Source organism: Mesorhizobium sp. M0048 (genome assembly GCF_040323405.1).
Taxonomy (GTDB): Bacteria; Pseudomonadota; Alphaproteobacteria; order Rhizobiales; family Rhizobiaceae; genus Mesorhizobium.
Genome location: NZ_JAMYUV010000005.1, coordinates 1 through 57,245 on the forward strand (window position 1 = coordinate 1; position 57,245 = coordinate 57,245).

Genomic DNA, 57,245 nt, shown 5'->3' on the forward strand with positions numbered 1-57,245 from the left:
AAGGCGAAGTAATGCGTGGCGCCTTCGCCGGGGTACCGCTTGGCCAACTCGAAGCGGCCCGCGCTTTCGGCATGAGCCGTTGGAAAATCTTCAGGCGCATATGGCTCCCGCAGGCGATCAGCCGGGCACTGCCGACGCTGGCGGGTGAAACTGTTCTCCAGCTGAAAGCGACACCGCTGGTGGCAACGATAACTATGGTCGACATCTATGCCGTAGCTTCGCGGGTGCGCCAGGATCTATTCATCACCTACGAACCCTTGCTGCTTCTGGCGTTGGTCTATATGTCCATCACCGGTATCCTGGTGTTCGGTTTCCGCAGGCTCGAGGCGCGGATCCCGAGCAAGCTAGGCTAAAGCTGTTAAAGTCGCGAATTCAGGGCAGCTGCCATGCAACTCAGTCTCGAGCAGGCGACAGGGCTGTGCCGGATGGCCGCACTTGGCGCCGGCGCCAACGAAGAGGCGGCGCAGTCGCTGGCTGCCTCGATCGTCGCGGCCGAGGCTGAAGGACTGTCGACAGTCGGACTGTCGCACTTCATCGATTATCTCGAAGCACTGGAAGCCGGCCGTATTGACGGCAACGCCGATCCGGTGATCACCAGGCCGGCGCTCGCGGTCTATCTTTCCGATGCGCGCGGCGGCTTAGCGCATACCGGTTTCGACCGCACGATCGATGACCTCGCCAAGGCGGCGCGACTGTTCGGCGTCGCCATCTTTTCGCAGAAGAATGCTTATACCTGCGGCGCGCTCGGCTATTTCACCGGACGGCTGGCCGCGCAGGGATTGGTGTCGTTCGCCGCCACCAACGGCCCGGCCGTGCTTGCCGGCTCGGGCTCGGTCAAGCCGGTCTACTGCACCAACCCGATGTCCTTTGCCGCACCCACCACGGACGGGGCGCCGCTGGTCATCGACCAGTCGTCGAGCGCCACTGCCTTCGTCAACATCCGCAAGGCGGCCGAGGACGGCAAGAAGATCCCCGAAGGCTGGGCACTGGACGCCAGCGGCAATCCAACCACGGACCCGGCAGCCGCCATGAAAGGCGCCATGCTTGCCTTCGGCGGCCAGCGCGGCGCCAACATCGCGCTGATGGTCGAGGTGCTGGCTGCGGGCCTGTCGGGCGCCAACTGGTCGCTCGATGCGCCATGGTTCAGCGGCGGGCCGGACAGTCCGGGGACCGGCCTGTTCGTGCTCGCCGTCGAGCCCAAGCTGCTCGATCCGAACTTCGAGAAACGGATGAAGGACCAACTCGACAGGTTGCGGCGGCGCTATGGCGTGCATGTGCCGGGGCGTGCCCGGGCAGAAGCGGCAGAGAAGGCGGCGGCGCGCGGCATAAGCGCGCCGAAAGCCGTGGTGCAACGCATTTCCGAATTCGCCGCGCGCTATTCGTCCTAAAGAAATTCGTTTGTACGATGAGCGGCAGAGGCCGGCCGATCCGGGAGCGCGAGCCTACTTCCCGCAATGATGATCGTTGATGACGTTCACCGCATTCGCGTCCGGTCCTACCCTGTTGTAGGAGCAGGGTTCGGCGGCCGTCGTGAACAGGGGGTTGTCATAGTAGCGCGGGCCACCGAACAGAATGTCGATGATGTCGCCGTTGGCGGGAACGTAGCGTTCGGGTTGCGCTTGGTGATGCCGGTTTGCCGCGAATGCCGGGGCACCAATGCTGCAGCCTGTTACGAAAGCCAGAGCGAAGATCGCAACGCGTTTTGTCGTCATCGGCAATATCCTCCATTCGGAATCAAACCATACATCTAAAATCGCCTAGCGAACAAAGGTTCCTGTTCCTAATGGAGTTGCCGTAAAGCCGGGCCTCGACGGCGTTTTCTGCCATTTCGAACGGATCCGGAAAATCATGCTTCAACAGTGCCGGGCGACCTATGGTCGCCCTTTGCCTTTGGCGCGAAACCGACTATGAAACGGCTTCAATCAAGCCATCTGGATAGCCCGCCGGAGCCAGCCATGACCGAAATCCTTCAGACCCCAAAGCTCGTCGTCGTTTTCGGCGGCTCCGGCTTTGTCGGTCGTCATGTCGTGCGGGCGCTGGCCAAGCGCGGCTACCGCATCCGGGTCGCCTGCCGCCGGCCCGATCTCGCCGGTCATTTGCAACCGCTTGGCAATGTCGGGCAGATCCAGCCGGTGCAGGCCAATGTCCGGGTGCGCTGGTCGGTCGACCGCGCCGTGCAAGGCGCCGACCATGTCGTCAATCTGGTGGCGATCGCGCATGAGGCCGGCCGGCAGAAATTTACTGCCGTCCACGAGTTCGGCGCGCGCGCTATTGCCGAAGCGGCGCGCGCCGTCGGCGCCGGCCTCACCCACATCTCGGCTCTGGGAGCGGAGCTCCACGCGCAATCGGACTACGCGCGGACCAAGGCGCTCGGCGAAAAGGCCGTTCTTGAGACGGTCCAAGACGCCGTGATCTTGCGGCCATCGATCAATTTCGGGCCGGAGGACGGTTTCTTCAACCGCTTTGCCAACATGGCCCGCTTTTCCCCAGTGCTGCCGCTGATCGGCGGCGGGCAGACGAAATTCCAGCCGGTCTATGTCGGCGACGTCGCCGAGGCGGTGGCGCACTCGGTCGACGGCAAGGTCCAGGGCGGCCGGATCTATGAACTCGGCGGGCCGCAGGTGCTTACCTTCAAGGAATGCATGCAAGAGCTGCTCGTCATCATCGAACGCAGGCGGTTTTTGCTGCCCGTGCCATGGTGGCTGGCGAACCTCCAGGCATCAATTCTCGGGCTGCTGCCCAATCCATTGTTGACCAAGGACCAGGTCCTGCTGTTGCGCCAGCACAATGTCGTGTCGGATGACGCCGTCAAGGACAACAGGACGCTTGCCGGCCTCGGTATCCAGCCGCGTTCGATCGGAACCATCCTGCCAAGCTATCTCTGGCGCTACCGCGCCGCCGGCCAGTTCCAACGCAAGTCCGCCGCATAACACGAACGGACGTCCGGTTGCCTACGGCGCGCGCCTGGTAACCTGCATCGGCAGCCCGCCTTGCGGCTGCGTCGTCAGCTTCTGCACCGGCCAGGGTCGGGTTTGCGCGGTGGTATCGAAACGATAACGCGAAAGCATGATCGCCAACGCGATGATTGCCTCCTGCATGGCAAAGCTGGCGCCGATGCAGACGCGAGGCCCGGCGCCGAACGGCAAATACTGGAAACGGTCGATCTTTTCACGATTCCCCGGATGGAAGCGTTCCGGCATGAAAGCGTCCGGCCGGTCCCACAATTTCCGATGGCGGTGGACGACCCACGGCATCACCAGCACCGCGGCACGCCGCGGTATGTAGAGGCCGTTCCAGGTTTCGGGCTCGATCGGTTCGCGGTTGATCGATGGCGCCGGCGGATAGAGCCTGAGCGCCTCTTCGAAGGCGGCACGGGTGAGCGGCATGGCGTCGAGCCATTTCGTCGGGTCGGGCTCACGCGCCAGCACCGCATCGATCTCGTGCTCGATCTTTTCGCGCTCCCACGGCGCTTCGGCAAGGCAGTAGAGCGTCCAGCCGAGCGCCCTGGCCGTAGTCTCGTGGCCAGCGCCGATGAAGGTGATGATGTTGTCCTCGACTTCGGACCGGGTTAGCCCGCCCGGTCCCTCCGCCCTCAACAGCAGCGTAAGAAAATCCTGCGGCACCGTGTCCGGAGCACGCCTCAACCGCGCCTCGCGCATCTGCACCGTGTCGGTGACGATCTTGCGGAAGTAGGCCATGGTCTTGCGGCCGCGGATGCGGGTCAGGCGCGGCAGCCAGTCGGGTGCCCGCAACAGGTCGAGTGGATCGACCCGACCCATCGTCTCGAACAGGCGGTCGATCTCCTTGGCAAAGCTGCCCGGCTCGCCTGAAATCTCACCGGAAAACAGCGTCTCGGCCAGGATGTCAAAGGTAAGCAGCGTCATGTCGTGAGCGACGTCGAACGTACCGCCGCCCTCGTAGCGCATGACGAACTCCCGCGTGCGTTTCAGCATCGGCTCGGCGAAACCGAAGATATGGCGCGGCGTGAACACTGGCGCCATCGCCTTGCGTGAACGCCTCCACACCTCGCCCTCGGCGGTCAGCAGGCCGTCGCGCAGGATCGGCCGCAGGATCAGCTGGCGAACCGTCGCCATCTTGTAGTTCTTGGCGTTATCGACGAGCACATGGCGAATGAGACCGGGATCGTTGGCGATGACCAGCGGCCCACCGATACCGGTCACCGAAATCCAGGGCTCGTTATAGGTCGGCTCGCCCCACAGCTCGAGCGGATTGCGGTAGACGATGCGGATCATCTCCAGCGTCGAGGGCGGCGCTGTGCGCGGCTTCGGCGCCGGCGGGACGAAGGGGACGGGCTGACTGTCCATGGCTTGCTCCGCTGACACCTCAATGTAGTGGCGGGCAAGGCAGGCGTCCATGTGACTGGACGACAAGGCGAAGCATCCGCTCTCTGGAATGTGACCAGGGCACCGGAAATTGCCTGCTTGCTGTGTCCGGCTGCGTGTCTTAGGTGGCAGCACCACAGATGTCAGAAACCGGCAGGAGCCCCGCTTTGAAGCACCAGTTGAACGTCATCATCGGCAGCACGCGGCCGGGCCGCGCCGGACCGGTTTTCGCAAAGTGGCTGGAAAGCTTTGCGCGCGAACACGGCAAATTCGAGCCATTGCTCACCGATATCGCCGCCTTCAACCTGCCGGTGCTGGACGAGCCGCATCATCCGAGACTCGGCAAATACGAAAACAGCCACACGAAAGCCTGGTCGAAAGCAATCGACGCCGCCGACGCATTCGTCTTCGTAGCGCCGGAATACAATTATTTCGCCGCTCCGGCGATCGTCAACGCGGTCGACTACCTGCTCAGGGAATGGCGATACAAGCCGGCCGCCATCCTCAGCTATGGCGGTGTCTCCGGCGGCTTGCGAGCGGCGCAGGCAGTCAAACCGTTGCTGACCTCCGTCGGCGTCATGCCGATCCCGGAAGGCGTGGCGCTGCCGATGTACCAGAAGCTGCTCGACGAGACCGGCGCCTTCCTGCCCAGCGAGCAGGTGCTCGGCGGGGCCAGGACCATGCTGGACGAGTTGTTCCGCTGGAGCGAAGCGCTGAAGCCGATGCGGGTCGGCTGACAACGCGAACGGCCGCGCTTGCCGATGCCATAACTTGCTCATGCCATAAAGAGATGGAATGCTCCGGCAAACGACCGGGCCGGGGCGGTTCGATTTGCGTCTTCTGTTTGCCTTGCTGCTGATCCTCTCGACGGCCTCCGCTGCCGTGGCGGAGCGGCGCGTTGCGCTGGTCATCGCCGAGAACGACTACCGGCTGATCCGGCCGCTCGCCAATCCCGTCAACGACGGCGAGGTGATGGAAACGGTGCTGAGGAAGCTCGGCTTTGAGGTCTTCCTCGAAACCAACCGCGACCTGCGGCGCATGCGCCGGGCGCTCGACGATTTCCGCGAGGATGCCAAAGGCGCCGACGTGGTACTGGTGTTCTTTTCCGGCCACGGGGTCGAGATCGCCGGCGAGAATCGGCTCCTGCCGGTCGATGCAGACGCGTCGTCGCTCGATGCGCTGGAAAGGACCAGCCTGCCGCTGGAGCAGATCCGCACGACCGTCGCCGCCACCAGCAAGGTCGGGCTGATCGTGCTCGATGCCTGCCGCAGCGATCCGTTTGCGGCTACGGGCGGCGAAGGCCGCGGCGCAACGGCGCTTGCAAAAGAGGTCGGCGTCAAGGTCCGGCCGGGTCTTGGCCGCGTCGGGCGGGCAGAAAACATTCTGTTTGCCTTCTCGGCAGCGCCCGGCGAGACCGCCGCGGATGGGACCGGCCAGAATTCGCCGTTCACCGCGGCGTTGACGAAATATCTCGGCACCGATGGACTCGAGATCCGCTCCGTGCTGACGCTCGTGCAGCAGGAGGTCTACGACCTCTCGCGCGGCAAGCAATTGCCCTATGTCGAGAGCGGCCTGCCGCAGCTGTTCTTTGCCACGACAGCCAAGGAGAAACTGCCCGAGCGCGAACGCCTGTTGCTTGCCATGGCCGAGGTGACGCCTCAGATGCGCGGCGAGGTGGAGAAGATCGCCAGTGACGCCGACATGCCGCTGGCACCGCTCTATGGCGCGTTGATCAGTTCCGATACCGGCCACCTCTCCGCTGACAGTCTGAACGCCAGGCTGCGTGAGGCAGCCGACGCCTTCGTCAAGGTGCGGAGCGAAATGCAGACGCTTGGATCCGACGATCTGCGGGTGGCAGCGTTGCGCCGGCAGGCCGAAGAGCAGCTTTCGCTGGGAGCGTTCGATGCGGCGCGCAAAAAGCTCGCCGAGGCAGCCGAGATCGATAATGTCTCTCGCAACGCTCTGAAGGCCAATTTCGTCAGCCGCACGCTCTCCGAGGCCGCAACGCGCTATCTGTCCGGCGGGGCGGCGCGGGCCGACCTCGACTACGCCACAGCCATCAAGGACTATGAATCCGTGCTCGCGCTTTATGGCGAAGCCGGACGGGTGGTGCTGTCGCTCGACGATGCCGACCGCTTGATCCGCACGCTGGACGAGCTGGGCAAACTCTATACCACGGTTGGCAATATCGATGCGGCCGGCCGCGCCTTCGAGACGCTGCAAGCCGATCTCGAACGGCGGTCGCATCATGAAACCGATCCCAACGTGAAACGCGACTTCGCCGTCAGTCACGTCAAGCTCGGCAATGTGCGGATGGCACAAGGCAATCTGCCGACAGCGCTGCAAAACTATGAGGCGGCCAAGACCATTCTGCAGGGCCTGACCGAGGCAGAACCGGACAATCTGGAGTGGTTCGGCGACCTCGCCATGGCCGACGACAAGATCGGTAACGTACTGGCGACGCAAGGCGATCTGGCCGGCGCCGCAGAGGTCTACCAGGAAAGTCTGTCGATCAAGAAACAGCTCGCCGCCGGAGAGCCCGACCGTGCCGAACTGCAGCGCGACCTGACCATCACCTACGATGAGATCGGTCACCTTGCCCATGTCGCAGGCCAACTGGATAACGCACAGGCGGCCTATGAAGAGAGCCTGAAGGTGCGGCTGGCGCTGGCGGCGGACAAACCGGGAGACGCCGACCGGCAGCGTGACGTCTCGGTCAGCCACGATACGATAGGCGACCTGCTGCGCGAACGCGGCGACGCCGCCGGGGCGCTGGCGGCTTACAGGGAAGGCCTCGCGATCGTCAAGCAACTGGCGAAACGCGATCCGGACGACACCGAGCTGAAACGCGACCTGTCGGTCGGCAACGCCAAGATCGGCAATGCGCTGAGCGACCAGCAGAATTGGCCGGCGGCACTTTCGGCTTATCGTGAGGCACTTTCGCAGGCCAGCGCGCTCGCCGTCGGCGACCCGAACAACACCGAATGGCAGCGCGACCTGTCCGTCTGCCTCGAGAAAGTCGCCGGCGTCCTGGCGATACAGGGCGACCACAAAGGCGCGCTGAAAGCCTATCTGGACAGCTACGCGATTGCGCAGCGGCTGGCCAAGCTCGATCCGGCCAATTCCGACTGGCAGCGTGACTTGTCGATAACGCTGTCCGAAGTCGCCACCCTGCGCCTAAAGCAGCGCGACCTCAGCGGAGCCCGGCAAGCCTATCAGGACAGCCTGGCCATTCGCGAGAAACTTGCCCGGGCCGATCCGGACAACGCCACCTGGCAGCGCGACCTGGTGGTCGCCTATATCGACTACGCGCAAGTCGCTAAGGATCCGAAAGCCGTGCTTTCCAAGGCGCTCGACATGACGCTCGAGCTCGACCGAAGCGGGCGGTTGGCGCCGCGATACAAATTCATGATCAAGTTCCGGCGTCAGCGGCTGGCCAGGATCGAAGCCAAGCGCCAGTAGCCGGCCGACGCGACCGTCATTCCGTCCGGAAATGCCTGCAAACCTTGGAAAAACCGCCTTTTGCGCCTATATCTACGACATTAGAAATGCGCGATTCGAAGCCGATTTTTCGCGCTCTGCACACGGCATCAATCAGACAGGTTTTCATGAGCGAACAGACCGACATCGCCAACGGCGTTGAAGCCGAATACGGCGCCGATTCCATCAAGGTTTTGAAGGGCTTGGATGCCGTTCGCAAGCGGCCGGGCATGTATATCGGCGATACCGACGACGGCTCGGGCCTGCACCACATGGTCTATGAAGTCGTCGACAACGCCATCGACGAAGCCCTGGCCGGCCATGCCGACCTGGTCACGGTGACGCTCAATCCGGACGGATCGGTGACGGTCACCGACAATGGCCGCGGCATTCCGACCGATATCCACACCGGCGAAGGCATTTCGGCGGCCGAAGTGATCATGACGCAGCTGCATGCCGGCGGCAAGTTCGACCAGAACTCCTACAAGGTGTCGGGCGGCCTGCACGGCGTCGGCGTGTCGGTCGTCAACGCACTGTCGGCCTGGCTGAAACTGAAGATCCGCCGCAACGGCCAGATCTACGAGATGAGCTTCACGCATGGCAATGCCGACGCGCCGCTGCGCGTTACCGGCAGTTATGAACAAGACAAGCTCCCCGGCACCTATGAAGGCCGCAGCGGCAGCGAAATCACGTTTTTGCCGTCGTCCGAAACCTTCACCATGGTCGAATTCGACTACGGTACGCTGGAGCATCGGCTGCGCGAACTCGCCTTCCTGAACTCCGGCGTGCGCATCGTTTTGACCGATGCCCGCCATGCCGACATCGTGCGCCATGAATTGCACTACGATGGCGGCCTCGAAGAGTTCGTCCGATATCTCGACCGGACGAAAAAGCCGTTGCTCGACAAGCCGATATCGATCCGCGCCGAGCGCGACGGCATCACGGTCGAAGTCGCCATGTGGTGGAACGACAGCTACCACGAGAACGTGCTGGCCTTCACCAATAACATCCCGCAACGCGACGGCGGCACGCATCTGGCAGGCTTTCGCGGTGCGCTGACACGCCAGATAACCGGCTATGGCGACTCTTCGGGCCTGACCAAGAAGGAAAAGGTGGCGCTGATCGGCGACGATTGCCGTGAAGGGCTGACGGCGGTGCTGTCAGTCAAGGTTCCCGACCCGAAATTCTCCTCGCAGACCAAGGACAAGCTGGTGTCGTCCGAGGTCCGTCCGGTGGTCGAAGGGCTGGTCAACGAAGCGCTCGGCACCTGGCTGGAGGAGCACCCGACCGAGGGCAAGGCGGTCATCGAGAAGGTCATCCAGGCCGCGGCCGCGCGTGAAGCCGCGCGCAAGGCACGCGACATTACCCGCAAGAGTTCGCTCGGCGTCACCTCGCTGCCCGGCAAGCTGGCCGATTGCCAGGAGCGCGATCCGGCAAAATCGGAGATCTTCATCGTCGAGGGCGACAGCGCCGGCGGCTCGGCCAAGGGCGGCCGTTCGCGCCAGAACCAGGCCATTCTTCCGCTGCGCGGCAAGATCCTCAATGTCGAGCGCGCCCGCTTCGACCGTATGCTCGGCTCCGACATGATCGGCACGCTGATCACTGCGCTCGGCACCTCGATCGGCAAGGACGAGTTCAATGCCGACAAGCTGCGATACCACAAGATCATCCTGATGACCGACGCCGATGTCGACGGCGCCCACATCCGCACCTTGCTGCTGACCTTCTTCTTTCGCCAGATGCCGGAACTGATCGAACGCGGTCATCTCTACATCGCGCAGCCGCCGCTCTATAAGGTGACGCGCGGGAAGAGCTCGCAATACATCAAGGACGAAGCCGCCTTCGAGGAATTCCTGATCGGCTCCGGGCTGGAAGAAGCGTCGCTTGCGCTCAGCACGGGCGAGGTGCGGGCCGGGCAGGACCTGCGCAGTGCCATCGACGACGCCTTGGCTGTCCGCCAGCTCATCAACGGATTGCACACCCGCTATAACAGAGGCGTGGTCGAGCAGGCAGCGATTGCCGGCGCGCTCAACCCGGAGATCTTCACCGACCTCGGCCGCGCCAATGAGACGGCCGAGCGTGTTGCCCGCCGTCTCGACATTATCGCCGAGGACACCGAGCGCGGCTGGATCGGCCGCATGTCGACCTCGAACGAGGGCATTGGCGGCTATGTCTTCGAGCGAACGGTGCGCAGCGTCAAGGAGTTCGCACATCTCGACCTGGCGCTGATCAATTCCGCCGACGCACGCCAGCTCGACCGCTATGCGCCGCGTCTGGCGGAAATCTATGGCGAGCCGCCGGTGCTGCGCCGCAAGGATGTCTCGGAAACCATTTCGGGGCCGCTGGCACTGCTCAATGCCGTGTTTGCCACCGGCCGCAAGGGCCTCACCATGCAGCGCTACAAGGGCCTTGGCGAAATGAACGCCGAGCAGCTCTGGGAAACGACGCTTGACCCGAATGTGCGCTCGCTCTTGCAGGTCAAGGTCAATGACGCAACGGATGCGGACAGCTTGTTTTCGCGGCTGATGGGCGACGAGGTCGAGCCCAGGCGCGAATTCATCCAGGAAAACGCGCTGTCGGTCGCCAATCTGGACATCTGAGCCACGATCTCAGATACCCAGCCAGCAGGCATGAAGTGCATTGGTGCGCCTTGGCGCACCGATGCCGACTGTTGCAAGCAACAGAGATCAGCAGGACCGCCGGAACGGAAAGGCTTTCAAGGCATTGTAGTTGATCACAATCGCCGCAGGAGGCATCTATGGGACGTGGCATTTTGCTCTGGCTTCTCGGAGTCCCGATTCCGATCATTATTCTGATCATGCTGTTTGCAAGGTAGGGGGCTTCGATGCCGTCCACCCTAACGACTGCCGACGTTTCCGCACCGACGGAATCCGCTTCCCCCGCTGTCAGCTGGGGGCCAATCGTCGCCGGCGCCTTTGCTGCGTCGACGCTTACCTTCATCTTGATGCTGCTCGGCTCCGGGCTTGGGCTGAGCATGGTGTCGCCATGGTCCGGCTCGGGTGCGTCAGTCACCACTTTCGCAGTTTCCACTGCCGTCTGGCTGATCGTCGTGCAGTGGTTGTCGTCGGCGCTGGGCGGCTACCTCGCCGGACGCCTGCGCACCAAATGGGTCGGCATCCACACCGATGAAGTCTTCTTCCGCGATACCGCTCACGGTTTCCTGGCCTGGGCGCTGGCGACGTTGCTCGTCGCCGGCGTGCTCGGCACGGCGCTTTCGGCCGCAATAGGCAGCGGTGTCCAGGCTGCTTCGACTGTGGCATCGGGCGCGGCAATGGGCGCTTCGGCAGGTGCTGCCGCAAACGCTGGTGGCGCCTCGACTAACGACGCCACGTCGTATTTCGTCGATACGCTGTTTCGCCCGGCCGATCCGGCAAGGCTCGCTGCCGCCAATCCGGAGAGCGACGCCGCGGCATCGGCGCAGGCATCGCGCATTCTGATCGCGAGTGCCGCAGCAGGCGAAATATCGGCCGACGACAAGACCTATCTGTCGCGGCTGGTGGCCGCCCGCACAGGCCTGTCCGAAGCGGATGCCACCGCTCGCGTCGATGCAGTAATCGCCAGAGCGCAGGAGGCCAAGGTCAAGGCGCAGCAGGCGGCCGACACCGCCAGAAAGGCAGGCGCCACCTTCTCGCTGATTGGCGCGCTGTCGCTGGTCATCGGCGCCTTCATTGCCAGTGCGGCCGCAGCACTTGGCGGCAGGCAGCGCGACGACGAGGAAGCAATTTTCCTGACCAATCGTTGATCGGTGACTAGGCGAACTCGGTCCGCTTCGGGAAGATTACGCCCGAAGCGGACCCTTGCCTTGAAGTGCCGCCGCGGCATTGTCGTGCTCACCGCCTACAGCTCAGCTTCCAGTTTGCGGCCGAGATCGACCGCATCGCGCAGCACGGCAAGGTGCGAGCGCGGCCGTGCGCCGACCGGCGCATTGACTTCGACGCCGCTCGCCGTCAGCGACCAATAGAGCCTGTGCGTGAAGACGCGGCCAAGCGAGCCGCGCAGCTCGACCTGGATGTTTTCCACGCCGGGACCGAAGTTTTCCGTCATCCGCCCTGAGATCGGGTCGCCGGTCAGCCAGCCATTGCCCCTGTCGAAAATATTGGTCCAGCGCGTTGCGGCAAACACCGCGCCATGATGCACCGCCCGCTGCGGCTTGCCGGAATGGCTGCGCCCTTCCTGGTAGAGCATGGTCCCGCCCGCCGCCCTGTCGGCGATCGGCGGGCATGCCGAAAACAGGCGCTCGGCGATGCCGCGCCTGAATTCGGCGAGGTTGTAGGTCACCAGGAACTCGCTGTGGGTCAGCGGACTGCCGAGCGTGACGAAATCGCTGATCTTCCACGGCAGCGGATGATCGGCGTCGCCGACGCGAAGCTGCCGGTAGAGCTCCCATTGGTGGCGCCGGAATGCGGGGAGATCATTGAGGCTGTCGGGCCAGGCGGAGGCATCGGCGGCCAGCGTCGCCTTGTCGACGGCGTGGATCGCCTTCAGCCGCGCTTTGTCGCGAATGGCTTCCAGCTTTCTAGGCCTGAAATCAGCCCACAAGATCTGCAACAGATCATAGGCGATGATCGACCCGAGGCTGTGCGAGACCAGCACGATGCGATCATAGGCATCGTCCATCATGAGACGCTTCAGCAGCTTGAGGCCACGCTCGCGGACCAGCGCCCGTTTCTCGACCGTTGCCGCTTCGGCCCGCACATAGGCGGCGACGTCGCCGAAATAAGGCAAGCCAAACTGGTCCACCGACCAGATGACGAACGACGCCAGAACCGTGACAAGCACACCGGTCGTCCAGGAGATGTAGCCTTGCCAGGTCGACGTTGCGAGCGCCAGCGCCGCGCCGAGGACGACGATGGTGGCCAAAAGCGTGACGACGTAGAGTTTGCGCACATCGCGCGGAATATCGACGGGCTTGCGCCAGAGCAGGGTCGTCACCCAGGCAGCAAGGCGGCTTCGGGTCGTGCCCTGGGTGATGTCGGCCCAGTAAAGCTCGTAGAAATCGGTGCGGCGGCCATCGACATCATAGGGCGTGGTGATCCGGCGGAGTTCGTGCGAATTGGTCCGGCTGTCGGGCGTGATCCAGCTCTGGTTGATCTTCGCACCCATCGGGTCGGCCGGATCGGCGACATGGGCATAGAACGGTGCACGGGCCGGATCGTGGCTCCATACGGCCTGGACAAACTCCCTCAACGTGTCCATGGGCCGCTGCTCGCCCATGCCGTGCACGACCACTACCGCCTGGCTGCGCTTGCGTGGCGCCTTCTCTGCTGCGGTCAGATCGGCGGCCGGCGATGCAGCAGAACCAGGGTCGGGCACCAGCACCTCCACGATGACGCCGTTTGCAAGACGACGGGTCGGCATCGTAGCTTCAGAACCGGTAACAGCCAAGAAAAAGCCCGGCGCGGAGCCGAGCTGTATTCGACGATCGGCAGTGAATTGGCAACGAGGCCTTTTCAGTGATCCATGGCCTTGACGATCTCCTCGGTCATCTTCTTGGCGTCGCCGAGCAGCATCATGGTGCCGTCCTTGTAGAACAGCGTGTTGTCGATGCCGGCATAGCCGGAGCCAAGCGAGCGCTTGACGAACAGGCAAGTGCGCGCCTTGTCGACGTCGAGGATCGGCATGCCGTAGATCGGTGAGGACTTGTCGTCACGAGCCGAGGGATTGGTGACGTCGTTGGCGCCGATGACATAGGCGACGTCGGCCTGCGCGAACTCAGAGTTGATGTCCTCCAACTCGAACACTTCGTCATAAGGCACGTTGGCTTCGGCCAAGAGCACGTTCATGTGGCCGGGCATGCGGCCGGCGACGGGGTGGATGGCGTATTTGACGTCGACGCCGTTGGCCTTGAGCTTGTCGGCCATCTCGCGCAGCGCGTGCTGCGCCTGGGCGACGGCCATGCCGTAGCCCGGCACGATGATGACCTTTTGCGCATTCATCATCAGATAGGCGGCATCCTCGGCCGAGCCCTGCTTGACCGTGCGCTCGATGCCGTCGTTGGCAATGGCTGATGTCTCGCCGCCGAAGCCACCGAGGATGACCGAGATGAAGCTCCGGTTCATGCCTTTGCACATGATGTAGGACAGGATGGCGCCCGATGAACCGACCAGAGCGCCGGTGATGATCAGCGCCAGATTGCCGAGCGTGAAACCGAGTGCGGCGGCGGCCCAGCCGGAATAGGAATTCAGCATCGACACCACCACCGGCATATCGGCGCCGCCGATCGGGATGATGAGAAGGACGCCCAGCACCAGCGAGCCGGCAACGATCAGCCAGAACACCAGCTTGGACTCGGTGGTGACGAGCAGCACGATCAGCACGATCAGCGCAATGCCCAGGGCCGCGTTGATGAAGTGGCGGCCACCGATCATGATCGGCTTGCCCGACATGCGGCCGTCGAGCTTCAAGAAAGCGATGACCGAGCCGGTGAAAGTGATGGCGCCGATGGCAACGCCGAGGCTCATCTCGATCAGCGCCTGGGCATGAATATCGGCGACGGTGCCGATGCCGAAGCTTTCCGGTGCATAGATGGCGGCGGCCGCCACCATGACCGCAGCAAGACCGACCAGCGAGTGAAAGGCGGCGACCAGCTGCGGCATCGAGGTCATGGCGATGCGCCGTGCCGTGACCGCACCGACCGAGCCGCCGATCAGCAGCCCGAGCACGATCAGCGCGAAGCGGCCGGCGGAAGGGGTGGCCAGAGCCAGCGTCGTGGCGATGGCAATGCCCATACCGATCATGCCGTACATGTTGCCCTGGCGGCTGGTGGTCGGATGCGACAGGCCGCGCAATGCCAGGATGAACAGGATGCCGGAGACCAGATAGAGGAAGGAAGCGAAGTTGGCGTTCATAGCGGCCTACTTTTCCTTCTTCTTGTACATAGCCAGCATGCGCTGGGTGACGAGGAAGCCGCCGAAGATGTTGACCGATACCAGCATCAGCGCAACGAAGCCGAAGCCGGTGGCGATGCCCGAGGCCGAGATGCCGACGGCCAGCAACGCGCCGACTACGATGACGGAGGAAATGGCGTTGGTGACGGCCATCAATGGCGTGTGCAGCGCCGGCGTCACCGACCAGACGACGTAGTAGCCGACGAAGATCGCCAGCACGAAGATGGCGAAGCGGAAGACGAAGGGATCGATGGCACCGCCGGACAGCGCGTGAGCGGCGTCACCCGCCGCTTCGGTGCCGGGCGCGGCGGCTAGGTTCTGAACCGCGAGCCGCACGGCAGCTGTCGCCTGGTCGAGCTGGTCGAGGGCTTTCTGCAGAGTCTGATCCATCACGCGATCCCTCCGGTGGTCTTGGGCTTCCTCGAAGCGGCTGGTCTCTTCGCAGCCGGCTTCGCCGAAGCCTCGGCAACCATCGTCCTCGCCGGAATGGCCGGTGGTTCGACATGTTGGCCCTTTGGTGGCTCCTGTTCAGCCCTGACGAACGCGGGATGCACGACCTTGCCGGCATCGGTCAGCATGGTTGCCTTGACCAGCTCGTCGTCGCGGTTGATGGCAAGCGTCTTCGTCGCCTTATCGACCAGCGTCTCAAGGAAGGCATAGAGGTTCCTGGCATAGAGAAGCGAGGCCGAGGCGGCGACGCGACCGGGAACGTTGAGATGGCCGACGATCTTTACCCCGTTGGCGGTGGTCACCACCTTCCCGGGCACGGCGCCCTCGACATTGCCGCCGCGCTCGACCGCGAGGTCGACGATCACGGAGCCGGGTTTCATCGACGCGACCATCGCCGCCGAAACCAGCTTCGGCGCTGGCCGGCCGGGGATCAGCGCCGTGGTGATGACGATGTCCTGCTTGGCGATGTGCTCGGCGGTCAGCGCCGCCTGCTTGGCCTGGTACTCCTTCGACATTTCCTTGGCGTAGCCGCCAGCCGTCTCGGCCGCCTTGAACTCCTCGTCCTCGACGGCCAGGAATTTTGCGCCGAGCGAGGCGACCTGCTCCTTGGCGGCCGGGCGCACGTCGGTGGCGGTGACCACGGCGCCGAGGCGGCGCGCGGTGGCGATGGCCTGCAGACCGGCGACGCCGACGCCCATGACGAACGCCTTCGCAGCCGGGACCGTGCCAGCCGCCGTCATCATCATCGGCAACGCCCGGTCATATTCGGCAGCCGCATCGATCACCGCCTGGTAGCCGGCGAGGTTGGCCTGGCTGGATAGAACGTCCATCGATTGCGCCCGGGTGATGCGCGGCATGAACTCCATGGAGAAGGCAGTAACACCGGCCCTGGCAAGGGCTGCGACGGCAGCATCGTTGCCATAGGGATCCATGATGGCGATGACGGCGGCGCCGGACTTGTAGCCCTTCAGCTCGACGTCCATGGGGCGGCGCACCTTTAGCACCACGTCGGCCTTGGCAGCATCGCCGGCTTTGCCGATCGCGGCGCCCGCCTTGGCAAACTCCTCGTCGGGAATGCGCGACGCCGTGCCGGCGCCGGTTTCCACGGTTACGTCGAAACCCAGCGCTGCCAGCCGCTTCACCGTATCGGACGAGGCCGCGACGCGAGGCTCGTTTGCGTCGAGCTCACGAGGGATGAAAACCGTCTGTCCCACCGCACGATCCTTTCGGCCGGAACCCTGTTACCGCAAGACACCGACCGTCCGCGGCGGCGCCTTCGACAAAGGTTGGAGGAGTTATCGGAGAATAAAGGCGCCGATGGCCAGGATCAGCACGAACAGGATAGTCGCCGAGAAGAAGCCGCCCACAAAGAAGCCGAACGCCATGGCAAGAAGCACGGCGGCGCAAAATAGCGACCCATATTTGGCCAGCATCACAAAGCCGGCATAGGTGCGGTCGTGCTCGGCATAGTCCATCTTCGCGCCCAGTTCGACAGGACCGGTCGGCGTATGTTCAGCCATTGGAATACCCCTTCGAAGACATCTTTCAGGCACATAGCGAAAAGCCGCGTTAAGGGCAATGGCGCTATTGCCGCATCGCCGCAGCCAACAATCTCAAGCAAAACTTGAAATCGCTGCGCGGAGCGCGGCGATACCAATCCTAATGGATGGCAGGTCCGCTATTGCCGATGTCGTTAGCCGGCGAGATGCGGGAACAGACCGAGCAGGCCGACAACGATCAGATAAAGGGCGACGATATAATTGAGTAGCCGCGGGATCACCAGGATCAGCACGCCTGCAATCAGCGAGATAAGCGGGGTAAGGGCGAGCGTGGAAATGGTCATATCGGTTCCTTTGATCGGATCGCTATCGAAGCGGTGCGTGATGGATGTCGGCCATGCCGACCTACCAACACCCTTGCCCAGAACGCCGAAGCGATCGGAAGGCTCCATGGGCTCGTTCAGGCGGCTTCGCGAAAATACTTGGCGGTGGGCAGGATGGTCAGCGGCGCGAGTTCGCCGGCGCCGGGCTTATCGAACAACATGCGCTGCTCCATCGGCGTCGAACGGAAGAACGGAAAGCGAGCGTAGGTTTCATTCTTGATCGCCAGGACATCGGCCTGATAAAGCAGCGCAAAACAGTTGATCACGCCGGCATAGGGCCGCGCATCACCGATCGGTCGCGCCCGATAGATGCGCTTGTAGAAAGCCGCATGGTCCTCACGGATCATGGATATGCAATAAGGCGCGCCGAAATGGAAGCACGCCATGCCGGCAAGGCGCAGCGTCACATACGGGATCTGAGGGTAAAGCCGTGACCATTCGGCGTCCACGGCAAAACGGCTCGGGTCGATAAAGACTTCGCCGGCCGCCAGACGCGGCATCAACAAGTCCTTGTATACGCTGAGCGCTGGTGATGTGGCGTTATCAGCAGACACGTCATGCAGGCGCATCGTGCTGACCAGCCGCCCCTCGATGTAGATTCCAAACGTATGGCAATTGGGCAGTTCGTCAAACTCGTCATGGACCTGACGGGACGCATTCTCGGGCACCAGATCGTTCATCCGATAGGAATTGTAGCGCAGCCTGTAAATGCTTTCGAAGTCCTCGCCGCTTTCACAGCGTCGGTACTCCGTCCGGTCAAGCAGCGCATAGACATGTTGCGCGAAGCTGGACATGGTCTCGGACGCATCTTTCCCACCAGCGCCCGCCGCATGGCCGAGCGAACTCAACTGGGCACACATGAACTCTATTCCCCGCGATTGCCGCCACCAGCCGACACTACGGACGGGTCATGAGATGTAAAGATGAAAACAAGTAGGAGGTCGTTTACCGCCCGTTAAGGTTAATAATTAATAAAATTATACTAAAATACGCGGTTTTCAGCGCGAAGTCAGCGCCGCGGCGCCTTCCTTGCCGTCTGGATGTCCTTGGCGAAAGGCCAGACGGTGCTCGACATGGTCTCGATGCCGGACGCGCTGAGCGCAGATCCGAACAGAAAGCCCTGGACCAGGTCCGGCTTGACCTGCAATGCCAGGATCTTGAGCTGTTCGAAGGTCTCGACACCTTCGACAGTGACTGAAAGTCCCAGCGGTCGCGACAGGTTGACGATGCCCTTCAGCAATTCGAGCGACCGGCTGTTCTGGGTGACGTCGATCAGGAACGAGCGATCGATCTTGATCTTGTCGAGCGGCAGCTTGTGGAGATAGCTCAGGCTCGAATAGCCGGTACCGAAATCGTCGAGCGCAATGCGCACGCCGAGCCGCTTCAACTCCTCGATATATTGGCGTGTCAGCGACTTGTCGTCGAGCAGCGCCGTCTCGGTGACCTCGATCTCCAGACGTCCGGCGGAAAGACCGGATTCAGCTAGCGCGTCGCGAACCTTCTGGATGACATCACGGTTGCGGAAATCCTTGGCCGAGAGATTGACCGACACGCTGGTCTGGGCCGGCCATTTCGCGCATTCCGTGCAGGCCGCATGCAGGACGAAGGTGCTGATGTCGGAAATAATCCCCATTTCCTCCGCCAGCGGAATAAAGATACCGGGGGAAATCGGCCCGAGATCGGGATGATCCCAGCGGCACAGCGCTTCGCAACTGGCGATACGCATCGTGCTCATCGCCACGATCGGCTGATAGACCACCCGCAATTCGTTGTTTTCCACGGCGCTGCGCAGGTCCGCCTTCATCAGCTGACGGCTGCGGAAGGCAGCATCCATGGAGGCCTCGAACAGCCGCCAACCGTTCTTGCCAAGCTCCTTGGCCTTGTAGAGTGCAAGGTCGGCTTTGACGATCATGGCGTCGACGTCGGTATCCTTGACCCGCGACAGCACCGCGCCGCCGCTGGCCTGGATGCGTAATCCGTGGCCGGCGACATCGACCTCGCCCTGTAGATTGACAAAGATCTCATCAACCTGGCCGATCAGGTGGCTTTCATCCTCGATGCGCTCGAAGAAGATCATGAACTCGTCGCCGCCGAAGCGGCTGACGGTGATGCCTGGCCCAGCGACCGCGGCCAGCCGCTCAGCAACGGCGTAGATCAATCCGTCGCCGACCGGATGGCCGAGCGTGTCATTGACGCTCTTAAAATCGTCGAGGTCGAGCACCACCAGCCCGCAGAGACGCGCGGGATCCCCTGAGGCCATGGCTTCCACCACCAACTCGTGGAAGTAGCCGCGGTTGGGCAGGCCGGTGAGACTGTCGTAGCGCGCCATGAAGCGGATCTTGTCTTCCGCCTCGACCCGGGCGGTCACATCCTCGAAAGTGACGACGCCCAGTTCCTGGCTGCCTTCGCGCGCCGAAAATTCATAGTGCTGGCCGTTGGTGAGCGAGACCAGGACCTTGCGGTCGCGGCCCTCGCGCAACGCACGCGTCAGTTGGGCTTCGATGTAACGGCAATCTTTCGGCGCCAGCATGCCGCCTGCAGCGCCGCGCATCAGCAGACCGTGGATCGAGCGGCCGAGCAGCGCATCGGCCGATTTGAGCGACATCAGGTGCGCGGCTTCGGCATTGGCCACCGCAACCCGGCCGTCGGGACCAAGCATGACAAGGCCATGCGACATGGTATTGAGCGCGCGGTTGAAACGCTGCGCGATGCGGTTCGCCTTCTTTTCCTCCGACAGGGCGGTAAACAGGACTTCGCGGACGATGTCGGCGAATCGCTTGATTGCAAACAGAAAAGGGGCCGACATCAGACCGAGGATAATGTGGTAGATATCGCCGCGCAGGATAAAGCCAAGCGATATGGGCCATGTGGTGGTAATGATAAAAATCATGACCATGCGCGGCGACCCATAATTGCGGCCGGCAATCGACGTGACCGATGCAAGAGTGACGCAGACAGAGGCTATTTCGGCATAGTTGTCGTGGCTGTCATTTGCCAGATAGATACTAACGAAACAGAACGCGCCAAGCATAAAACCATGCATCGAACCGAAAATTATGTAATCATTTTCGCGATCATGGGCTTCTTCCCACGTCGTCGGGGAAGGAAGTCGCCCGTATTTCCGGATGTTGCGAAGGCGCAGAGTACCGACGATGATGAGCCCAGCAGCAACCAAAAGATACGCCAGGTCCATGGTCTTCCAATAGACCAGAATGACGAGAAGTGTCTGCGCAACAAGGCCGATCGACAGCGTGAACCCGTCGCGAAACAGTGTTTCCACGAACGGAATGTAAACGTCGACCGGAATCTCGTTTTTTCGTCTCAGATGCACGCCTGGATCCCAACCCTGGGGAACCCAGCAGTGTCACATTGGCCTTAAGAAAGGTTTAGAGCGGCGTTTCGAGCCCTGCCGTCATCCATTGGTGACGCTGCGGAAGCAGGGAAACTACAGTTCAGGTAAACAAGGGGTATCAGAGCGCGGAATCATTCGGCGGCTTGAAGTTGCGGCCGCAGCGGCGCCCTCGAGAGGCGGTCGAGTAGACGCTGGCGTTCGCCGGCGGCTTTTTCGGCACTGGCCTGCTTGACGCGGCCAAAGCCGCGGATGAGCGCCGGTACCGAAACAAGCGCGGCAGCGGCCTCGATCTTGCCCGGCGTCAGCGCGCCGGCGACAAGCTCCAGGTCGGCTTCATAGAGGGCAAGAAGCTGCCGCTCCATACGCCTCTCGGCGCTGTAGCCGAACAGGTCGAAAGCGGTGCCGCGCAGGCCCTTCATCGCCGCCAGCAGGCGGAACCCGTTCATCATCCACGGGCCAAAGCTCGATTTCTTCGGCTTCCCGTCACTGCCGCGCCTGCCCATGATCGGCGGTGCGAGATGGAATTCGAGCTTGCCGTAGCTCTGGAACTGCTTTGCGAGCTCCGCGGCAAAGGAGCCGTCCGTATAAAGCCGCGCCACCTCGTATTCGTCCTTGATCGCCATCAGCTTGAACAGGTTCTTTGCGGCAGCCTCGGTCACCACGGTCGACCCGGGCACAGCATCGGTTTCGGCCTTGCGCAGCGCCGCCAGTCTGTCGGCATAGCGTTTGCCATAGGCGGCGTTCTGATAGGCGGTCAGGAAGGTGACGCGGCGGGCAATGATGTCGTCCAGCGTCTCGGCAATGGCGGCAGGCTGCGTGGCCTTGCCCGGCTGGGCGAGAAGGCCACGCACGAAATCCGGCTGGTGGGCGGCGCGGCGGCCCCAGCGAAATGCCGCGACATTCATCGCCACCGCCTCGCCGTTGAGTTCGATCGCCTTCTCGACCGCCTCCGCCGACAGCGGCAGGCCGCCATGCTGGAAGGCGAAGCCGAGCATGAACATGTTGGCGCCAAGCGAGCTGCCGAACAGCGCGGTGGCGGTGCGGGTGGCGTCGAAGAAATGCGCCTTGTCGTCGCCTGCGGCCGTTCTTATCGCTTTCTTCAGCCGCTCGACGGGCAGCGAGAAATCGGCCGAACGGGCGAACTCGCCCGGCATGATCTCGGCGGTGTTGGCGAGGAAGATGGTATGGCCTTCGCGCACCGCGGCCAGCACCTTCTTGGCACCCGAAACGACGAGATCGCAGCCAAGCACGAGGTCGGCCTTGCCGGCCGATACCCGAATGGCGTGGATGTCGTCCGGCGTGCGGGCGATGCGGACATGGGTGAACACGGAGCCGCCCTTCTGGGCGAGGCCGGCCATGTCGATCATGCCGCAGCCCTTGCCTTCCAGGTGCGCGGCCATGCCTAGCACCGCGCCTATGGTGACGACGCCGGTGCCGCCGACACCGTCGATGATCGCCGCCCAGCCTTGTTCACCGAGCGTAAATTGCGCCGGCGCCGGCACCCCCGCGAGCGGGTCGGCCGCGCCGGCTATGCCTTCGGCTTTCCTGATTTTGGCGCCGTGGACGGTGACGAAGGACGGGCAGAAACCGTTGACGCAAGAGAAGTCCTTGTTGCAGCTCGACTGGTCGATCTTGCGCTTGCGGCCGAATTCGGTCTCGACCGGCTGGATCGAGACGCAATTCGACTGCACGCCGCAATCGCCGCAGCCTTCGCAGACCAGCTCGTTGATGAAGATACGCTTGTCGGGATCGGGGAAGGTGCCGCGCTTGCGCCGACGACGCTTCTCGGCAGCGCAAGTCTGGTCGTAGAGCAGCACCGAGACGCCTTTGACCGAGCGCAACTCGCGCTGGATGAGATCGAGGTCGTCGCGGTGATGGATAGTGGCGCCGGCGGGAAATTCCACCTTGCCGGTATATTTGTCCGGCTCGTCGGTGACGATGGCGATGCGCTGGACGCCCTCGGCGCGCACCTGCCTGGCGATCATGTCCACCGTCAGGCCGCCTTCGTGCGGCTGCCCGCCGGTCATCGCGACGGCGTCATTGTAGAGGATCTTGTAGGTGATGTTGGCGTCGGTCGACAGCGCGAAGCGGATCGCCAGCACGCCCGAATGGTTGTAGGTGCCATCGCCCAGGTTCTGGAAGATGTGCTCGCGCTTCGAGAACGGCGCCTGGCCGACCCACTGCGCGCCCTCGCCGCCCATGGCGGTGAAGCCTACGGTATTGCGGTCCATCCATAACGCCATGAAATGACAGCCGATTCCGGCGGCGGCGAGCGAGCCGTCCGGCACCTTGGTCGAGGAATTGTGTGGGCAGCCGGAGCAGAAGAACGGCGTGCGCGAGGCGATGTCTGACGTGTCGGCCAGCATCGCCTGGAACTGTCGCAACTTCGCCACCCGCGCGGCGATTTCCTCCGACGGGCCGATCGTTCGCAAAATCCTCTCGCCGAGCGCGATGGCAATATCGTTGGGGTCGAGCGCGCCCTTGGCCGGGAACAGCCAGTCGCCGCGCTCGTCCTTCTTGCCGATGATGACCGGCTGCGTCGCGGTGCCGTAAAGGTTCTCGCGCAGTTGCACCTCGATCAGCGAGCGTTTCTCCTCGACGACGACGATGGTATCGAGGCCGCGAGCAAAGTCGGCGACGTGCTGCAGGTCGAGCGGCCACGGGCAGCCGACCTTGAACAGCCTGATGCCGATACGATTGGCGGCCGCTTCGTCGATGCCGATATCCTCCAGCGCCTGGCGAACGTCGAGATAACTCTTGCCGATGGTGACGATGCCAAGCCTGGCGCTGCTGCCGCCCGAATAGACGATCCGGTTCAGCCCATTGGCGTGGATGAAGGCGGAAGCTGCGGCGCGCTTGTATTCATGCAACCGCTCCTCCTGGCCGAGCATGTCGATCTCGTTACGGATGTTGAGGCCGCCGGGCGGCATGTCGAAGTCCGGGACGACGATATCTAGCCGGTCGAGCGCGGCATCGACCGAGGCCGTCGATTCGATGTTGTCCTTGACGCATTTGATCGCCGCCCAGGTGCCGGCAAAACGCGACATGGCAAAGCCGTAGAGGCCGTAGTCGATGATCTCCTGGACGCCGGCAGGATTGAGGATCGGCACCATGGTGTCGACGAACAGGAACTCGGTGGCATGCGCGTTGGTCGAGGATTCGGCCATGTGGTCGTCACCCATCAGGGCTAACACGCCGCCATGTTTCGACGACCCGGCGAGATTGGCGTGGCGGAACACGTCGCCGGAGCGGTCGACGCCCGGACCCTTGCCGTACCAGACCGAAAAAACGCCGTCATGGGTACCCTCGCCCAGCAATTCCGCCTGCTGCGAGCCCCAGCACGCGGTGGCGGCGAGCTCCTCGTTGAGACCGGGCTGGAAGACGATGTCCGACTGCGCGAGCTGGTTTCTGGCCTTCCACAGCTGCATGTCGAGGCCGCCGAGCGGCGAGCCACGATAGCCGGAGACGAAACCGGCGGTGTTCAGGCCAGCCCGGCGGTCGCGCTCGCGCTGCATCAGAAGCATGCGGATGACTGCCTGGGCGCCCGACAGGAAGATGCGCTCCCTTGCCAGGTCGAACTTGTCGTCGAGCGCGACGTTGTGCAGCGTCATCAGGCGTTTCCTGTGCGGAGACCGTGCCAGGAGATGCACGGCCAACGTCGGAGTCGAGTGCCTACAGTCTTTCTTCCCTTGCCGGGGAGGTCAAACAAAATCGAAGGTGCCAGGCGGTCCGCAACAAACGATCGGTGCGCGGCCGTGTGGCGCCACGAAACGCCTGTCGGGGAGGATGGCCGAGCACGAAAACTCCGGCGGCGGTCGGTGCCGCTGGTGACGCATCATGCAGCCTTTGGGCAACTGGGCTTCGGTTCACCGGGCAGCTTGCCGTCGACGTGGCCGGCCAAGTCCTTGTTGAGCTCGTAGACTGGCCCGACCACCAGGGGCCGGTCGGGCAGGACCGACTGGTCGAGCGAGGACGTCAGAGTGGTCTCGAAACTCTGCAGCAATTTGCCGCTGGAATCCTCGATGCGGATCGACACCGCATAGGGCTTGTCCTTGACAACGCAGGTGAGCGGCGGGCTGGTGAGCGTCACATGCGGCAGCTTCGGCCATATTTTCTGGGTGACGATGATCGGATCACCACCGGCCGGGTTCTGGAAGGACACCACGGCGACCTGCCCCTCACCCACCGGCCGCAGCGGATTGAGGGTGATGACGTAGGTGGCGATACCCAGCCGGTAGTTGAACTCGAACAGCTTCCCGGAAATGGCGAACAGCTGGTCCTTGCCGGAATCCCGGCAGGCGCCGAGCGCGGCCGCCGCGAACAACGCCGCGACGACAATCATCGCGCGCGAATATTTCTTAGGCATTGGTGACCTCCCTGGCCGCGGTCCGGCGGCGATAGTATCGGTTTGCCTTCTGGCGGTTGCCGCACACCGCCATGTCGCACCAGAGGCGGCTGGAATTGCGGCTTTTGTCGACAAACAGCCAGCTGCAGTTCGGACATATCCTCAGCCTGGCGATGGTGTCGCTGCGCAGCAGCGACAGCGCCGAGACCGCAAGCGCCGCCTCGAAGGCGATCGGCGTTGCCGGATCGCCGAACGGTTTTCCGGGCGTGCCGATTTCGGTGCGGCCATCGGCGAGGCCATCGGCGCAGGCTTCCAGGAATTCAGGCATGTCGGCGGTGTCGATCGCACCGTTCGATACCGCGCCACGAAACAGCCGATCGGTCGTCTCGCGAATCGACAGCACCACCGGTGCGATCTTTTCAGGCGCCGGCGCTACGAGCCGCCTGCCGCCGAGCTCGGCGGCGCGAAAGCCACTCGCGGCTTCGGCAAAGCGGGCGATCTCGGCCGGATCGTCGAAACGGTCGAAAGTTTCCTCCGGATCGTTCCGCAAAACGACGGTATTCGCCGTGTCGAGCGCCAGCATGCCACCGGTGAAGCGGTGCGGAGTCCAGGATACTGTCATATCGCGAATCTAACCGATAAATCGCGTTTGACAAGTTAGATTCCGGGTGCAACGCTCGTCAGTGAGGCGATCGCCGTATCGAGAATGTCGTTCGTCCCAAGCCCCGCCCCGATGTGGGGCATGCATCGAGGGTCTTGCATGCTCTATTTCTTCCAGCAGGTTCTGAACGGGCTGCATTCGGGCGCGCTCTACGCATTGCTTGCCTTCGGCTACGTGCTGACCAACGGCATCCTGCACCGCACCAATCTTGCCTATGGCGCGCTGTTCGCCTTTTGCGGCCATACGATGATCCTCAGCGCGGCGTTCGGCTATCAGGCGCTGTGGCTGACGCTGTTTGCATCGGTCTCGCTCGGCGTAGCGGCGGCATTCCTATATGCGGCGCTGCTCAGCCATGTCCTGTCGCGAAGCATCTTCGAACCGCTGGCCGCCCGCTCGCCCAACGCCATCGTGGTGACGACGCTCGGCATATTGCTGGTCTTGTCGGAAGCCAGCCGCATCGCCGCCGACACCCATGACCTATGGTTGCCGCCAATGCTGGCCCAGACCATCGTCTTCGCGCAGAATGCCAGCTTCAAGGCGACGTTGACACTGATTCAGTTGCTCGATTGCGCCGCCGTGCTGGCGGCTATTTCGCTGGCTGCGTGGGGGTTCACACATTCCAGCTTCGGCCGAAGCTGGCGTGCCGTATCCGACGATCCAAAGGCCGCTGCGATGTGCGGCGTCGATGTCCGCGCGGTGTTTCGGCGTGCGGTGCTTTTCGGCGGCCTTTGCGCGGCAATGGCTGGCGTGCTCGCCGCCTTCTACTACGGCAACATCAGCTTCGGCACAGGGTTGGTCTACGGGTTGAAAATCCTGTTCGTGACCGCAGTGGGCGGCTATCTCTCGCCTTTGCGGGCGGCACTGGGCGCCGCCGCTTTCGGCATGGCCGAATCGCTATGGGCCGGCTATTTCCCGCTCGAATGGCGGGACGGCTGGATGTACCTGTTCCTCGTCGCCATGCTTGTGCTGATCGGCTCCGGCCGCGACCAACAGAAGATCGCCTGAGCCGCATCCGACTTTGGTTGGATGACATGTCCCCTGGACATGCAAAGGACGCGGCAGCATTTTGCCGGCGGCCACCTCACAACTGTGTTTATGCGGGCTGTCCGATGTTGACCCGCCGAACCACGCACTGCATACCGTTGGTCCACAGCGACGCGACGGACAGGGAACCGGCGCGCTCCGACACAAGGGAGGAATGCATGGCAGGGCTTCTCGCTCTTTCCAGAGCCATTGACCGTTTGAACGAATTCATCGGCAAATGGGTTTCGTGGCTGATCCTGCTGGCGATCCTGGTAAGCGCCGCCAACGCCGTGATCCGCAAGGTGTTCGACATGTCCTCGAACGCCTGGCTGGAATTGCAGTGGTATCTGTTCGGCGCCGCCTTCATGCTGGCCGCCGCCTACACTCTGAAGCAGAACGACCATATTCGCATCGATATCGTCTACGGCATGTTCTCGCGCCGCGTGCAGCACTGGATCGACCTTTTCGGTCACGTCTTCTTCCTGATGCCGTTCGTGACGTCGATGGTCGTCTATTTCGTTCCCTATGTGTCGCTGTCGTATCGCAGCGGCGAGATGTCGAACAATTCCGGCGGGCTGATCATCTGGCCGGCGAAGGCGATTCTGCTGGCCGGCTTTTTTCTGCTCGCGCTGCAGGGCATTTCCGAGATCATCAAGAAGATCGCCATCATGCGCGGTCAGATGGACGATCCCACTCCGTTCATATCGGTGCATGAGCAGGCCGAGCTAGAAGCCAAGGCGCTCGTGGAAGAGGTGCGCTCGTGATCGAGTTCATCGCCCAGAACATGGCGCCGATCATGTTCGCCTCGCTGGTCGTCTTCCTGCTGATCGGCTACCCCGTCGCCTTCTCGCTTGCCGCCAACGGCCTGATGTTCTTCTTCATCGGCGTGCTGCTGTCGCCCTATTCGGGCGGCTCCATCAATCTCGCCTGGCCGTTGCTGCACGCGTTGCCGGATAATTTCTATGGCAGCCGGGTGATGTCGAACGATACGCTGCTGGCGATCCCGTTCTTCACCTTCATGGGCATCGTGCTCGAACGATCCGGCATGGCCGAAGACCTGCTCGACACCATCGGCCAGCTGTTCGGACCGGTCCGTGGTGGCCTTGCCTATGCGGTGATTTTCGTCGGCGCGCTGCTTGCCGCGACGACCGGCGTGGTGGCGGCCTCTGTCATTGCCATGGGTCTGATTTCGCTGCCGATCATGCTGCGCTACGGCTACGACCGGCGGCTGGCATCCGGCGTCATTGCCGCGTCCGGGACGCTCGCCCAGATCATCCCGCCGTCGCTGGTGCTGATCGTCCTGGCCGACCAGCTCGGCCGCTCGGTCGGCGATATGTATAAGGGAGCGCTGATCCCCGGGCTCATTTTGACCGGCATCTACATGCTCTACATCCTGCTCATGTCGATCTTCCGGCCGAAGTCGATGCCGGCCCTGCCGCTGGAGGCCCGCACGCTCGGCCACGGCGTGCTGTCGCTGCTGGCGGCGGTGCTGGCGGCGGTGGTGGTTTCCTATGCGGCGTATCGCTACCTTGCGCCGAACCATGGCGGCGACGCCGATATCCTCGGCGCCACTATTGGCGTCATCTTCATCTATGTCGTGGCGATCGTCGACCAGCGCCTGAAGATCAACCTGATGTCGAGGCTGGCGCAGCAGGTGATCATCGTCCTGATCCCGCCGCTGGCGCTGATCTTCCTGGTGCTGGGCACCATCTTCCTCGGCATCGCCACGCCGACGGAAGGCGGCGCCATGGGCGCCGTCGGCGCGCTGGCAATGGCCGCGATGAAGGGGCGGCTGTCGCTCGACGTGGTCAAGCAGGCGCTGGCCTCGACGACCAGGCTGTCGTCCTTCGTTCTGTTCATCCTGATCGGCGCGCGGGTGTTCTCGCTGACCTTTTACGGGGTCAATGGCCACATCTGGGTCGAGCACCTGTTGACCTCGCTGCCGGGCGGTGAAGTCGGTTTCCTGATTGGCGTCAACATCCTCGTCTTCGTGCTCGCCTTCTTCCTCGACTTTTTCGAGCTTGCCTTCATCATCGTTCCGCTTTTGGCACCGGCGGCCGACAAGCTCGGCATCGACCTGATCTGGTTCGGCGTGCTTTTAGGCGTCAACATGCAGACCTCCTTCATGCATCCGCCCTTCGGCTTCGCGCTGTTTTATCTGCGCTCGGTCGCCGCGCGCGTGCCCTATCTCGACCGGCTCACCGGCAAGCAGATCGCGCCGGTCACCACAGGGCAGATCTATTGGGGCGCAGTGCCCTTCGTCTGTATCCAGGTGATCATGATCGGCCTGACCATCGCCTTCCCGCAGATGGTGATGCACTACAAAGGCACCGTCGTCGATCCGGGCACCATCAACTACCAGGTGCCGGAAACGCCTGGCATCGGCTTGTCGCCGCTTGGCACGCCGCCGGCCAACGGCGGCACTGCCCCGGCCTCACCTTCCACACCGGATTTGTCGCAGCCGCCGAGCTTCGACGAAAAGCCGCCCGCGAAGCCGGCGGCACCGGCAATCGATCTGTCGCAACCCCCGAGTTTCAACTGAGGCGAGTTTCAACTGAGGAAGGCCCGGCAGCCATGAAGGCGGTTCGGTTGGAGCGAGTGGGCGGCCTCGCCGTGTGCGAGGTCGAGAAACCGACTGCCGGGCCAGACGAGCTGCTGGTACGGATCGAGGCGTGCGGCGTCTGCGGCACCGACAGACATCTTTTCCATGGTGAATTCCCGTGCACGCCGCCGGTGACGCTCGGGCATGAATTCTCCGGCATCGTCGAGGCGATCGGACCTGCCGTATCCGGCTTTTCGGTCGGCGACCGCGTCAGCGGCGATCCCAATATTGCCTGCGGGCGCTGCGCGCATTGTCAGGCGGGCCGAGTCAATCTCTGCAGCAATCTGCGTGCCATCGGCATCCATCGCGACGGCGGCTTTGCTGAATATCTTGCCTTGCCGCAGAAACAGGCCTTCGTCTTGCCAGGCGATCTGAAGCCTACGCATGGTGCTTTCTGCGAGCCGCTCGGTTGCTGCCTGCATGGCGTGGACCTTGCCGCGATCAAACCAGGCTCGTCGGTCGCGGTGCTCGGCGGCGGCGTGATCGGCCTGCTCACCGTTCAGCTGGCAAAGCTCGCCGGTGCGACGACCATCATCCTGTCGACGCGTCAGGCCTCGCGGCGGGCTCTTGCCGAGCAACTTGGCGCAACGGCGACGCTCGATCCCGGCGCCTTCGATGTCACCGATGCGATCGTAGGCCGGTCGGGTTTGATGCCGGGCGGCGTCGACGTGGTGTTCGAATGCGCAGGCGCGAAAGACACTGTTGAGCAGGCGATGCGGCTGGCCAAAGCGGGCGGCACAATTGTCGTCGTCGGCGTTATGCCGCAAGGCATGAAAGCGGCGTTCGAACCGTTCGACCTGCTGTTCCGCGAGTTGAAGGTCCTGGGCTCCTTCCTCAATCCCTTTACCCATCGCCGGGCCGCCGATCTTATCGCTTCGGGGGCTATCGAGGTAGACCGGCTGATATCGCGGCAGGTCACGCTTGAAGAGTCAGCTGCAGTGATCGCCAATCCGCCTGCGCCAGGCGAGGTCAAGGTTCTGGTGGTGCCCGGCTGATCGCAAACGGATTGCGCTGCGGCGCCAGCGTCCCGAAGGAACGCCGGCGCCGCAGAGCAGCAAGGTTCAGAGCCTGCTGTTGCGCTGCTGGACCATCATGAAGGTGTCGTAGTTGTACTCGGCCACCTGCGCCCAGAGATAATGCTCCTTGCGGAACGCCTTGATCGAGTCCCAGATCTTCTTGAACGGCGCGTTCGAGGCTTCCATCTCGGCATAGACCTCGTTGGCCTTTTCGAAGCAGGCGGCCATGATCTCCTGGCTGAACGGACTCAACTTGGCGCCGCCGGCAACCAGCCGCTTCACCGCCGCCGGGTTGAGGTAGTCGTATTTCTGCAGCATGTTGGCATCGGCCGCTTGGGCGGCAGTGTGCACCAGCGACTTGTAAGCCGGCGAAAGTTCGTCGTATTTCGCCTTGTTGAACATCAGATGGACGGTCGGTCCACCTTCCCACCAGCCGGGATAGTAGTAATAGGGCGCAACCTTGTAGAAGCCGAGCTTCTCGTCATCATAAGGGCCAACCCATTCGGCGGCATCGATCGTGCCCTTTTCCAGCGCCGGATAAATGTCGCCACCGGCGATCTGCTGCGGAACCACGCCGAGCCTTTGCACCACTTTGCCGGCAAAACCGCCGATGCGCATCTTGAGGCCGGAAAGGTCGGCAACCGTTTTGATCTCCTTGCGAAACCAGCCGCCCATCTGCACGCCGGTATTGCCGCCCGGCAGCCCGAACAGACCCTGCGTCGCCAGGAACTCGTTGAACAGATCGATGCCCCCGCCATGATAGTGCCAGGCGTTGATGCCGCGCGCGTTGAGCGAAAACGGAACCGCCGCTCCCAGCGCCCAGGTCGGGTCCTTGCCCCAGTAATAGTATGCCACAGTATGGCAGGCCTCGACCGTGCCGGCTGTGGTGGCATCGGCGGCCTGCAGGCCGGGAACGAGTTCGCCGGAGGCGAAGACCTGGACCTGGAAGTTGCCGTCGGTCGCCTCCGAAAGCATCTTGGAAAACACTTCGGCACCGCCGTAGATCGTATCGAGCGACTTCGGGAAGGACGACGCCAGCCGCCAGGTTACTTTCGGATTGGACTGGGCGATGGCCGGCGCAGCAAGTGTCGCGGCAGCGGCCGCAGCGCCGAAACCGGTGGTGCCGGCCTTGCGGATGAACGAACGACGATCCATGAAGTTCCTCCCGTTTGGATCAACTGACCGACGTTCGGGACGCTTCGGCGCCCGCATCGGCTTCGAGCCGACAATACACAGGCAAGGAGTCGAGTCCAGCGCGGCAGCCCGGTTTGAGTGGCGCATTTCGGAGAAATTCACGGCGTTGGGCCAGATCTTGCAACTATAGTCTAACGTCGATTAACTGGCCTACGCGACACGCCGAAACTTGCCATGGAAATGCGCCTTCGGATCGCCTATTTTGCAGGCAGATAATTCGTTGCACCCGATGGGATCCGGACCAAATGCACCAGCCGCTCGTCGCCATATCGACCGACGTCCGCCAGTTCGACAATTACACCTGGCATGCCGCGCCGCAGCAATATCTTGAAGCGGCGCTTTCAGGGGCAGGCGTGTTCCCGCTGCTGGTACCGTCCTTCGGCGACCGGCTCGACTTCGATGAACTGCTTTCCGCCGTCGACGGCGTCATGGTCACCGGTTCGAAGTCCAACGTTCATCCCTCGCTCTACGGCGGTGACGCCAGTGAAGCCAATGGTCCCTACGACCCCGCCCGCGACGCCACCACGCTGCCGCTGATCCGCAGGGCGGTGGAGCGCGGAGTACCGCTGCTCGCGATCTGCCGCGGCATCCAGGAGATGAATGTGGCGCTGGGTGGCACGCTGGCCACTGAAATCCAGGAACGCGCCGGTTCGCTCGATCATCGTGCGCCTGCAAGCGACAATCAGGACGAACGCTTCGCCATCCGCCAGAGCGTGTCGATAAAACCCGGCAGCTGCCTGGCCGGGGTCTTCGGCGCCGGCGACATCATGGTCAATTCGGTGCATCGCCAGGCTGTCGACCGGCTTGGCCCAAAGCTGCAGGTCGAAGCGGTCGCCGCCGACGGCACTGTCGAGGCGGTCTCGGTGCGCGATGCACGCGCTTTCGCCGTCGGCGTCCAGTGGCATCCCGAATACTGGGTCAAATCGGACAGCATCTCGGTAAAGATATTTCGCGCTTTCGGTGACGCCGTGCGGCTGCATCAGGCGGCGAAATCGGGTGCGCGCGCCGCGGCGGAATAGGGCTCGTCAGTTGCCGGCCGACGCCAGGGTCAGCAGCGGCAGCACCGGCGCGTAGGATTCGTAACCGTCGCCATCGGCGACCGAGAACATGACGATCGGATCGTTGCCGTTGGCGCTGAATGTGACCGTGCCGTCATCCTGCTCTCGCCAGAACTTCGCCTGCTCGACACCGGGCAACACCCGGCGGCAATTCGCGGCGACCGTCAACAGCGACAGGCCTTGCGAAATCTCGGCGCCACGGGTGACCGCACAAGACGCCTCGTCACCATGGGCTACCAGCCTGTAGGTGCTGGACGAAGGTGCTGGCTCACTGGCTGCGCGGCTTTGACCGCTACCGGCGTAAAACAGCTGGACGCTGCCTAACAGCGCAGCAATCGCCATCAATGCGGGAAGCGTTTTCATCCTGTTTCTCCGCGCATTTCAAGCGCGCCGTGTTCGATGTCATCAGGAGGAGGCGCGCTTCATCTTGCTGCCATGTGCTGTCAAGGGGACATACACTAGCCAAGGAGGCAGAATGATTCCGAAGGGTTAAGCTGAAGTTAACAATAGGGCGGTCACGGCCTCGCCTTGACGTTTGCCGTCTCCGGCACCGGCGTCAGCGCCTTGCGCTGCGAAAACCACGAGACCAGATTGTCGACGCACAGGTCCGCCATGGCGCGGCGGGTGTGCTGCGAGGCCGAGCCGACATGAGGCAAAAGCGAGGTGTTGGGCGCGGCAAGCAACGCCGCAGGCACGTTCGGCTCGTCGGCAAAAACGTCTAGCCCGGCAGCGGCGATGCTGCCGCTGGCAAGTGCGGCGGCAAGAGTTGGTTCGTCGACCGTGCTGCCCCTGCCGATATTGACGAAGACGCCGTTCGGCCCCAGAGCCGAGAGGATTTCGGCATTGACGGCCTTGTCCGTCGAGGCCCCGCCGGGCGCCACCGAGATCAGCGTGTCGACCGCCTCGGCGAGACCTTTCAGCGTCGGGTGATAGTCATAGGGCAGGCCTTCGACGCGGCGCCGGTTGTGATAGGCGATGGGCAGTCCGAAAGCATCGAGCCGGCGGGCAATGGCGAGTCCGATGCGGCCCATGCCGAAGATGCCGACACGGCGACCGCGCAAAGTCAGCCGGCTCAGTGGATAGTTGCCGTTGCGCAGCCAACTTCCGTCGCGCAGCCACGCCTCGGCGCGCGGCAGTTCGCGGATGGTATTGATCAACAGGCCGAGCGCCGTATCGGCGACCTCTTCGGTCAGCACATCCGGTGTGTTGGTGACCATGATGCCGCGCCGTGCGGCGTGGTGGACATCGACCGAATCATAGCCGACGCCGAAATTGGCGATAATCTCGAGCTTTGGCAGCGCGTCCATCAACGCGGCGCTTATGCCGCCAAAGGCGGCTATGCCGCGCACCGTAAGGCGCATCTCGTCGGTGACCAGCGACGGATCGGCGCGTTCGATCCGGACGCGGCTGAACGCCCCGTCGATGCGGCCGACCGCATGGTCGTTGAACTGGCCCGGCACCAGAATGGTAACAGCTTGCTGGTCGGTTTTTGTCATGCACGTTCCACCGGTTTGCCGGTCGACTGGCGCACATGCAGTTCCGGCTTGATCAGTTCCTGCGACGGCCGCACCGTCTGTCCGTTGAGTTTGTCGAGCAGCGCGCTGGCAGCGCGGCGGCCAACCTCACGCTGGCCGTTCCAGACCGTGGTTAGCGCCGGCGTCGCGATCGCCGCCTCCTCGAGGTCGTCATAGCCAGTGACCGAAATGTCGATGCCCGGCACCAGACCAGCGCGGGCAATGCCGTTCATCAGGCCGATGGCGACGAGGTCGTTCCAGCAGCAGGCCGCGGTCGGCCTGTCCTTTAGCGCCAGGAACTGCCCGGCAGCCTCGAAGCCGGCCTGCTTGGTGCGCGGGCCGGCGATGCGCCAGGACGGCCTGACCTCAAGCCCCGCCGCCTCCATGGCGTTGACATATCCCTGATAGCGGTCGCGGCCGGTCGACGTCTGATCGGTACCGCCGATCATTGCGATGCGCTTGTGGCCAAGCGAGATCAGATGGTTGGTGGCAAGCCCGGTGCCATAGGCATCGTCGCCGCGAAACACCGGCACGTCGGCACCTTCGACGGTGCGTGCAATCAGCACTGCCGGGAGACCGTTCTCCTCGGCCATGATTATGTCTTCGGGCGGCGTGCCGATGGCCGGCGACATGATGACCCCGTCAGCGCCGAGCTGCAGAAGCGTGTCGATGAAAGTGCGTTGTTTCTCGAGCTGGTCGTAGTGGTTCGACAGGATGAAGGTTTGCCGGCTGCGGTCGAGCTCGCTCTCTATCGAACGCAATATCTCGGCAAAGAACGGGTTCATGATGTCGTGGACGACAACGCCGACTATGCCCGAGCGCGAGGTGCGCAGGCTGGCGGCGCGGCGGTTGTAGATATAGCCGATGGCGCGGGCATGTTCCTTGATGCGGTCGCGGGTGCCGCCGGCGACCAGCGGGCTGTCGCGCAAGGCCAGCGAGACCGTGGCCGTGGACACGCCGAGCGCATCCGCGATGGTCGAAAGCTTGATCTTCTGTGCCAGCGCCCTGCGCTCCCGAAGCAATTTAAACTGTTTAAAGGCCGGCTCTTATGCCATCGATTCCGAGCAAATCAAAGTTTTTTTGCCAGCGCTTCCGCCTCCGCGTCCAGCGTCGCGCGGTTACGCAAACGAAGCCGGTGCTCACGGTGAACGATGTAGAGGCCGCTGGCGACGATGACTGTGGCACCGACCAGCGTCCAGCCATCGGGAAACTGGTTGAAGACGATCAGGCCGGAGATGATCATCCAGATCATCTGCGAATAGGGATAGGGAGCCAGGGCCGTGGTGGTGGCAAGGCGATAGGCCTGCACAAGAAGCCAATGACCGATGGCGCCGAAGACGCCAAGCATCAGCAATATGAACCAGTGCCAGCCATCCTGCGGCAGCGAAGGCGAAAACGGCAGTGTCGGCAAAAGCAGCACGGCCGGCGCCAGCGCCGAAAACAGGATGAGGCTTTCGGAGGTTTCCGTAGCCGACATGCGGCGCGTCATGATGACGTAGAAACTGTTCGACAGCATCGAGCCGAGCGCAAAGAGATGGCCGACGCCAAAAAGGCCGACGCCCGGCCGGGTGATGACGAGGACGCCGATAAAGCCGCTCATGATCGCCAGCCAGCGCCGCCAGCCGGCCCATTCGCCGAGCAACGGACCGGCAAGCGCGGTGATCACCATCGGGCCGAAGAAGTAGATCGAGGTGGTTTCCGCCAGTTGCAGCGTCCGCAGCGCCAGAATGTTGAACATCGTCGATCCGAACAAGAGCAGACCGCGCGTGATGTGCGCCGGCAGGTTGGCGGGACGAAAGCGCAGCGGCTCACGCCATCCGCGCAGAAAAACGCCGACGATCAGCACATGGACCGCGAAGCGGGTCCACGCGACGATCAGCGCCGAGACGCCGGCCAGGACAAGGTACTTGCTGCTGGTGTCGAGGAAGGTGAAAAACACATAGACGGAAAGCATGCACAGGATCGCCGCCGGCGATGTCGCGCTTTCGTCATGTCTTGGGGAAGCATTCAATTTCAGGCCGGACGGGAAGCAAGGCAGTCCTTCACCCATGCGGGAATTGTCGCCTGCGGGCAAGCCAAAAGAGGCTGGCACAACGACAGGCTAAGGTTTTGTTGCTGGTGGCCGACGAGTCAAGCGTGCATGCGGGCACCCTTGGTGATCCTGTCGACGAGTTTCTTTTCGGCGCGAAGCGCGATGCCGACCACCTTGGCGTCCTCCGGCGCAAACTCGGCAAAGACGGCACGGTTGGCCAGATCATAACCAGTCGAAAACATTTCCTCGACATAGAGCGATACCGTCACACCACGCTCCAGCGCCCGCCGCTGGATCGCGCCGAGCGTCTGGCCGTCCGCCGAAAGCACGATGACCGGCTGGATCGACAGCGGGTTGTAGATGTTGCCGGCGCGATCACGGTAGGGGTCGCCGATAATGTCGGGAAATTGCGCGACGATGCCGCTGGTCAGAAAGGCGGTGACATTGAGCTTTTGCCAGACGGGAAGATCATCCTTGAGCACGATTGCAAATTTCGTATCGAACATGCGACAGTTTCCAATCCGAAAGGGGCCAATCCGAGGCTGCGAGAAAAGCGATGCCGCACGGTCTAGACGGGGAAGCCTTTCAGGGTCTTGGACGTTTGTGCGTGGATGCAGCCGAAAACTGCATCGTACCGGCACCCCGTGCTGCCGGCATGGAACGCATCGAGGCCCGGTTCCACGGCAACGCCTTCGATCTCCATCGCCACGACACCTATGCGATCGGGGTGACGCTTTATGGCGTGCAGCGCTTCCGCTATCGCGGCCAAATGCATCGGAGCTTGCCTGGCCAGATCATTATCCTTCATCCAGACGAACTGCACGATGGCGGTGCCGGCACCGAAGACGGCTTGCGATACAGAATGCTCTATTTGGAGCCGTCCCTGATGCTCGACTGTCTCGGCGGCGGATCACTGCCGTTCGTGAGGAATGCCGTGGTGACAGACCGCGATCTCCGCGCGACGCTGCTTTCGGCGCTCGGGCCGCTGGATCAGCAACTGGACGAGCTGTTTGTCGTCGATTTCATGACGCAGCTTATGCAAAGCCTGGCCCGGCACGCCGGTCAGCCGGCGAAACCGGTAGCGAAAACGGCGTGGCGCGCCGCCAACCTGGCGCGCGACTATCTGGAGGAAAATGTCGCGCGGATTGTACGTTCAGACGAATTGGAGGCGATAACCGGATTGGACCGTTATGCCCTGTCGCGGCATTTTCGCGCGACCTTCTCGACCAGCCCGCACCGGTTCCTGTTGATGCGCCGGCTTCAGCGAGCCCGTCGGATGATCGAAGCCGACGAGCCGCTGGCGCAAATCGCAATGGCCGCCGGCTTCAGTGATCAAAGCCATTTCAATCGGCATTTCAAGAAGGCGTTCGGCGTCACACCGGGACGCTGGTCGGCACTGACGCGGCGGCCGCCAGCGGCGAACGCGTGAGCTATTCAAGCATCTTGTCTTCGATATCCAGTTCGTCGTCCGGGAGCACCATTTCGCCGTTCGACAGGTTCGCCTCGACGCGGGCAAGCAGCTTGAACAGCGCTTTCTGATCCTTCTTGTCGAGACCCTTCAATGCCTGCTTTTCGGTCTTCTTCACCGATTTCTCGATGGCGTGGATGATTTCGCGGCCAGTGTCGGTGAGGAAAATATGCGCCTGGCGGGCATCGGCGGAGGAGGCGCGCTTTTCCAGAAAACCCTGCGCCTGCAGCCGGTTGATGGTCTTGGTGATGGTCGGCGGACGCACGCCGAGGCGGCCGGCAAGGTTGCCGGGCGTCTGCCCATCCTCGCGGTCGAGCGCCAGCATGATCTGGTCCTGGCCGGCATAGAAACCATGCGCCAGAAGCCGGGCGGCGAGCGCCGTGCGCGCCAGCCGCGCCGCCGAATGCAGCCGGCTCATTGTTGCAGTCTTGTCCGCCTTGGCCATGCTCATCCCTCCTCGGCCAAACCGGAGCGGACAGCATAGAAGCAGGCCGCCGGTTGGCAATGACCATCGAAAACATTCCGGCTCGGAAAATAGCTTTGCCGGCAAGCATCGCGGTGTTCGCCGTGGCTAATGCCAGATGTTTATTTCAGTTAGATGACAAACGACTTTCTGGAAGGGCTGGATGGGACATGACGAGGCGTTCTCAACCGGCCTTCACCGCGACCACCATCAAGGCCTGAAAGGCGTCCGCCATTTCCCGCAGCGCTGCCTGCGACAGCAGCCCGGCCTGCCGCGCAATGCCGTCCCGCGCGTTCGATGTATCGCGTTTGCCCGGGCGATCTTTATAGGGCGCGACGGTGGCGAATATCTGCTCGCTGAGGCTGTCGGGGAAGAACATCTGGCCGGTCATTACGGAGCGGTCGTCAGGGAAAATCTTGAAATGGATGTGGGTGGTGCGGCCGCGATACCAGCCGGGATAGATGGTGGCGAAAGAAGCGATGCCGCTTTCATCGGTTCTCTGCCAGCCCCGCAGAAAACTCTGGCCGGACGTGTCGATATCCTGCCCGTCGCCCTGTCCGGGATAACCGGAATAGGCGCCCTGGGCGTCGCAATGCCAGATGTCGACGCGTGCGCCGGGAAGCGGCCGGCAGGCGGCGTCGACGATTTGCAACCGCACATTGAGGGCGATGCCCTTCTTGCCCTCGGTGATATCGGCGCGTTCGAGCTTCGGGTCGAAATAGAACGGCCCTTCGGCGACCTCGGGCGTGATGGCGCAGACGCCGGCACCGGCTTCGAACAAAGTAAGCCCGGCATAGGGCGAAACCTTCCCGGCCCTTGCACCGGCGGGCAGGAATATGCCGCCAGCGGTAGCCGCAACCAGACGGAGCGCCTGCCGACGGCTTAGTGGCAAGGACTTGTCGGAGATCTGGCATCTCTTCAATGCGAACAGCCCTCGTGAATGACCTTTGGCTGTCTAAGCCCACCGCCAACCCGCGCCAATGAAAGTTCGGCAATGTGAGGAAAGTTCGGCAATACCAGCCTCTCTTTGGTCCACCGGTTTGGCTCGTGCAAAAGCCGAGCACACATCCTATATGGAGCCGACAATCCCTATTCGAGGCACAATATGAGCGACGCACAGACGCAGATCCCCGTAACCGTCCTCACCGGCTATCTTGGCGCCGGCAAGACGACACTGCTGAACCGCATCCTTTCGGAAAACCATGGCAAGCGCTACGCGGTCATCGTCAATGAATTCGGCGAGATCGGCATCGACAACGAGCTGATCGTGGAATCCGACGAGGAAATCTACGAGATGAACAATGGCTGCGTCTGCTGCACCGTGCGCGGCGACCTGATCCGCGTCGTCGAAGGCCTGATGCGCCGGCCCGGCCGCTTCGACGCCATCGTCGTCGAGACCACAGGCCTCGCCGATCCCGTGCCGGTAGCACAAACCTTCTTCATGGACGACGACGTGCGTTCCAAGACCAGGCTCGATGCGGTGGTGGCGCTGGTCGACGCCAAGCACCTGCCGCTGCGCCTCAAGGATTCCCGCGAGGCCGAGGACCAGATCGCCTTTGCCGATGTCGTCGTGCTCAACAAGACCGATCTCGTCACCCCCGAAGAGCTGAGCAAGGTGGAGGCAACGATCCGCGCCATCAACCCGGCGGCACGAATCCATCGCACCACGCGCGCCAGCGTGGCGCTGTCCGAGGTGCTGGATCGCGGTGCCTTCGACCTGTCCCGGGCGCTGGAGAACGATCCGCACTTCCTCGAGGCGCATGACGATCACGACCATCATGATCATGATCATGACCACCACCACCACGATCACGACGGCCATTATCACCACGATCATGACGGCCATCATCATGCGCACCCTTCCGACATCCATGACGTGACCGTGCAGTCGGTGTCGCTGCGCGGTGGCGAGATGGACCCGAAAAAGTTCTTCCCGTGGATCGAGAAGGTCACCCAGATGGAAGGCCCGAACATCCTGCGGCTGAAAGGGATCATCGCGCTGAAAGGCGATGACGAGCGCTATGTCATCCAGGGCGTGCACATGATCATCGAGGGCGACCACCAGCGCGCCTGGAAGGACGGCGAGAAACACGAGAGCCGGCTGGTGTTCATCGGACGCGAACTCGATGCCGAGCGGCTGAAGACAAGCTTCGAGGCCTGCCAGGCCGCTTGATTTTAGCTACCTTCTTCCTTTTCCCCCTTGTGGGAGGAGGGGCAGCCGCAACGCTGGCGCTCTCTACTCACGACGATCCGAAGCACGGGTTGAGACGGGCGGCTCAACCCCTTAAGGGTGAGGCAGCAGAAACCTCGGACGGAATTATCTCTCATGCCCACAGTCGCCCCGCTCGATCTCGAAGGCCACTGCCTCGCCGCCGTGTTCCTCGGCGACGTGCCGCACTTTGCGCTGGCTGACGGCACAATCCATCGGCTCGACCACGGCCACAAGACGGTGCAGGCCAATGACGGGATGCTCGCCGCCTTCCATGATGCGGCGAACGACCGGCTGATCACCGGTGGTGAGGACGGCAGGATCTTTGCCGTGACCGCTGGCGGCAATACCGCGGAATTGGCGACCGCAGGCAAAAAATGGATCACCAGCGTCGCCGCCGGGCCGCAAGGCGCTGCTGCCTATGCTTCGGGCAAGATTGCCTATGTGCGCTTTGCCGACGGCAAAACCAGGGAATTCTCGCATCCGCGCTCGGTCGAGGGGCTGGCCTTCTCGCCCAAGGGCATGCGCTTCGGCGTTGCCCGCTACAATGGCGCGACGCTGCATTTCCCGGCCGCCGACGGCAAGCCGGTCGAACTCGAATGGGCCGGTGCCCACACCGGCATCACCTTCTCGCCGGACGGCGGCTTCGTCGTCACCACCATGCAGGAAAACGCGCTGCATGGCTGGAAGCTCGCCGACGGCAAGCACATGCGGATGTCCGGCTACCCCGGCAAGGTCAAAAGCCTGTCGTGGAGCGCCAAGGGCAAATGGCTGGCGAGTTCCGGTGCGCCGGCGGCGATCGTCTGGCCGTTTTCGGGCAAGGACGGGCCGATGGGCAAGGCGCCGCTGGAACTCGGCACGCGCGGCAATGCGATGGTCACCTCCGTCGCCTGTCACCCGAGCCAGGACGTCGTTGCTATCGGCTATGATGACGGCATGGTGATGGCGGTGCGTTTCGCCGACGCCAGGGAAGTGCTGTTGCGCCGGCCGGGCAAGGGCGCCGTCACCTCGATGATGTGGGACAGGCAAGAGCGCCGCGTCGCCTTTGGCAGCGCCGCGGGTGACTGCGGCGTCATCGATATTTCGGCGTAGCCTGTTACTTACTCGGCTCCGCAAGATACTTTGCCGGTCAATTCATCCGGTTTGCCGTCCTTTTCGGCATCAGCCGTAACATCATAGATTGAGAGCAAATAGCGGCCGTCATAGACGCCTTCGTCGCTGGCCTTGGTCAGGATCGCCAGTTCGACATAGCCGTAGGCGTTCTCGACCTGCCGTTCGTGGTAGACGAGCAGCCGCAGTTCCTTGTTGTCGAGCCAATATTGCGTGAGGTTCTGATCCCCGAACACCGTCTTGCGCAGACTGTCGGCAGCCGGCCTGCCCAGAATTTCGAGCTCGCCGCTAAAATTGAAGGTCGGCCCGCCCATGCCTCTGGTGACCCCGGCACCGACCTGAAATTTGACGGCTGCATCCTCGGCGGAACACCAGATGCCGCCCGACCCCAGAGCCGCACCAACCGACGACAGCAGCGTTGCTGCGCAGACGATCGCCCGCACCATCTTGTCCCCTCCGGCCGAAGTACCATTGGCGCCCGAAGGCGGCTCGCGGTCAAGCGCCTGTTTCCATTTAAATGACCGCTGACCCAATACAGGGCAGCCGCCCGGCCAATTGCGGTGGCGGATGCCGATTGTCTAAACTGCGACTGAGAGGGGCCGCCATGAACGTCATCGACCATGCAAAGACTTCCATCGGCGGCATCGGCCCGGCCCGGATCGCCGAGTTGTACGAGACCGAGGCAGAAGTCTTCCGCCAGGCGCGGCCGAAATCGATGGCCATAATCGGCAATGGCTTGCCCGGCTTCTTCGGCGGCGTGCCGATGCACTGGATGAACGACTGGCCGACGCCTTTCCCGATTCTGGTCGACAGCGCCAGGGGCGCCACGATCACCGACATCGACGGCAACCGACTGGACGATTTCTGTCTTGGCGACACCGGCTCGATGTTCGGCCATTCGCCGCCGCCGGTCGCCCGCGCCATCCGCCGGCAGGCCGGACGCGGCCTGACCTATATGCTGCCCAGCGAAGACGCACTGGCCATCGGACCGCTGCTGCAACAGCGCTTCGGCCTGCCTTTCTGGCAGATCGCAACGACGGCGACCGACGCCAACCGCTTTGCGCTGCGGATTGCCCGCGCCGTCACCGGCCGCGAGAAGATCCTGGTCTTCAACGGCTGCTATCACGGCTCGGTCGACGAGACGATGGTGCGGCTGATCGACGGCAGACCGGTCAACCGGCCGGGATTGGCCGGCGAGTTCCGCGACCTGACGCGGGCAACTGATGTCGTCGAGTTCAACGATCTGCCGGCGCTCGACGCGGCTCTCCGGGGCAACGATGTCGCCTGCGTCATCACCGAGCCGGTGCTGACCAACTCCTGCATGGTGCTGCCCGAAGCCGGCTTTCATGATGGGTTGCGGCGTCTTACTCGTGCGACCGGCACGCTGCTGCTAATCGACGAGACGCATACCATCTCGACCGGACCCGGCGGCTATACGAGGAAATTCGGGCTGGAGCCTGATCTGTTCGTGCTCGGCAAGCCGATCGCCGGCGGTGTGCCGGCCAGTGTGTGGGGGATGAGCGAGGACGTCGCGACCCGCTATGCCGCCTATAACAGGGTGAAGGAGCCGGGCTATTCAGGCATGGGGACGACACTGTCGGGCAATCCGCTGCAATTCGCGGCGATGCGCGCCACATTGGAAGAGGTGATGACCGACGAGGCCTACGGCCATATGGATCGTCTGGCGCGGCGGCTCGACGCCGGACTGACCGCCGTCATCGACCGCTACCGGCTGCCCTGGCATGTCTCACGTGCCGGCGCCCGCGTCGAGTTCATCTGCGCGCCCGGCCCGCTGATGAATGGCGGCCAAGCGGAAGCAGCCCATGCGCCCGAACTCGAAGCGGCAATCCATGTCGCGCTGGTCAATCGCGGCGTGCTGATCGCACCCTTCCACAGCATGATGCTGATCTCTCCTGCGACCAGCGCCGCCCAGGTGAACCGGCTGATCACTGCCTTCGGCGCAGTTGCGGCAAAGCTTACGGCGTGAGACAAGCTTGCGGCATGAAACAAGCGCCCAAGCAAAGTTTGAACCTGGTCACGACATCCCCTTCGGGCTCGACGCCCGCCGAGGCGCAGGCCTTTCTCGACGCTCACCCCGAAATCGAAGCGTTCGACATCGTGCTGACCGACGCCAATGGCGTCGGGCGCGGCAAGATCGTGCGCCGGCACGAACTGATGAGCATCTTCGAGAACGGCCGGCACATGCCGATCTCGATCCTCGGCCTCGATATCACCGGCGAGGACGTGCACGAGACCGGGCTGATCTGGACGACTGGCGACGGCGATCTCCGGGCATGGCCGATCCCTGGCACGCTGGTGCCGCTGTTCGGCACCCAGCCGCCGCGCGGCCAGGTGCTGATGGCGATGTACCATCTCGACGGTCAGCCGATGTCGTCCGACCCGCGGCTGGCGCTCGCCCGCCAGGTGGAGATCCTCGCGGCCAAGGGCCTGCATCCGGCCGGCGCCTTCGAACTCGAATTCTTCCTGCTCGCCAACGAGCGCGATGCCGAAGGCAAGGTGCAGCCGGCGCACGCGGTGCTCGACGGACGCCGCTCGGCCAAGACGGAGGTCTATTCCGTCGATCATCTGCACGGCATGGAGCCGCTGTTTTCCGACATCTATGCTGCAGCCAAGGTGCAAGGCATCCCGGCCGAGACGGTCATTTCCGAATATGCGCCGGGCCAGTACGAATTGACGCTCAACTACCGCAAGGATGTGATGCGGGCGGCTGACGATCTCGTCATGCTCAAGCGTCTGGTGCGGGCGCAGGCGCGCCGTCATGGTGTCACCGCTTGCTTCATGGCCAAGCCGATCGAGAAATATGCCGGCTCGGGCATGCATTTTCATGTCTCGCTGCTGGACGATGCCGGCAAGAATGTCTTTGCCGAAACCGGCGGTGAAAGCTGGTCGCTGCCGCTGCTGCGCGGCCTCGGCGGACTGATCCAGACGATGGCGGAATCGATGCTGGTCTTCGCGCCGCATGCCAACTCGTGGCGGCGCTTCGTCTCGCAATCCTATGCGCCGGTGGCGCCGACCTGGGGCGTCAACAACCGTTCGGTGGCACTGCGTGTGCCGGCCGGCGACGCAAAAAATCGGCGCATCGAGCACCGGCCGTCGGGCGTCGACGCGAATCCTTACCTGGTGGCAGCAACGGTGCTGGCAGGCATCGTCAAAGGCCTTGACGAAGGCCTCGACCCCGGTCCCGAAACCACGGGCAATGGCTACGAATCCGCCGTCACGCGCACGACGATGCCGGTCGACTGGCGTGCCGCGATCGAGGCCGCAAGGGCGTCGAGCTTCCTCAAGGGCGCATTGGGCGAAGACCTGCACCGGACGTTCGTGGCGATCAAGCAATCGGAATATCTGCGCGTGGCGCGCACGGTCAGCGAACTGGATTATCACCTCTATCTGCACGAGGTGTAGGGCATCACATCGTCGGCCATCCGCCGTCGAAGGCGCATGCTGAATAATTTCAGCGGAACCTTCGGCGGGCTTTTCTCATTGCGTATCTGATTGCAGGAGCGAACAAGGCCGCCTTAGTCATGATCGCCAGGATGCAGACAACCCCGACGCCGCACCATGCCAAGGTGCTGGCAAGAAGCTTGCCTGCAAGCAAGTCTCCGGAAACGACAGAAATCGACGCCAGAACGATTCCTGAACTGCGCGAAACGGCCAAAATCTGCCGCCGCTGTCCCCTATGGCACGACGCCACGCAGACCGTGTTCGGTGAAGGCCCTGATAAAGCCAAGGTGATCTTCGTCGGCGAACAGCCGGGCGACCAGGAGGATCTGGCGGGCAAGCCTTTCGTCGGTCCGGCCGGCAAGGTGTTCGACGCGATCCTGGACGATGCGGGCGTCGATCGGCTGAAAGTCTACGTCACCAACGCGGTCAAGCATTTCAAGTTCGAGCCGCGCGGCAAGCGGCGCATCCACTCGAAGCCCAACGCCGGCGAGGTGCAGGCTTGCCGCTGGTGGCTCGACAAGGAGATCGATCTGATCAAGCCCAATCTGGCGGTTGCGCTCGGCGCAACGGCGGCGCAGGCGCTGCTCGGCAAGGTGGTGCCGATCATGAAGATGCGCGGGGCGGTGGTGGAGCGCGACGATGGCTTGCGTGTCTTCGTCACCATCCACCCGTCCTTCATCCTGCGCATTCGCGAGCCGGCGGATAAGCAGGCAGAACGCGACCGGTTCCTGCAGGATATGAGAGCGGTGAAAAAGCTGATGGCCGCCTGAGCTATTTGATCAATATCGCCCGGAAATCGTTGACGTTTGTGCCGGTCGGACCGGATACGAAAAGGTCGTCTACGGCATTGAATGCCGTCCAGGCGTTGTTGCCGGCAAGCATGGCCTTGGCATCGACGCCCGCCTTACGCATCCGCGACACCGTCGAGCCGTCGGCGAAGGCGCCGGCATTGTCTTCCGAACCGTCTATGCCGTCGGTGTCGGCGGCCAGTGCGTGCACGCCGACCATGCCGCTGATGCCAATGGCGAAGGCGAGCAGGAATTCCGAGTTGCGGCCGCCTTTGCCTTTCGCGCGCAAGGTCACCGTTGTCTCGCCGCCGGACAGGATCAGAACCGGCTTTGCAAACGGCCGGTTGCGCATCGCCACTTCGCGCGCGATCGCGGCGTGGACGCCGCCGACCTCACGCGCTTCGCCCTCGATGGAATCGGAGAGAATGACCGCCTGAATGCCTTGGCGCTTCGCTTCGGCCGCTGCGGCTTCCAGCGAGACGCCGGCGGAAGCGATCAGATGCACCTCGTTGCGGATAAAACGCGGGTCGTCCGGTCGTGGCGCATCGGCCGCCGGCGAATTGATATGCGCCATGACCGAAGCCGGCAGGTTCATGCCATAGGCAGCGATCGACGCCAATGCGTCCTTACGACTGCCTATATCCGGTACGGTCGGACCAGAAGCGACCAGAGCCGGATCGTCGCCCGGAATGTCAGAAACAACCAGCGAGACCACCTTGGCCGGATATGCGGCGGCCGCCAGCCTGCCGCCCTTGATCGTGGAAAGATGTTTGCGGATGGTGTTCATCGCGGCGATCGGCGCGCCGGAGGCGAGCAGCGCCTCGCTGACGGCGATCTCGTCGGCCAGCGTCAGGCCTTCGGCAGGTGACGGCAGCAGCGCCGAGCCGCCGCCCGAAATGAGCGCCACGACGAGGTCGTCCGCAGTCAGTCCCTGGACTTTTTCGAGCAGCCGCCGGGAAGCTGCGAGCCCCGCGGCATCCGGCACCGGATGCGCCGCCTCGATGATCTCGATGCGCCGGCAGGCCGCGCCATAGCCGTAGCGGGTGACGACCAGCCCTTCGATCGGCCCGTCCCACACCTTCTCGAAAGCCGCCGCCATCTGCGCCGAGCCTTTTCCTGCACCGATGACGATCGTGCGGCCCTTGGGCCTTGCCGGCAGATGATCCTTGATCGTCCTCTGGGGATCGGCGGCGGCAACGGCGGCGTTGAAGATCGAAATGAGAAAGGATTTGGGGTCTACCTCTGTCATTTTGCTTCCGCCGGCAATGCCAGCTCGCGCGCGTCGATGCGGAGATGCTCACACAGCGCATCGACGACCACGCCATGGTCCTCACGCTCCGGCAGGCCGGAGACGGCGATCACGCCAATGACGCCGGCGCCCTTGACAGAGATGGGAAAGCCGCCGCCGGCCAGCACGTAGTCGGCAGTATCCAATCCCTCGCCTGGCTTGAAGCTGCGGTCGGGGCGCTGCTGCTCCAGCACCATGCGGTAGGTGCTTTTCAGGAACCGCCGCACCACGTTGATCTTGCGCCGCGCCCAATCCGGATTGGAAGCGTTCGAGCCGGGCATTGCCGCATAGAACAGCGGCCGGTCGAAGGTTCTGATATCGACGATGATCGGCAGGTTTTCCTTGAGAGCCCGGTCGCGGATCGCCGAGCCGATCTCGAAAGCTACGGCTTCATCGAAGGCCGAAAAGACAAGCGTGGCTTCCTGTTTCGTGATCAGAGCGATGTCGTCCGCAACGGCCATGTCGTTCCCCTGTCAACTTCGCCGCACGCTTTGCAGGATGGCTGCCGCACGGTCAAGCCGGTCGCATGCGACAGCTAAACCGCCATGTCCGTCTTGGCCGCGCGGCCGGCGACATAGACCTCGCGCACGGCGCGGTCGTCGCCGAGCGTCTGCAGCAGAAACAATTCCTCGGCGAGCGTGTCCGCCGTCTCCACCCGCAGCCGCATCGCCGGCGTGGCGCGGGCGTCGAGCACGACGATATCTGCGTCGCTGCCTTCCTCCAGGGTGCCGATCTTTTCCGCAAGCGACAGCGCCTCGGCATTGCCGCGGGTCAATTGCCAGAACGACTGGAACGGATTGAGCTTCTCGCCGTTCAGCGCGATCACCTTGTAGCCCTCGTCCATGGTGCGCAGCATCGAATAGTTGGTGCCACCGCCGACATCGGTGGCGGCGGCGATGCGAAGCGGCTTCTCGCGGCGGCGAAAGCGCTGATAATCGAAAAGGCCCGAGCCGAGAAACAGGTTGGAGGTCGGGCAGAACACCGCCACCGAGCCGCTATCGGAAAGCGCGTCCGCCTCGCGTTCCGAGAGATGGATGCAATGGCCGAACATGCTTCTGCGGCCGAGCAGCCCGTAATGCTCATAGACATCGGTATAGTCGCGCGCCTGCGGATGAAGCTGCTGCGTGAAGGCGATCTCGGCATGGTTTTCCGACAAATGCGTCTGCATGTGCAGATCAGGATATTCGCGGCAGAGCGCGCCCGCCATCTCCAATTGCTCGGGCGACGAGGTGATGGCGAAGCGCGGGGTGATGGCATAGTGCTGGCGCCCCTTGCCGTGCCATTCCTCGATCAACGCCTTGCTGTCGTCATAACCCGATTGCGGCGTGTCGAGCACGCCTTCCGGCGCGTTGCGGTCCATCATCACCTTGCCGGCGATGTTGAGCATGTTGCGGTCATGCGACTCGGCAAAGAACGCTTCGGCAGATTCCTTGTGCACCGAGCAATAGGCTGCGACAGTCGTCGTGCCGTGGCGCAACACTTCATCCAGGAACAGCCTGGCGATACGGCGGCCATGCTGGGCGTTCTGGAATTTGGCCTCTTCCGGAAAGGTGTAGGTGTTCAGCCAGTCGAGCAGCTCGGCGCCGAAGGAAGCGATGACCTGCATCTGCGGAAAATGTGCATGCGCATCGATGAACCCGGGCAGCAGCAGATGTGGCCTATGGTCGATCTTTTTTGTTCCCTCGCCCGCCTTTTTCTCGACTTCGGCATAGGCGCCAGCGGCAACGATCCTTCCGTCGCGCATCAGCAGGCCGCCATCTTGCTCGTAGCGCCAGGCGGAATGGTCGTCGATAGTTTCTGGCCAGCGCAAAAACGACAGCGTGCGGCCGCGCAGGAGCGTGCTGGTCATGCTATTTCCCCGCGCCTTCGAACCAGGCTACCAGCAGTGCCCGTTCCTTGTCGGTGATCTGGGTGACGTTGGCGGGCGGCATGGCGTGGCTGCGTCCGGCCTGCAGGTAGATCTCGCCGGCGTGCTCGGCGATGCCGGCATCGGTATCGAGCATCACGCCCTTAGGCGCGTGGTAAATGCCCTCGTAGGACGGCTCCGCCGCATGGCACATCGAACAGCGGCCAAGCACCGTATCACGCACGGCGGGAAAATGCGCCGAGGCGACGTAGACCTGTGCCGCCGAGGACGTTTTGACCTCGCCGGTCAGCAGCTTCGGTGCCGTCGACAGCCAGATGATGACGACGAACAGGACGGCGGCGGCCAGCCAGGTCCAGGTCGGATTGCCTTTGCGCGCATGCCTGGTGTTGAAATAGTGCCGGATCAGCACGCCGATGATGAACACCAGCGAGGCAATGACCCAGTTGAACTCTGTGCCGAACGCCAGCGGATAATGGTTCGACAGCATCAGGAACAAAACCGGCAGCGTCAGGTAGTTGTTGTGCAGCGAGCGCTGTTTGGCGATCTTGCCGTATTTCGGATCGGGCTTACGGCCGGCGATCAGGTCGGCGACGACGATCTTCTGGTTGGGGATGATGACCATGAAAACGTTGGCCGACATGATCGTCGCGGTGATGGCGCCGAGATGCAGGAAAGCGGCGCGGCCGGTGAACAGGTGGGTCAGGCCCCAGGCGATGAACACCAGCACGCCGTAGAGCACCAGCATCAGGCCGGTGTCGCTGTTGCCAAGCGGCGAACGGCACAAGAGATCGTAAACCACCCAGCCGACGCCGATCGTCGCCAGCGACAGCAAGATGCCTGCAGGCACCGACATGGCAAGCACATTCGGATCGATCAGGAACAGGTCCGCCCCGGCATAGTAGACGATGCACAGCATGGCGAAGCCCGACAGCCAGGTGGCGTAGGATTCCCATTTGAACCAGGTCAGGTGCTCGGGCATTTCGGCCGGCGCCACCAGGTATTTCTGCACGTGGTAGAAGCCGCCGCCATGCACCTGCCATTCCTCGCCGAAGGCTCCGGCAGGCATGCCCGGACGCTGGCGCAGCCCGAGGTCGAGCGCGACGAAATAAAAGGACGATCCAATCCAGGCGATACCGGTGACGACGTGCAGCCAGCGCACGGCGAAACTCAGCCAATCCCAGAATATCGCGAAATCCATCATGAAAAATCGTCCCTGCCGATCGGCTGACTTTACGGGTTGGAGCGCAAACGGAAAGGGCCGAGACGCACGATGACTTTCAAAAAAAATTGGAAAATACTAGGCTGATCATACGCAGCTACATGAGAGCCACGAAAGCCGCATGGCCTATCTCGATAACATCGCCGTTTTCGTCCGTGTCGTCGAGCTCGGCAATTTGTCGGCGGCTGGGCGCGACATGCGCATTTCGCCGGCGGTCGCTTCCAACCGGATCAAGGAGCTCGAGAAGCATCTTGGGGTCAGGCTGTTCAACCGCACAACGCGGCAATTGATGCCGACCGAGCACGGCACGGTGTTCTACTCCGGCGCCAAGCAGGTACTGGATGCGGTCACCGAGGCGGAAGCGGCAGTCAGCGCGTTATCCGGCCAGCCGCGCGGCACGATAAAGGTGACAGCTCCGCTCGGCCTCGGGCGGCGGCTGGTGGCATCGGGCATTCCGGATTTCCACGACAGGTACCCCGATATCGAGGTGCGGCTCCGGCTTTCCGACCACAATGTCGACATCATGAAAGAAGGCATCGACGTTGCGTTCCGGCTGGGCATCATCGAGGATTCCAGCCTGAGAATGCGCGGCATTATGGAATGCGAGCGCGTGCTGGTGGCGGCCCCACAATATCTGGAGGCGCGCGGCGAACCGAGAGAGCCGCAGGAACTGATCGGCAAGAAGCACGATTGCCTGATGCTGCGCTATTCCGGCGCGCGCGAATATGTCTGGACGCTGCAGACGCCGAACGGGCCGCAAAAGTTCGAGGTGCACGGCCCCTACGATACCGATGATGGCGACGTGCTGACCGGCTGGGCGCTGTCCGGCCGCGGCATCATCAACAAACCGCGCTTCGAGGTCGAGCCGTTTATCCGCGACCAGCGGCTGAAGGTGATCCTGAGCAACACGCCGCCGACGCCGGTGCAGTTTGCCGCCGTCTATCCACACAAAAAGCTGCAGGATCCGAAGGTGCGGCTGCTGCTCGATTTCATGGCCGAGCGCTGCCAGCGGCTGATCCGGGATATTCTGGCCGGCAAATGATCGCCGGCTGGCCGGTTGCTTTCCGTCCGGCCGACGAGATAATTCCCAAGGAATCTCGCTCAACAGGGAAAAGCGATGGCCGACGGCGCCACAATGTGTCTCGCCGTTTCACTGTCTCCGGAAGCCGCCCCTTCCCATCCGCCCGGCGCCGGCCCGGACTTCAGTCTGCTGGCGCGGTTCGTGCAAGAAGCCGAAGCGGCCGGCCTGGACATGGTGTTGCGCGGCGATTCCGCGCCGGTTGCAAGTGGGCCGAACCGGCAAATGCGCTTCGAAGCGACGACCTTGCTGGCAGCGCTGGCTACGGTGACAAGCAGGATCGGCCTCGTCGCGGCAGCGTCGACGGTCGCCCACCAGCCCTACAATCTCGCGCGTCGTTTCGCCTCGCTCGATATTATCAGCCATGGTCGCGCCGGCTGGAACGCGAGCATGACGCCCGACCCGCGCGAGGCGGCCAATTTCAGCCGGCCGGAAGGGTTTTTCGGCGACGATCTCCGCCTGCGCGCAGAGGAATTCATCGGCATCGTGCAAGGTTTATGGAAAGGCTGGGACGCAGACGCGCTGCTGTTCGACAAAGTTGGCGGCCGCTTCTTCGATCCCGAGAAGATGCACCTTCTCGACCACAAGGGCGAATATTTTTCCGTGCGCGGGCCGCTCAACGTGGCGCGGTCGCCGCAGGACACGCCGGTGCTGGTCATGTCCGGCCTGTCCGAACCCGCCATGGATATCGCCGCCCGCACCGCCGATGTCGTCCTGCTGGATGAGCCATCGATCGAGCCGGCCAAGTCGGGCGATCTGAAGCGCCGTGCGCTTACTTTCGGGCGCAGGCCGGAGGCGCTGAAAGTGCTGATGAACGTTACCGGCAGCGCCGAAATAACCGCCGCGCCGGACCGGTTTGCGGACAGGCTCGAAGAGTGCTTTCGCTCGAAAGCCTGCGACGGTTTCAACGTCGCCATGCCGTTCACATCGGCGCTCGACGATTTCGTCGGTCTCGTGCTGCCGGAGCTTCGCCGCCGCGGCCTTGTCCGGTCCGGCTACAGCACGACGACACTGCGCGCCCATCTCGGGCTTGCAGGGGAGGATCGGCAATGAGCGCCCCTCGGGGCCAGATGAAGCTCGGCGCCTTCCTGTGGGCGACAGGCCACCACATCGCCGCCTGGCGCCATCCGCAAGCGCATGTCACGGCCGGTATCGACATCCATCATTACATCCAGCTGGCGCGGACGGCGGAAGCGGCAAAGTTCGACATGATCTTCTGCGAGGACGCCGCCGGCGTGCGCGAAGCCAATGTCAACATCGCCAGCCAAACGTCGCGCTCGATCGGCTTCGAGCCGATCAGCCTGCTTGCGGCGCTCGCGGTGCAGACGGAGCGCATCGGCCTCGTCTCAACGGCGTCGACGAGCTATAACGAGCCTTACGGGCTTGCGCGAACCTTCCTGTCGCTCGACCATCTGAGCGGCGGCCGAGCCGGCTGGAACCTTGTCACTTCGGCCAGCCAGATCGAGGCCGCCAATTTCGGCTCGACCGGACTGCGCCCACATGCGGACCGCTACGAACGCGCGCGCGAATTCGCTGCCGTGGTTGCTGGCCTTTGGCAAGGCCAGGGTGGACACGAAGGCAGAAGTTTTTCGGCGCGTGACCCGCTCGATCTGCCGCGCTCGCCACAAGGTGCACCGGTTATGGTCCAGGCGGGAGCGTCGGATGAGGGCCGCGATCTCGCCGCCCGGACCGCCGATGTGGTGTTCACTGCGGCGCAAACATTCGAGGAGGCAAAGGCCTTCTACGACGACCTCAAGGGACGGCTGGCTGCCCATGGGCGCGAGCCGGAGGACGTCAAGATCATGCCCGGCGTCGCGCCGGTCGTCGCGGCAAGCGAAGCGGAAGCCCGGGCAAAACATGATGAGCTGCAGGAGCTGATACCGGACGATGTCGGTGTCGCGCTGCTTTCCAGCTATCTCAGCATATCCGATCTCGCGCGCTATCCCATCGACGGACCGCTGCCCGAACTGCCGGCCAGCGAAGGCATGCAGAGCCGGCAGGCGCTCGTCATCGAGCAATCACGCCGCGACAAGCTGTCCATTCGCCAGCTTGCCCGTCATTTCGCCGGCGCGCGCGGCCATTGGCGCGTCGTCGGAACGCCCGCCCAGATCGCCGACGAGCTCGAGGCACGCTTCGAGGGCGGCGCGGCAGACGGTTTCAACGTCATGCCATCCTATTTTCCCGGCCAACTCGATGCCTTTGCCACACTAGTCGTGCCGGAGCTGCAGCGGCGCGGGCTGTTCCGTACGGATTATGAAGGCAGCACGCTGCGCGACCATCTGGGCTTGAAAAGGCCGGCGTAAACGACGAGCGGAACGAAAGTCGGAGATCGCCGTTTTGGCATGCTGTGCCGCGCGGCGATGAGGGCGTCTGCGCGCATGTTCGATTGACCTTCCACAAACTTCGCCCTTTTTCAAACCAAGCGGACGCAACCGCCACAGGAGCCGATCATGGATGCCATCGCCACCCGCAACGACCTGCAATCCAATGCCAAGAAAGAGTGTATCGATCTTCTCAATGCCCGCCTTGCCGACGCCATCGATCTGGCCTTGATCACCAAGCAGGCGCACTGGAACGTCAAGGGACCGCAATTCATCGCCATCCACGAGATGCTCGACACGTTCCGCGAGGAGATCGACGGCCATGTCGACACCATTGCCGAGCGCGCCGTACAACTCGGCGGGACGGCGCTCGGCACATCGCAAGAGGTGTCGAAGGCGACTATGCTCGAGGCCTATCCGACCGACATCCACAAGACCCGGGATCATCTGGCGGCGCTGATCGACCGCTATGCCGCAACCGCCAAGCGGGCACGCGCGGCGATCGACGAGGCGGCTGGCGCGGGCGATGCCGACACCGCCGACATCTTCACCGCCTATTCACGCTCGCTCGACAAATTGCTGTGGTTCCTTGAGGCGCACACGCAGGAGAAGGAATAGCCAAAACGTCAGCCGGCCATCGCCTTGCGGTGAGGGGCTTTGGATTGAGCGGACGGTGCCGCCGCATGGCCGGCCAACGCCGTCATAATCTCGGCTACGGCGAGTGCGGCGATCACCTGCGGGCGCTTGTCCTTAACGGCATCGCCGCCGATCGGCGAGACGAGGCGGGCAAATTCCGCCTCGCTTCCTTCCGCCGATTTCAGGAACCAGTTCCGGAGCGTCGCCTTCTTGGTTCTGGAGCCGATCATGCCGACATAGGCGGCATCCCGGCGTTTCAGAGCCTCGGCGACGATCAGGAAGTCCAGCGCGTGGTCATGGGTGAGGACGACGAAGGCCGATCCAGCCGGGGCTTCGCGCACCATCGCCTCAGGCATCGGCGTCAGCTTGGTTTCGACTGCTTCCGGCATGCCTTTGAGCGCCTCGGCTCGTGTCTCGACAACGACGATATGCACCGGCAGCAAGGCCATCGCCGAGGCCAGCGCTTGGCCGACATGGCCGCCGCCGAGGATGTAGACATGCGGTAGCTGCGCTTCCTCGGCTTCCGCCGCCGCAACCAGCTTGGCTTCAAGCGCGGGGTCGACCAGCTGGATCAGCAGCTCGACCCTGCCGCCGCAGCACTGCCCGATCTCCGGGCCGAGCGCGATGTCGAGGGTATCCCTCCCCCTTGAGGGGAGGGTGGCGGCGAAGCCGCCGGGTGGGGTCGCTGCGGCAGTGCTCGACGCACCGGCGGTGCCTTCTGAGACGACCCCCTCTGGCCGCTCCGCGGCCATCTCCCCCTCAAGGGGGGAGAAAAGCATCTGCCGCGCTTTGTCGATCGCCATGTATTCGAGCTGGCCGCCGCCGATCGTGCCGAAAGTGGCCGATCCTGAGACGAGCATGAAGGCACCCGTCTCGCGCGGCGTCGAACCTTTTGTCCCGGCCACCTCAACTAAGGCGACCCGGCGGGCGCCGGCAAGAAAGGCTTTCAGGCTCTGCACTTTCGCGTTCATAATTTCGTGTTCCCTATCGGGAAATATAGAGTTTTTCGGCCTGAATTGCACGTTTCCGGGATTCAAGTGCCGGTCCTGGCTTCCCGCTTCAGCCGTTCGATCGCCATCAGCACACGCTCCGGCGTGGCCGGCGGGTCGAGGCGTGGGCAGATCTTGTGGCCGGCAACGCTCGCCACTGCGTCCGACAGCGCATGCAGCACCGACATTGCGAGCGGAAAGGGCGGCTCGCCGACCGCCTTGGAGCGGTACACCGTCGGCTCGCCTGCTTGCGCCCAGTCGGCCAAAGTCACATTAAAGATCTTCGGCCGGTCCGACGCGAGCGGGATCTTGTAGGTCGATGGCGCATGGGTGCGCAGCCGCCCCTTGTCGTCCCACCACAGTTCCTCCGTTGTAAGCCAGCCCATGCCCTGGACGAAGCCGCCCTCGATCTGGCCGAGGTCGATGGCGCGGTTCAGCGAGCGGCCGGTTTCGTGCAGAATGTCGGTGCGCTCGACGATATATTCGCCGGTCAGCGTGTCGACAGAGACTTCCGAGCACGCGGCGCCATAGGCGAAATAGTAGAAGGGACGGCCCTCGCCCTTGTCGCGGTCCCAATGGATTTTCGGCGTCTTGTAGAAACCCGCCGCCGAAAGCTGGATGCGCGCCATATAGGCCTGCCTGACGAGATCGGCGAAGGCGATCTCCTGGTTGCCGATGCGCACGCGGTTGGGCAGGAACAGCACCTGGTCGCGCGGCACCTGGTATCTCTCGACGGCAAAATTGGTCAACCGGTCCTTGATCTGGCGGGCGGCATTCTGCGCCGCCATGCCGTTGAGATCGGAGCCGGAAGACGCGGCGGTGGCCGAGGTATTCGGCACCTTGCCGGTCGTCGTCGCGGTGATCTTGACCTGATCGAGGTCGATCTGGAACTCTTCCGCCACAACCTGCGCCACCTTGACATAGAGGCCCTGCCCCATCTCGGTGCCGCCGTGGTTCAGATGCACCGAACCATCGGTATAGACATGCACCAGCGCGCCGGCCTGGTTGTAATGGGTGGCGGTGAACGAGATGCCGAACTTGACCGGCGTCAGCGCCAGTCCGCGCTTGATGAAGCGGCTGTTGGCATTGAAAGCATCGATAGTGCGGCGGCGCCTCGCATAGTTGGAACTCGCCTCCAGCTCGGCGACTATGCGGTGGATGATGTTGTCCTCGACCGTCTGGTGGTAGGGCGTGATGTTGCGGTCTGAGGTGCCGTAGAAATTCTTCTTGCGGATTTCGAGCGGGTCCTTGCCGACGGCAAACGCGACTTCGTCGATGACGCGCTCGGCGCCGACCATGCCTTGCGGGCCGCCGAAGCCGCGAAAGGCGGTGTTGGATACCGTATTGGTGTAGAGCGGCGCCGACTGCGCGTGCACCGCCGGCCAGAAATACGTGTTGTCGCAATGGAACAGCGCGCGGTCGGTGACCGGGCCGGAGAGGTCGGCCGAGAAGCCGCAGCGCGCCGCGAACACGAAATCTACGCCCAGAATATTGCCCTCATCGTCGAAGCCGACCTCGTAGTCGACGAGGAAATCGTGGCGTTTGCCGGTGGCGATCATGTCGTCGTCGCGGTCGGGCCGGATTTTTACGGCCCGATGATGTTTCTTCGCGGCGATAGCGGCCAATGCCGCAAACTGATTGCCTTGCGTTTCCTTACCGCCGAAAGCGCCGCCCATCCGGCGGATTTCCACCGTCACCGCGTGGCTCGGAACACCGAGCGCATGGCTGACCATGTGCTGGATTTCGCTCGGGTGCTGGGTCGAGGAATAGATGGTGACGTCGTGGTCCTCGCCAGGGATGGCCAAGGCGATATGGCCTTCGAGATAGAAATGCTCCTGGCCGCCAATGCGCATTTTTCCCTTCAGCCGGCGCGGCGCCGCATTGATCGCAGCCGCTGCGTCACCGCGCTTCAGCGTCAGCGGCGGCGTGACCAGCTTGTCTTTCCCGGGATTGAGCTCGCCGATATCGGCGACGAACGGCAATTCCTCGTATTCGACCTTGGCCAGCCTTGTCGCGCGGCGCGCCTGCTCGCGGGTTTCAGCGATGACACAGAAGATCGGCTGACCGAAAAATTGCACCTTGCCGTCGGCCAGCACCGGCTCGTCGTGACGGCCGGTCGGCGAAATGTCGTTCTCGCCTGGCACGTCGCTCGCGGTCAGCACATCGACGACGCCGGGTGCGGCGCGTACCGCCGAAAGATCCATGCTGGTGATGGTGGCATGCGTCGCCGTCGAAAGCCCAAGGCAGCCGTGCAGCGTGCCGGCCGGTTCCGGCATGTCGTCGATGTAAACGGCCGTGCCACTGACATGCTTGTGCGCGGAATCATGGCGCTGGTCAGTGGCGACGCCGCCGGCGATTTTTTGCGCCTTCAGGTTTGGCGTGGCGTGCTTGTTCATCATGCCGCCTCGTGCCGTGATACCTGGATCGGCGCCCGGGTGCCGGTGGTTTCGGCAAAGAAGCGCAGCAGCAGGTTGCGTGCCGCCAGCG

Annotated in this window: 51 protein-coding genes (1 of these 51 running past the window's edge); 22 read left to right on the plus strand and 29 right to left on the minus strand. The window is 63.1% G+C overall.

All coding sequences use genetic code 11. The annotated features are described in order from the left end of the window. Positions 1 to 353 (plus strand): ABC transporter permease subunit (locus NKJ84_RS06880; protein ID WP_352505871.1); only part of this gene is annotated, 353 nt, incomplete at its 5' end. A 33-nt stretch (positions 354 to 386) separates the two neighbouring features. Next, entirely contained in the window at positions 387 to 1,388 is a 1,002-nt protein-coding gene (locus tag NKJ84_RS06885; protein ID WP_352505872.1) for an Ldh family oxidoreductase, read from the plus strand. A gap of 54 nt (positions 1,389 to 1,442) precedes the next feature. On the opposite strand, the gene NKJ84_RS06890 is transcribed toward NKJ84_RS06885, so the two are convergent. After that, a complete protein-coding gene (locus NKJ84_RS06890) occupies positions 1,443 to 1,712 on the minus strand; it encodes a hypothetical protein (RefSeq protein WP_352505873.1) in 270 nt (89 codons plus the stop codon). Between the two features lie 243 nt (positions 1,713 to 1,955). Here NKJ84_RS06890 and NKJ84_RS06895 point away from each other — a divergent pair, with 243 nt between their 5' ends. Further along, positions 1,956 to 2,930, plus strand: a complete 975-nt coding sequence (locus tag NKJ84_RS06895; protein ID WP_352505874.1) for a complex I NDUFA9 subunit family protein — start codon at positions 1,956 to 1,958, stop codon at positions 2,928 to 2,930. A 21-nt stretch (positions 2,931 to 2,951) separates the two neighbouring features. Here NKJ84_RS06895 and NKJ84_RS06900 read toward each other — a convergent pair whose 3' ends face one another. Continuing rightward, on the minus strand, positions 2,952 to 4,325 hold the full coding sequence (locus tag NKJ84_RS06900) for a cytochrome P450 (protein ID WP_352505875.1): 1,374 nt from the start codon (positions 4,323 to 4,325) through the stop codon (positions 2,952 to 2,954). 185 nt (positions 4,326 to 4,510) lie between these two features. Here NKJ84_RS06900 and NKJ84_RS06905 point away from each other — a divergent pair, with 185 nt between their 5' ends. From NKJ84_RS06905 to NKJ84_RS06920, 4 genes are all read left to right on the plus strand, one after another. Then, the gene (locus NKJ84_RS06905) at positions 4,511 to 5,080 is read left to right on the plus strand and encodes an NADPH-dependent FMN reductase (protein ID WP_352505876.1); all 570 of its coding nucleotides are present in this window, start codon (positions 4,511 to 4,513) and stop codon (positions 5,078 to 5,080) included. Positions 5,081 to 5,138: 58 nt separating this feature from the next. Continuing rightward, positions 5,139 to 7,805, plus strand: a complete 2,667-nt coding sequence (locus tag NKJ84_RS06910) for a caspase family protein (protein WP_352505877.1) — start codon at positions 5,139 to 5,141, stop codon at positions 7,803 to 7,805. A gap of 146 nt (positions 7,806 to 7,951) precedes the next feature. Next, complete coding sequence (gyrB, locus tag NKJ84_RS06915) at positions 7,952 to 10,423, plus strand: DNA topoisomerase (ATP-hydrolyzing) subunit B (RefSeq protein ID WP_352505878.1); 2,472 nt, start codon at positions 7,952 to 7,954, stop codon at positions 10,421 to 10,423. A 245-nt stretch (positions 10,424 to 10,668) separates the two neighbouring features. Continuing rightward, on the plus strand, positions 10,669 to 11,586 hold the full coding sequence (locus NKJ84_RS06920; protein ID WP_352480094.1) for a hypothetical protein: 918 nt from the start codon (positions 10,669 to 10,671) through the stop codon (positions 11,584 to 11,586). Positions 11,587 to 11,681: 95 nt separating this feature from the next. Here NKJ84_RS06920 and NKJ84_RS06925 read toward each other — a convergent pair whose 3' ends face one another. The 11 genes from NKJ84_RS06925 to NKJ84_RS06975 form a co-directional block, all read right to left on the minus strand. Further along, positions 11,682 to 13,202, minus strand: coding sequence for a hypothetical protein (locus NKJ84_RS06925; RefSeq protein WP_352505879.1), 1,521 nt, complete (start codon positions 13,200 to 13,202; stop codon positions 11,682 to 11,684). Between the two features lie 92 nt (positions 13,203 to 13,294). Next, positions 13,295 to 14,692: an NAD(P)(+) transhydrogenase (Re/Si-specific) subunit beta gene (locus tag NKJ84_RS06930; RefSeq protein WP_352480092.1), complete on the minus strand. Its 1,398-nt coding sequence runs from the start codon at positions 14,690 to 14,692 to the stop codon at positions 13,295 to 13,297. A gap of 6 nt (positions 14,693 to 14,698) precedes the next feature. Continuing rightward, positions 14,699 to 15,121 (minus strand): NAD(P) transhydrogenase subunit alpha part 2, encoded by a 423-nt coding sequence (locus NKJ84_RS06935; protein WP_302893582.1) that lies wholly within the window; start codon positions 15,119 to 15,121, stop codon positions 14,699 to 14,701. Further along, the gene (locus NKJ84_RS06940; protein WP_352505880.1) at positions 15,121 to 16,395 is read right to left on the minus strand and encodes a Re/Si-specific NAD(P)(+) transhydrogenase subunit alpha; all 1,275 of its coding nucleotides are present in this window, start codon (positions 16,393 to 16,395) and stop codon (positions 15,121 to 15,123) included. The genes NKJ84_RS06935 and NKJ84_RS06940 overlap by 1 nt, the downstream gene beginning before the upstream one ends. Before the next feature lie 81 nt (positions 16,396 to 16,476). Next, positions 16,477 to 16,701 (minus strand): aa3-type cytochrome c oxidase subunit IV, encoded by a 225-nt coding sequence (locus NKJ84_RS06945; RefSeq protein ID WP_254816044.1) that lies wholly within the window; start codon positions 16,699 to 16,701, stop codon positions 16,477 to 16,479. A gap of 173 nt (positions 16,702 to 16,874) precedes the next feature. Further along, complete coding sequence (locus NKJ84_RS06950) at positions 16,875 to 17,024, minus strand: DUF3096 domain-containing protein (RefSeq protein ID WP_352480107.1); 150 nt, start codon at positions 17,022 to 17,024, stop codon at positions 16,875 to 16,877. A 116-nt stretch (positions 17,025 to 17,140) separates the two neighbouring features. Beyond that, complete coding sequence (locus tag NKJ84_RS06955; protein ID WP_352480090.1) at positions 17,141 to 17,923, minus strand: N-acyl amino acid synthase FeeM domain-containing protein; 783 nt, start codon at positions 17,921 to 17,923, stop codon at positions 17,141 to 17,143. 149 nt (positions 17,924 to 18,072) lie between these two features. Next, on the minus strand, positions 18,073 to 20,394 hold the full coding sequence (locus NKJ84_RS06960) for a putative bifunctional diguanylate cyclase/phosphodiesterase (protein ID WP_352505881.1): 2,322 nt from the start codon (positions 20,392 to 20,394) through the stop codon (positions 18,073 to 18,075). A gap of 152 nt (positions 20,395 to 20,546) precedes the next feature. Further along, positions 20,547 to 24,026 (minus strand): indolepyruvate ferredoxin oxidoreductase family protein, encoded by a 3,480-nt coding sequence (locus NKJ84_RS06965; RefSeq protein WP_352505882.1) that lies wholly within the window; start codon positions 24,024 to 24,026, stop codon positions 20,547 to 20,549. A gap of 224 nt (positions 24,027 to 24,250) precedes the next feature. After that, positions 24,251 to 24,781, minus strand: coding sequence for a hypothetical protein (locus NKJ84_RS06970; RefSeq protein ID WP_352505883.1), 531 nt, complete (start codon positions 24,779 to 24,781; stop codon positions 24,251 to 24,253). Continuing rightward, on the minus strand, positions 24,774 to 25,382 hold the full coding sequence (locus NKJ84_RS06975) for a CGNR zinc finger domain-containing protein (protein WP_352505884.1): 609 nt from the start codon (positions 25,380 to 25,382) through the stop codon (positions 24,774 to 24,776). Before NKJ84_RS06975 ends, NKJ84_RS06970 begins: the two co-directional genes overlap by 8 nt. 138 nt (positions 25,383 to 25,520) lie before the next feature. Between NKJ84_RS06975 and NKJ84_RS06980 the strand changes: the two genes are divergently transcribed. The 4 genes from NKJ84_RS06980 to NKJ84_RS06995 all read left to right on the plus strand — a co-directional run bounded on the left by NKJ84_RS06980 (position 25,521) and on the right by NKJ84_RS06995 (position 30,041). After that, positions 25,521 to 26,426, plus strand: coding sequence for a branched-chain amino acid ABC transporter permease (locus NKJ84_RS06980; RefSeq protein ID WP_352505885.1), 906 nt, complete (start codon positions 25,521 to 25,523; stop codon positions 26,424 to 26,426). Between the two features lie 197 nt (positions 26,427 to 26,623). Then, positions 26,624 to 27,208, plus strand: a complete 585-nt coding sequence (locus NKJ84_RS06985) for a TRAP transporter small permease subunit (protein ID WP_352505886.1) — start codon at positions 26,624 to 26,626, stop codon at positions 27,206 to 27,208. After that, positions 27,208 to 28,986, plus strand: a complete 1,779-nt coding sequence (locus tag NKJ84_RS06990; protein ID WP_352506052.1) for a TRAP transporter large permease — start codon at positions 27,208 to 27,210, stop codon at positions 28,984 to 28,986. The genes NKJ84_RS06985 and NKJ84_RS06990 overlap by 1 nt, the downstream gene beginning before the upstream one ends. 32 nt (positions 28,987 to 29,018) lie before the next feature. After that, on the plus strand, positions 29,019 to 30,041 hold the full coding sequence (locus tag NKJ84_RS06995) for a zinc-dependent alcohol dehydrogenase family protein (RefSeq protein WP_352505887.1): 1,023 nt from the start codon (positions 29,019 to 29,021) through the stop codon (positions 30,039 to 30,041). A gap of 66 nt (positions 30,042 to 30,107) precedes the next feature. Here NKJ84_RS06995 and NKJ84_RS07000 read toward each other — a convergent pair whose 3' ends face one another. Then, positions 30,108 to 31,217 (minus strand): TRAP transporter substrate-binding protein, encoded by a 1,110-nt coding sequence (locus tag NKJ84_RS07000; RefSeq protein ID WP_254816035.1) that lies wholly within the window; start codon positions 31,215 to 31,217, stop codon positions 30,108 to 30,110. A 284-nt stretch (positions 31,218 to 31,501) separates the two neighbouring features. On the opposite strand from NKJ84_RS07000, the gene NKJ84_RS07005 reads away from it, so the two are divergent. Next, positions 31,502 to 32,275, plus strand: a complete 774-nt coding sequence (locus tag NKJ84_RS07005) for a gamma-glutamyl-gamma-aminobutyrate hydrolase family protein (RefSeq protein ID WP_352480083.1) — start codon at positions 31,502 to 31,504, stop codon at positions 32,273 to 32,275. Between the two features lie 6 nt (positions 32,276 to 32,281). Here the strand turns inward: NKJ84_RS07005 and NKJ84_RS07010 are convergent, their stop codons facing one another. From NKJ84_RS07010 to NKJ84_RS07030, 5 genes are all read right to left on the minus strand, one after another. Next, positions 32,282 to 32,677 (minus strand): hypothetical protein, encoded by a 396-nt coding sequence (locus NKJ84_RS07010; protein WP_352480082.1) that lies wholly within the window; start codon positions 32,675 to 32,677, stop codon positions 32,282 to 32,284. A 152-nt stretch (positions 32,678 to 32,829) separates the two neighbouring features. Further along, on the minus strand, positions 32,830 to 33,810 hold the full coding sequence (locus tag NKJ84_RS07015; RefSeq protein ID WP_352505888.1) for a 2-hydroxyacid dehydrogenase: 981 nt from the start codon (positions 33,808 to 33,810) through the stop codon (positions 32,830 to 32,832). Beyond that, positions 33,807 to 34,829, minus strand: coding sequence for a LacI family DNA-binding transcriptional regulator (locus NKJ84_RS07020; protein ID WP_023676245.1), 1,023 nt, complete (start codon positions 34,827 to 34,829; stop codon positions 33,807 to 33,809). The genes NKJ84_RS07015 and NKJ84_RS07020 overlap by 4 nt, the downstream gene beginning before the upstream one ends. Before the next feature lie 68 nt (positions 34,830 to 34,897). Beyond that, positions 34,898 to 35,782 carry a DMT family transporter gene (locus tag NKJ84_RS07025; RefSeq protein ID WP_352505889.1) on the minus strand — a complete coding sequence of 295 codons (885 nt, stop codon included), beginning with the start codon at positions 35,780 to 35,782 and terminating at the stop codon, positions 34,898 to 34,900. A 176-nt stretch (positions 35,783 to 35,958) separates the two neighbouring features. Further along, positions 35,959 to 36,366: a DUF2000 family protein gene (locus NKJ84_RS07030; RefSeq protein WP_352505890.1), complete on the minus strand. Its 408-nt coding sequence runs from the start codon at positions 36,364 to 36,366 to the stop codon at positions 35,959 to 35,961. Positions 36,367 to 36,416: 50 nt separating this feature from the next. On the opposite strand from NKJ84_RS07030, the gene NKJ84_RS07035 reads away from it, so the two are divergent. Further along, positions 36,417 to 37,289: an AraC family transcriptional regulator gene (locus NKJ84_RS07035; protein ID WP_352505891.1), complete on the plus strand. Its 873-nt coding sequence runs from the start codon at positions 36,417 to 36,419 to the stop codon at positions 37,287 to 37,289. 1 nt (position 37,290) lies between these two features. Here NKJ84_RS07035 and NKJ84_RS07040 read toward each other — a convergent pair whose 3' ends face one another. Then, positions 37,291 to 37,773, minus strand: coding sequence for a MarR family winged helix-turn-helix transcriptional regulator (locus NKJ84_RS07040; RefSeq protein ID WP_254816029.1), 483 nt, complete (start codon positions 37,771 to 37,773; stop codon positions 37,291 to 37,293). Between the two features lie 202 nt (positions 37,774 to 37,975). Next, the gene (locus NKJ84_RS07045) at positions 37,976 to 38,713 is read right to left on the minus strand and encodes an intradiol ring-cleavage dioxygenase (protein WP_502904013.1); all 738 of its coding nucleotides are present in this window, start codon (positions 38,711 to 38,713) and stop codon (positions 37,976 to 37,978) included. Positions 38,714 to 38,896: 183 nt separating this feature from the next. Between NKJ84_RS07045 and NKJ84_RS07050 the strand changes: the two genes are divergently transcribed. Together NKJ84_RS07050 and NKJ84_RS07055 are read left to right on the plus strand one after the other, a co-directional pair. Next, positions 38,897 to 39,964, plus strand: a complete 1,068-nt coding sequence (locus NKJ84_RS07050) for a CobW family GTP-binding protein (protein WP_352505892.1) — start codon at positions 38,897 to 38,899, stop codon at positions 39,962 to 39,964. 153 nt (positions 39,965 to 40,117) lie between these two features. Then, positions 40,118 to 41,092, plus strand: a complete 975-nt coding sequence (locus tag NKJ84_RS07055) for a WD40 repeat domain-containing protein (RefSeq protein WP_352505893.1) — start codon at positions 40,118 to 40,120, stop codon at positions 41,090 to 41,092. A gap of 8 nt (positions 41,093 to 41,100) precedes the next feature. Here the strand turns inward: NKJ84_RS07055 and NKJ84_RS07060 are convergent, their stop codons facing one another. After that, on the minus strand, positions 41,101 to 41,556 hold the full coding sequence (locus tag NKJ84_RS07060) for a hypothetical protein (protein ID WP_352505894.1): 456 nt from the start codon (positions 41,554 to 41,556) through the stop codon (positions 41,101 to 41,103). 158 nt (positions 41,557 to 41,714) lie between these two features. On the opposite strand from NKJ84_RS07060, the gene NKJ84_RS07065 reads away from it, so the two are divergent. The 3 genes from NKJ84_RS07065 to NKJ84_RS07075 all read left to right on the plus strand — a co-directional run bounded on the left by NKJ84_RS07065 (position 41,715) and on the right by NKJ84_RS07075 (position 45,342). Further along, a complete protein-coding gene (locus NKJ84_RS07065) occupies positions 41,715 to 43,097 on the plus strand; it encodes an aspartate aminotransferase family protein (RefSeq protein WP_352505895.1) in 1,383 nt (460 codons plus the stop codon). 14 nt (positions 43,098 to 43,111) lie between these two features. Then, positions 43,112 to 44,533: a glutamine synthetase family protein gene (locus tag NKJ84_RS07070; protein WP_352505896.1), complete on the plus strand. Its 1,422-nt coding sequence runs from the start codon at positions 43,112 to 43,114 to the stop codon at positions 44,531 to 44,533. 86 nt (positions 44,534 to 44,619) lie between these two features. After that, complete coding sequence (locus NKJ84_RS07075) at positions 44,620 to 45,342, plus strand: UdgX family uracil-DNA binding protein (protein ID WP_352506055.1); 723 nt, start codon at positions 44,620 to 44,622, stop codon at positions 45,340 to 45,342. A 1-nt stretch (position 45,343) separates the two neighbouring features. Here the strand turns inward: NKJ84_RS07075 and NKJ84_RS07080 are convergent, their stop codons facing one another. The 4 genes from NKJ84_RS07080 to NKJ84_RS07095 form a co-directional block, all read right to left on the minus strand. Then, positions 45,344 to 46,609: a glycerate kinase type-2 family protein gene (locus NKJ84_RS07080; protein WP_352505897.1), complete on the minus strand. Its 1,266-nt coding sequence runs from the start codon at positions 46,607 to 46,609 to the stop codon at positions 45,344 to 45,346. Further along, positions 46,606 to 47,109: a heme-degrading domain-containing protein gene (locus tag NKJ84_RS07085; RefSeq protein ID WP_352505898.1), complete on the minus strand. Its 504-nt coding sequence runs from the start codon at positions 47,107 to 47,109 to the stop codon at positions 46,606 to 46,608. The genes NKJ84_RS07080 and NKJ84_RS07085 overlap by 4 nt, the downstream gene beginning before the upstream one ends. A 74-nt stretch (positions 47,110 to 47,183) precedes the next feature. Then, a complete protein-coding gene (gene guaD / locus NKJ84_RS07090) occupies positions 47,184 to 48,497 on the minus strand; it encodes a guanine deaminase (RefSeq protein WP_352505899.1) in 1,314 nt (437 codons plus the stop codon). A gap of 1 nt (position 48,498) precedes the next feature. Further along, positions 48,499 to 49,716: a urate hydroxylase PuuD gene (locus tag NKJ84_RS07095; protein ID WP_352505900.1), complete on the minus strand. Its 1,218-nt coding sequence runs from the start codon at positions 49,714 to 49,716 to the stop codon at positions 48,499 to 48,501. A 139-nt stretch (positions 49,717 to 49,855) separates the two neighbouring features. On the opposite strand from NKJ84_RS07095, the gene NKJ84_RS07100 reads away from it, so the two are divergent. The 4 genes from NKJ84_RS07100 to dps all read left to right on the plus strand — a co-directional run bounded on the left by NKJ84_RS07100 (position 49,856) and on the right by dps (position 53,751). Beyond that, on the plus strand, positions 49,856 to 50,776 hold the full coding sequence (locus tag NKJ84_RS07100) for a LysR family transcriptional regulator (RefSeq protein WP_254816018.1): 921 nt from the start codon (positions 49,856 to 49,858) through the stop codon (positions 50,774 to 50,776). 75 nt (positions 50,777 to 50,851) lie between these two features. Continuing rightward, positions 50,852 to 51,865 (plus strand): LLM class flavin-dependent oxidoreductase, encoded by a 1,014-nt coding sequence (locus NKJ84_RS07105; protein ID WP_352505901.1) that lies wholly within the window; start codon positions 50,852 to 50,854, stop codon positions 51,863 to 51,865. Then, complete coding sequence (locus NKJ84_RS07110; RefSeq protein WP_352505902.1) at positions 51,862 to 53,115, plus strand: LLM class flavin-dependent oxidoreductase; 1,254 nt, start codon at positions 51,862 to 51,864, stop codon at positions 53,113 to 53,115. The genes NKJ84_RS07105 and NKJ84_RS07110 overlap by 4 nt, the downstream gene beginning before the upstream one ends. A 147-nt stretch (positions 53,116 to 53,262) precedes the next feature. Continuing rightward, complete coding sequence (gene dps / locus NKJ84_RS07115; RefSeq protein WP_023676226.1) at positions 53,263 to 53,751, plus strand: DNA starvation/stationary phase protection protein Dps; 489 nt, start codon at positions 53,263 to 53,265, stop codon at positions 53,749 to 53,751. 8 nt (positions 53,752 to 53,759) lie between these two features. On the opposite strand, the gene xdhC is transcribed toward dps, so the two are convergent. From xdhC to xdhA, 3 genes are all read right to left on the minus strand, one after another. Then, positions 53,760 to 54,740 carry a xanthine dehydrogenase accessory protein XdhC gene (gene xdhC, locus NKJ84_RS07120; protein ID WP_352505903.1) on the minus strand — a complete coding sequence of 327 codons (981 nt, stop codon included), beginning with the start codon at positions 54,738 to 54,740 and terminating at the stop codon, positions 53,760 to 53,762. A 62-nt stretch (positions 54,741 to 54,802) separates the two neighbouring features. Further along, positions 54,803 to 57,154, minus strand: coding sequence for a xanthine dehydrogenase molybdopterin binding subunit (gene xdhB, locus NKJ84_RS07125; protein WP_352505904.1), 2,352 nt, complete (start codon positions 57,152 to 57,154; stop codon positions 54,803 to 54,805). Then, positions 57,154 to 57,245 carry the final stretch of a xanthine dehydrogenase small subunit gene (gene xdhA / locus NKJ84_RS07130; protein WP_352505905.1) on the minus strand. The gene runs 1,390 nt beyond the window's last position, so only the last 92 of its 1,482 coding nucleotides appear in the window; its start codon lies off the right edge, out of view; the stop codon is at positions 57,154 to 57,156. Before xdhA ends, xdhB begins: the two co-directional genes overlap by 1 nt.

Coding starts and splice junctions, on each gene's coding strand:
- NKJ84_RS06885 (WP_352505872.1), top strand. CDS start 387: ATGCAACTCAGTCTCGAGCAGGCGACAGGGCTGTGCCGGATGGCCGCA.
- NKJ84_RS06890 (WP_352505873.1), bottom strand. CDS start 1,712: ATGACGACAAAACGCGTTGCGATCTTCGCTCTGGCTTTCGTAACAGGC.
- NKJ84_RS06895 (WP_352505874.1), top strand. CDS start 1,956: ATGACCGAAATCCTTCAGACCCCAAAGCTCGTCGTCGTTTTCGGCGGC.
- NKJ84_RS06900 (WP_352505875.1), bottom strand. CDS start 4,325: ATGGACAGTCAGCCCGTCCCCTTCGTCCCGCCGGCGCCGAAGCCGCGC.
- NKJ84_RS06910 (WP_352505877.1), top strand. CDS start 5,139: ATGCTCCGGCAAACGACCGGGCCGGGGCGGTTCGATTTGCGTCTTCTG.
- gyrB (WP_352505878.1), top strand. CDS start 7,952: ATGAGCGAACAGACCGACATCGCCAACGGCGTTGAAGCCGAATACGGC.
- NKJ84_RS06920 (WP_352480094.1), top strand. CDS start 10,669: ATGCCGTCCACCCTAACGACTGCCGACGTTTCCGCACCGACGGAATCC.
- NKJ84_RS06925 (WP_352505879.1), bottom strand. CDS start 13,202: ATGCCGACCCGTCGTCTTGCAAACGGCGTCATCGTGGAGGTGCTGGTG.
- NKJ84_RS06930 (WP_352480092.1), bottom strand. CDS start 14,692: ATGAACGCCAACTTCGCTTCCTTCCTCTATCTGGTCTCCGGCATCCTG.
- NKJ84_RS06935 (WP_302893582.1), bottom strand. CDS start 15,121: ATGGATCAGACTCTGCAGAAAGCCCTCGACCAGCTCGACCAGGCGACA.
- NKJ84_RS06945 (WP_254816044.1), bottom strand. CDS start 16,701: ATGGCTGAACATACGCCGACCGGTCCTGTCGAACTGGGCGCGAAGATG.
- NKJ84_RS06950 (WP_352480107.1), bottom strand. CDS start 17,024: ATGACCATTTCCACGCTCGCCCTTACCCCGCTTATCTCGCTGATTGCA.
- NKJ84_RS06955 (WP_352480090.1), bottom strand. CDS start 17,923: ATGTGTGCCCAGTTGAGTTCGCTCGGCCATGCGGCGGGCGCTGGTGGG.
- NKJ84_RS06965 (WP_352505882.1), bottom strand. CDS start 24,026: ATGACGCTGCACAACGTCGCGCTCGACGACAAGTTCGACCTGGCAAGG.
- NKJ84_RS06970 (WP_352505883.1), bottom strand. CDS start 24,781: ATGCCTAAGAAATATTCGCGCGCGATGATTGTCGTCGCGGCGTTGTTC.
- NKJ84_RS06975 (WP_352505884.1), bottom strand. CDS start 25,382: ATGACAGTATCCTGGACTCCGCACCGCTTCACCGGTGGCATGCTGGCG.
- NKJ84_RS06980 (WP_352505885.1), top strand. CDS start 25,521: ATGCTCTATTTCTTCCAGCAGGTTCTGAACGGGCTGCATTCGGGCGCG.
- NKJ84_RS06985 (WP_352505886.1), top strand. CDS start 26,624: ATGGCAGGGCTTCTCGCTCTTTCCAGAGCCATTGACCGTTTGAACGAA.
- NKJ84_RS06995 (WP_352505887.1), top strand. CDS start 29,019: ATGAAGGCGGTTCGGTTGGAGCGAGTGGGCGGCCTCGCCGTGTGCGAG.
- NKJ84_RS07000 (WP_254816035.1), bottom strand. CDS start 31,217: ATGGATCGTCGTTCGTTCATCCGCAAGGCCGGCACCACCGGTTTCGGC.
- NKJ84_RS07005 (WP_352480083.1), top strand. CDS start 31,502: ATGCACCAGCCGCTCGTCGCCATATCGACCGACGTCCGCCAGTTCGAC.
- NKJ84_RS07010 (WP_352480082.1), bottom strand. CDS start 32,677: ATGAAAACGCTTCCCGCATTGATGGCGATTGCTGCGCTGTTAGGCAGC.
- NKJ84_RS07015 (WP_352505888.1), bottom strand. CDS start 33,810: ATGACAAAAACCGACCAGCAAGCTGTTACCATTCTGGTGCCGGGCCAG.
- NKJ84_RS07025 (WP_352505889.1), bottom strand. CDS start 35,782: ATGCTTTCCGTCTATGTGTTTTTCACCTTCCTCGACACCAGCAGCAAG.
- NKJ84_RS07030 (WP_352505890.1), bottom strand. CDS start 36,366: ATGTTCGATACGAAATTTGCAATCGTGCTCAAGGATGATCTTCCCGTC.
- NKJ84_RS07035 (WP_352505891.1), top strand. CDS start 36,417: ATGCCGCACGGTCTAGACGGGGAAGCCTTTCAGGGTCTTGGACGTTTG.
- NKJ84_RS07040 (WP_254816029.1), bottom strand. CDS start 37,773: ATGGCCAAGGCGGACAAGACTGCAACAATGAGCCGGCTGCATTCGGCG.
- NKJ84_RS07050 (WP_352505892.1), top strand. CDS start 38,897: ATGAGCGACGCACAGACGCAGATCCCCGTAACCGTCCTCACCGGCTAT.
- NKJ84_RS07055 (WP_352505893.1), top strand. CDS start 40,118: ATGCCCACAGTCGCCCCGCTCGATCTCGAAGGCCACTGCCTCGCCGCC.
- NKJ84_RS07060 (WP_352505894.1), bottom strand. CDS start 41,556: ATGGTGCGGGCGATCGTCTGCGCAGCAACGCTGCTGTCGTCGGTTGGT.
- NKJ84_RS07065 (WP_352505895.1), top strand. CDS start 41,715: ATGAACGTCATCGACCATGCAAAGACTTCCATCGGCGGCATCGGCCCG.
- NKJ84_RS07070 (WP_352505896.1), top strand. CDS start 43,112: ATGAAACAAGCGCCCAAGCAAAGTTTGAACCTGGTCACGACATCCCCT.
- NKJ84_RS07080 (WP_352505897.1), bottom strand. CDS start 46,609: ATGACAGAGGTAGACCCCAAATCCTTTCTCATTTCGATCTTCAACGCC.
- NKJ84_RS07085 (WP_352505898.1), bottom strand. CDS start 47,109: ATGGCCGTTGCGGACGACATCGCTCTGATCACGAAACAGGAAGCCACG.
- guaD (WP_352505899.1), bottom strand. CDS start 48,497: ATGACCAGCACGCTCCTGCGCGGCCGCACGCTGTCGTTTTTGCGCTGG.
- NKJ84_RS07095 (WP_352505900.1), bottom strand. CDS start 49,716: ATGATGGATTTCGCGATATTCTGGGATTGGCTGAGTTTCGCCGTGCGC.
- NKJ84_RS07100 (WP_254816018.1), top strand. CDS start 49,856: ATGGCCTATCTCGATAACATCGCCGTTTTCGTCCGTGTCGTCGAGCTC.
- NKJ84_RS07105 (WP_352505901.1), top strand. CDS start 50,852: ATGGCCGACGGCGCCACAATGTGTCTCGCCGTTTCACTGTCTCCGGAA.
- NKJ84_RS07110 (WP_352505902.1), top strand. CDS start 51,862: ATGAGCGCCCCTCGGGGCCAGATGAAGCTCGGCGCCTTCCTGTGGGCG.
- dps (WP_023676226.1), top strand. CDS start 53,263: ATGGATGCCATCGCCACCCGCAACGACCTGCAATCCAATGCCAAGAAA.
- xdhC (WP_352505903.1), bottom strand. CDS start 54,740: ATGAACGCGAAAGTGCAGAGCCTGAAAGCCTTTCTTGCCGGCGCCCGC.
- xdhB (WP_352505904.1), bottom strand. CDS start 57,154: ATGAACAAGCACGCCACGCCAAACCTGAAGGCGCAAAAAATCGCCGGC.